General features: G+C 73.1%; 23 protein-coding genes and 1 pseudogene (2 of these 24 running past the window's edge). 8 read left to right on the forward strand and 16 right to left on the reverse strand.

The features are described 5' to 3' along the window. A protein-coding gene (locus AC27IY_RS07270; protein WP_487177483.1) for an SDR family NAD(P)-dependent oxidoreductase crosses the window boundary here: on the forward strand, positions 1–9,262 show its 3' portion. Its footprint begins 6,065 nt before the window's first position; 9,262 of the gene's 15,327 nt are visible here — the last part of the coding sequence; the start codon falls outside the window, past its left edge; it ends in the stop codon at positions 9,260–9,262. A gap of 4 nt (positions 9,263–9,266) precedes the next feature. After that, entirely contained in the window at positions 9,267–15,239 is a 5,973-nt protein-coding gene (locus AC27IY_RS07275; protein WP_487177484.1) for an SDR family NAD(P)-dependent oxidoreductase, read from the forward strand. Position 15,240: 1 nt separating this feature from the next. Here the strand turns inward: AC27IY_RS07275 and AC27IY_RS07280 are convergent, their stop codons facing one another. Together AC27IY_RS07280 and AC27IY_RS07285 are read right to left on the reverse strand one after the other, a co-directional pair. Then, positions 15,241–15,966, reverse strand: coding sequence for a thioesterase II family protein (locus AC27IY_RS07280; RefSeq protein ID WP_487177485.1), 726 nt, complete (start codon positions 15,964–15,966; stop codon positions 15,241–15,243). 65 nt (positions 15,967–16,031) lie between these two features. Then, complete coding sequence (locus tag AC27IY_RS07285; protein ID WP_487177486.1) at positions 16,032–18,401, reverse strand: penicillin acylase family protein; 2,370 nt, start codon at positions 18,399–18,401, stop codon at positions 16,032–16,034. Between the two features lie 205 nt (positions 18,402–18,606). Between AC27IY_RS07285 and rfbA the strand changes: the two genes are divergently transcribed. From rfbA to AC27IY_RS07305, 4 genes are read left to right on the forward strand one after another with little or no spacing between them, the layout of a single operon-like run. Next, positions 18,607–19,482 (forward strand): glucose-1-phosphate thymidylyltransferase RfbA, encoded by an 876-nt coding sequence (gene rfbA / locus AC27IY_RS07290; RefSeq protein ID WP_487177710.1) that lies wholly within the window; start codon positions 18,607–18,609, stop codon positions 19,480–19,482. Continuing rightward, positions 19,479–20,468, forward strand: coding sequence for a dTDP-glucose 4,6-dehydratase (gene rfbB / locus AC27IY_RS07295; protein WP_364464310.1), 990 nt, complete (start codon positions 19,479–19,481; stop codon positions 20,466–20,468). The genes rfbA and rfbB overlap by 4 nt, the downstream gene beginning before the upstream one ends. A gap of 18 nt (positions 20,469–20,486) precedes the next feature. After that, positions 20,487–21,101, forward strand: coding sequence for a dTDP-4-dehydrorhamnose 3,5-epimerase (rfbC, locus tag AC27IY_RS07300; RefSeq protein WP_371248491.1), 615 nt, complete (start codon positions 20,487–20,489; stop codon positions 21,099–21,101). Beyond that, positions 21,098–22,210: a DegT/DnrJ/EryC1/StrS family aminotransferase gene (locus AC27IY_RS07305; protein WP_423445986.1), complete on the forward strand. Its 1,113-nt coding sequence runs from the start codon at positions 21,098–21,100 to the stop codon at positions 22,208–22,210. The genes rfbC and AC27IY_RS07305 overlap by 4 nt, the downstream gene beginning before the upstream one ends. Positions 22,211–22,345: 135 nt before the next feature. Here AC27IY_RS07305 and AC27IY_RS07310 read toward each other — a convergent pair whose 3' ends face one another. The 5 genes from AC27IY_RS07310 to AC27IY_RS07330 all read right to left on the reverse strand — a co-directional run bounded on the left by AC27IY_RS07310 (position 22,346) and on the right by AC27IY_RS07330 (position 38,464). Then, a complete protein-coding gene (locus tag AC27IY_RS07310) occupies positions 22,346–33,076 on the reverse strand; it encodes an SDR family NAD(P)-dependent oxidoreductase (protein WP_487177487.1) in 10,731 nt (3,576 codons plus the stop codon). After that, the gene (locus AC27IY_RS07315; protein WP_487177488.1) at positions 33,073–35,949 is read right to left on the reverse strand and encodes an AMP-binding protein; all 2,877 of its coding nucleotides are present in this window, start codon (positions 35,947–35,949) and stop codon (positions 33,073–33,075) included. The genes AC27IY_RS07310 and AC27IY_RS07315 overlap by 4 nt, the downstream gene beginning before the upstream one ends. 225 nt (positions 35,950–36,174) lie before the next feature. Continuing rightward, complete coding sequence (locus AC27IY_RS07320; protein WP_487177489.1) at positions 36,175–36,702, reverse strand: hypothetical protein; 528 nt, start codon at positions 36,700–36,702, stop codon at positions 36,175–36,177. Then, positions 36,699–36,875 (reverse strand): acyl-CoA carboxylase epsilon subunit, encoded by a 177-nt coding sequence (locus AC27IY_RS07325; protein ID WP_423445979.1) that lies wholly within the window; start codon positions 36,873–36,875, stop codon positions 36,699–36,701. Before AC27IY_RS07325 ends, AC27IY_RS07320 begins: the two co-directional genes overlap by 4 nt. Continuing rightward, positions 36,872–38,464, reverse strand: a complete 1,593-nt coding sequence (locus AC27IY_RS07330) for an acyl-CoA carboxylase subunit beta (protein WP_487177490.1) — start codon at positions 38,462–38,464, stop codon at positions 36,872–36,874. Before AC27IY_RS07330 ends, AC27IY_RS07325 begins: the two co-directional genes overlap by 4 nt. A gap of 260 nt (positions 38,465–38,724) precedes the next feature. Between AC27IY_RS07330 and AC27IY_RS07335 the strand changes: the two genes are divergently transcribed. Then, positions 38,725–39,360 carry a 4'-phosphopantetheinyl transferase family protein gene (locus tag AC27IY_RS07335; protein WP_487177491.1) on the forward strand — a complete coding sequence of 212 codons (636 nt, stop codon included), beginning with the start codon at positions 38,725–38,727 and terminating at the stop codon, positions 39,358–39,360. Between the two features lie 18 nt (positions 39,361–39,378). Here AC27IY_RS07335 and AC27IY_RS07340 read toward each other — a convergent pair whose 3' ends face one another. The 3 genes from AC27IY_RS07340 to AC27IY_RS07350 are packed head-to-tail and all read right to left on the reverse strand — an operon-like array spanning position 39,379 to position 53,293. Further along, complete coding sequence (locus tag AC27IY_RS07340; protein WP_487177492.1) at positions 39,379–40,374, reverse strand: threonine ammonia-lyase; 996 nt, start codon at positions 40,372–40,374, stop codon at positions 39,379–39,381. Continuing rightward, complete coding sequence (locus AC27IY_RS07345) at positions 40,371–48,575, reverse strand: non-ribosomal peptide synthetase/MFS transporter (RefSeq protein WP_487177493.1); 8,205 nt, start codon at positions 48,573–48,575, stop codon at positions 40,371–40,373. Before AC27IY_RS07345 ends, AC27IY_RS07340 begins: the two co-directional genes overlap by 4 nt. Continuing rightward, entirely contained in the window at positions 48,572–53,293 is a 4,722-nt protein-coding gene (locus AC27IY_RS07350; RefSeq protein WP_487177494.1) for an amino acid adenylation domain-containing protein, read from the reverse strand. Before AC27IY_RS07350 ends, AC27IY_RS07345 begins: the two co-directional genes overlap by 4 nt. A gap of 270 nt (positions 53,294–53,563) precedes the next feature. Here AC27IY_RS07350 and AC27IY_RS07355 point away from each other — a divergent pair, with 270 nt between their 5' ends. After that, positions 53,564–53,758 (forward strand): hypothetical protein, encoded by a 195-nt coding sequence (locus AC27IY_RS07355; RefSeq protein WP_487177495.1) that lies wholly within the window; start codon positions 53,564–53,566, stop codon positions 53,756–53,758. 6 nt (positions 53,759–53,764) lie between these two features. Here AC27IY_RS07355 and AC27IY_RS07360 read toward each other — a convergent pair whose 3' ends face one another. The 6 genes and pseudogenes from AC27IY_RS07360 to AC27IY_RS07385 form a co-directional block, all read right to left on the reverse strand. After that, on the reverse strand, positions 53,765–54,394 hold the full coding sequence (locus tag AC27IY_RS07360; RefSeq protein WP_449955128.1) for a hypothetical protein: 630 nt from the start codon (positions 54,392–54,394) through the stop codon (positions 53,765–53,767). A gap of 38 nt (positions 54,395–54,432) precedes the next feature. Then, the gene (locus tag AC27IY_RS07365) at positions 54,433–54,678 is read right to left on the reverse strand and encodes a hypothetical protein (protein WP_449955249.1); all 246 of its coding nucleotides are present in this window, start codon (positions 54,676–54,678) and stop codon (positions 54,433–54,435) included. A gap of 107 nt (positions 54,679–54,785) precedes the next feature. Beyond that, positions 54,786–54,911, reverse strand: a pseudogene (locus tag AC27IY_RS07370) (helix-turn-helix domain-containing protein); the annotation flags it as partial. Between the two features lie 165 nt (positions 54,912–55,076). Then, on the reverse strand, positions 55,077–55,523 hold the full coding sequence (locus AC27IY_RS07375; RefSeq protein ID WP_449955126.1) for a hypothetical protein: 447 nt from the start codon (positions 55,521–55,523) through the stop codon (positions 55,077–55,079). Between the two features lie 41 nt (positions 55,524–55,564). Next, positions 55,565–56,500 carry a GNAT family N-acetyltransferase gene (locus AC27IY_RS07380; protein WP_487177496.1) on the reverse strand — a complete coding sequence of 312 codons (936 nt, stop codon included), beginning with the start codon at positions 56,498–56,500 and terminating at the stop codon, positions 55,565–55,567. 21 nt (positions 56,501–56,521) lie between these two features. Then, positions 56,522–57,671 carry the 3' portion of a family 43 glycosylhydrolase gene (locus AC27IY_RS07385; RefSeq protein ID WP_487177497.1) on the reverse strand. 896 nt of this gene lie beyond the right edge of the window, so the window shows 1,150 of its 2,046 coding nt (coding positions 897–2,046); its start codon lies beyond the right edge, outside the window; it ends in the stop codon at positions 56,522–56,524.

A 57,671-nucleotide genomic window follows, 5' to 3' on the forward strand; every position in this document is an offset into this window, starting at 1 on the left:
GCTGGAGTACCGGGCGGTGCTGCCGGTGGCGGACCGGGAGGGTCTGCTGGCCGGGTTGCAAGCGCTGGCCGCCGGTGAGCCGGCGGCTGCGGTCGAAGGCCGGGTGCGGCCGGGCCGGGTGGCGGTGGTGTTCTCCGGTCAGGGTGCTCAGCGGGCGGGGATGGGTCGTGAGTTGTATGCGGCTTTCCCGTTGTTCGCTCGCGCCTTCGACGAGGCGTGTGCGCTCCTGGAGGCCGAACTCGATACCGCAGGAGACCTGCGGGAGATCATTTTCGGCGAGCGTGGCGCCGATGGGGTGCTGGATCAGACCGTGTTCGCGCAGGCCGGGCTGTTCGCCTTCGAGACGGCGCTGTACCGGCTGCTGGAGTCGTTCGGGGTCCAGCCTGACTTCGTGGCCGGGCATTCGCTGGGTGAGATCAGCGCCGCGCATGTGGCCGGGGTGCTGGATCTGGCGGACGCATGCCGGTTGGTGGCCGCTCGCGGCCGGTTGATGCAGGCACTGCCGACCGGTGGCGCGATGGCCGCGATCGGCTGCGGCGAGGACGAGATCGCCCCTGTGCTGGCCGGGCTCGACCGGGTGGCCGTGGCTGCGGTGAACGCGCCCGGTGCGGTCGTGGTCTCGGGTGCCGCTGACCAGGTGGAGCAGGTCATCGAATGGGCGCGGCAGCAAGGGCACCGGACCAGGCCGTTGCGGGTGTCGCACGCGTTCCACTCGCCGCTCATGGAGCCGATGCTGGCCGAGTTCGAACAGGTCGTGGCCGGGCTGACGCTACGGCGTCCAGAGCTGGCGCTGGTGTCCAATGTCTCGGGCGAGCTGGCCGGCGAGGAGATCACCAAGCCCGGCTACTGGGTCGAGCACGTGCGGCGCCCGGTGCGGTTCGCCGACACCATCACCACCCTGCGCGAGCACGGAGTCAGCTGCTTCATCGAGGCCGGCCCGGACGCCCAGCTCACCCCCATGATCGAACAAACCCTCATCGACGATGAGCCCTCGGTGGTGGCGCTGCTGCGCCGCGACCGCGACGAGGCCACCCAACTGGTCACCGGACTGGGCCAGGCCTGGACCTGCGGCACCGCCGTGGACTGGACCGCCTGGCCGACCGGGCCGGCCAACGCCCGCACCGGCGACCTGGACCTGCCCACCTATCCCTTCCAGCACCGCCGCTACTGGCTGCAGTCGGCTCCATCCGGCGACCCGGCCGCGCTCGGCCAGACGGCCGCCGATCACCCGATCCTGGGTGCGGTGGTGGAGCAGCCCGACGGCGGCGCCATCCTGACCGGCCGGTTGTCGGTCACCACCCAGCCCTGGCTGGCCGATCACGCCATCAACGGCACCGCGATCCTGCCCGGCACCGCCTTCGTCGAGCTCGCCCTGCGCGCCGGCGACCAGGTCGGCTGCCCGGCCATCGACGAACTCACCCTGCACACTCCGCTGCCCATCCCCGACGCCACCAACGACACCAACGGCGGCGTAGTCGTACAGGTCATCGTGACTGGACCAGACGAGGACGGCCGTCGCCAGATCGGCATCCACTCCAAGGACGAGCACGGGAACTGGACCCGGCACGCCACCGGCACCCTCACTCCGACCCCCTTCATGCCCGCCGACCTGCTCCACGCCTGGCCGCCGCCAGACGCCCAGCCGCTGGACGTCGCCGGCCTGTACGACCGCCTGGTCGACCACGGTTACGGCTACGGCCCCGCCTTCCACGGCCTCACCCGCGCCTGGAGAAACGGCGACGACCTCTACGCCGAAGTAACCCTCCCCGAAGCAGCCGGACAAACAGCCCGATACGGCCTGCACCCGGCCCTCTTCGACGCGACGACCCACGTGGTGCTGCTGGCCGGAGAGGACGCCGGGGAGGGTGTCCCGCTGATCCCGTTCAACTGGAACGGCGTCACCCTGCACGCCATCGGCGCCACCGCACTGCGCGTACGGCTGCACCCGGAGCCGGATGGCGGGTTCCGGCTGGACCTGGCCGACCCAACCGGCCGGCCGGTGGCCACCGTGGAGACGGTGGCGTCCCGGCCGGTGGCCGAGACGGATCCGTCGGCACCGACCGCGGCGTCGGTGGCACGCTGGCTCACCGAGGTGGTGTGGCGACCGCTGACCGGAGCCTCCACCGACGAAGGGGGAGAGCCGGCGCTGCGTGGCGGCACCGTCGTCGTGGACGCCACCGGCGACGACGACGCCGGCGACCTGCCCGACAGGGTACGGCGCCGCGTCGCAGCGGTGCTGGCGGAGCTCCAGGACCGGCTCGCCGAGGAGGATGAGCGACCGGTGCTGGTGGCCACCCGGGGCGCGGTCGCCGTGGCCGAGGGAGAGACGCCGGACCCGGCGGGCGCGGCGGTCTGGGGATTGGTACGTGCGGCCCAGCAGGAACACCCCGGCCGGATCACGCTGGTCGATCTGGAGCCGGCGCGCACGGGAGGGCCCGCCGCACTGGAGAGCTTGGCGCTCCCCGGCGACGAGCCAGAAGTGGCCATCCGCGATGACCGGACATGGGTACCCCGGCTGGAGCGGGCCCACCTCGGCGAGGAGCCCGGAACGGCCTGGCCGGTCGATGGGACCACGCTGATCACTGGCGGCACCGGTGGGTTGGGTGCTCTGGTGGCGCGGCATCTGGTGGCTGAGCATGGTGTGCGGCATCTGGTGCTGGTCTCCCGCCGAGGTTTGGACGCGCCTGGCGCGGCCGAGCTCCGTGACGATCTGGTCGGCCAGGGCGCCGAGGTGACGGTCGCCGCGTGTGATGTGGGCGATCGGGACGCTCTGGCCGTTCTGCTGGAGGACATCTCCGACCTGCGCGTTGTGGTGCATGCGGCGGGGCTGGTGGATGACGGGGTGATCGGTTCGTTGTCGGCTGAGCGGGTGGAGGGGGTGTTGCGGCCGAAGGTGGATGCGGCCTGGCATCTGGACGAGTTGACGCGTAAGCGGGATGTGGCGCGGTTTGTGGTGTTCTCTTCGCTGGCGGGCACGTTGGGTGCGGCGGGGCAGGGCAATTACGCGGCGGCGAACGCTGCGCTGGATGCGTTGGCGGTGTCCCGGGTTGGGGCTGGTCTGCCGGCGGTTTCGCTGGCGTGGGGTGTGTGGGATGCCGAGGAGGGCATGGCCGGTCGGTTGTCCGATCGGGAGCGTGAGCGGATGGTGCGGGAGGGTTTGATCCCGCTGTCGGCTGGTGTGGGTCTGTCGGTGCTGGATCGGGTGGTGGCCGAGGGTCGTCGGGGTGTTGTGGTGGCGGCCGGTTGGTCGTTGGGGACGTTGCGTGCGGGGTCGGCGGAGCGGTTGCCGGCGTTGTTGCGTGATCTGGTCGGTGTGCGTCGCAGGGCCGCGGCGGATGTTCCGGCGGGCGGTGGCTCGTTCGCCGAGCGGCTGGCCGAGCTGTCTGCCGCTGAGCGCCAGGCAGCGGTCATGGAACTCGTACGTGCACAGGCCGCCGCCGTGCTGGGGTACGGCGCGGCCGAGTCGGTCCCGGTGGACCGGGCCTTCCAGGAGTTGGGCGTCGACTCGCTCATGGCAGTGGACCTGCGGAACCGGCTGGGCCGGGCGGTCGGCCTCACCCTGCCGGCGACGCTGATCTTCGACCACCCGTCGGTGAAGGCGCTGACGGAGTTCGTCCTGCGCCGGCTGGTGGGCGGGCAGGCCGACCAGCGGAGGACGCGGCGGCCGGCGGCGGTCACCGACGATCCCGTCGTGATCGTGGGGATGGCCTGTCGTTATCCGGGTGGGGTGGATGACCCGGAGCGGTTGTGGCGGTTGCTGGTCGACGGTGTGGACGCGGTGGGTGGCTTCCCGGGTGATCGTGGCTGGGATGTTGCGGGTCTTTATGATCCGGAGCCGGGGAAGCCGGGGCGTAGTTATGCGCGGGAGGGTGGGTTCCTGTACGGGGCGGCGGAGTTTGATCCGGCGTTCTTCGGGATCAGTCCTCGTGAGGCGGCGGAGATGGATCCGCAGGAGCGGCAGTTTCTGGAGGTGTGCTGGGCGGGGTTGGAGCGGGCCGGGATTGATCCGACGTCGCTGCGGGAGAGCAGTGCCGGGGTGTTCGCCGGGGTGATGTATCACGACTATGCGCCGTCGGGCACGGGCGGAGCTACGATCTCGGGCCGGGTGGCGTACACGTTGGGCCTGGAGGGTCCGGCGGTGTCGGTGGACACGGCGTGTTCGTCGTCGTTGGTGGCGTTGCATCTGGCGGCGCAGGCGTTGCGTTCGGGCGAGTGTGATCTGGCGCTGGCCGGGGGCGTGACGGTGATGGCCACGCCGGATGCGTTTGTGGAGTTTTCGCGGCAGCGGGGTCTGGCTGCTGATGGGCGGTGCAAGTCGTTCGCCGAGGCGGCTGACGGGGTCGGCTGGGGCGAAGGCGTCGGTGTGCTGGTGGTGGAGCGACTGTCGGACGCCCGCCGCAACGGGCACCAGGTGCTGGCGGTGCTGCGTGGCAGCGCGGTCAACCAGGACGGTGCCTCGAACGGGCTGACTGCGCCGAACGGTCCCTCTCAGGAACGAGTGATCGCGCAGGCGCTGGCTTCGGCGGGGATCGGTCCCGCGCAGGTGGACGTGGTCGAAGGACACGGCACCGGCACCGCGCTGGGCGACCCGATCGAGGCCCAAGCGCTGCTGGCCGCCTACGGCCAAGACAGGCAGTCCCCGTTGTGGCTGGGGTCGGTGAAGTCGAACCTCGGCCACACCCAGGCAGCGGCCGGAGTCGCCGGCATCATCAAGATGATCCTGGCGATGCGGCACGGCGTGCTGCCCAAGACCCTCCACGTGGACGCGCCGTCGTCCAAGGTGGACTGGTCCGGCGGCGCGGTCGAACTGCTGACCGAACCCCAGCCCTGGACGCGCGCTGCGGACCGGCCACGTCGGGCGGGAGTGTCGTCGTTCGGCATCTCCGGCACCAACGCCCACATCATTCTCGAAGAACCCCCGGCCGAGGACGAGCCGCTCACCAGGGAGCCGTCGGGTGAGCGGGACGGCCGCCCGGCCACAGCGGCCGAGGGCGACCCTGCGGTCTCGCCGGTGACGGTCCCTGTGGTGGTGTCGGCCAAGAGTGAGGCGGCGCTGCGGGCGGCGGCCGGTCGGCTGGCCGGGTTCGTGGCCGAGCACGACGAGGCCAGTCCGGTGGAGGTGGCGGCCGGGCTAACGCGCCGGGCGGCGCTGGAGTACCGGGCGGTATTGCCGGTGGCGGACCGGGAGGGTCTGCTGGCCGGGCTGCAAGCGCTGGCCGCCGGTGAGCCGGCGGCTGCGGTCGAGGGCCGGGTGCGGCCGGGCCGGGTGGCGTTGCTGTTCTCCGGCCAGGGTGCCCAGCGGGCGGGGATGGGTCGTGAGTTGTATGCGGCTTTCCCGGTGTTCGCTCGCGCCTTCGACGAGGCGTGTGCACTGCTGGAGGCCGAGTTCTCCGCCGCCGATGCCGCAGAGGTGGTGGGCGGCCTGGCCGGTGGTGTGCGCCTACGGGAGATCATCCTCGGCCAGACCGATGGGTCTGAGGCTGCCGCGTCTGGCACTGCTGCTGGTGGCGTGCTGGATCAGACGGTGTTCGCGCAGGCCGGGTTGTTCGCCTTCGAGACGGCGTTGTACCGGCTGCTGGAATCACTGGGAGTCCAGCCTGACTTCGTGGCCGGGCATTCGCTGGGTGAGATCACCGCGGCACACGTGGCCGGGGTGCTGGATCTGGCGGACGCGTGCCGGCTGGTGGCCGCTCGCGGCCGGCTGATGCAGGCACTGCCGACCGGCGGCGCGATGGCCGCGATCGGCTGCGGCGAAGAAGAGATCGCCCCTGTGCTGTCCGGGCTCGACCGGGTGGCTATCGCGGCGGTGAACGCGCCCGGCGCGGTCGTGGTCTCGGGTGCCGCTGACCAGGTGGAGCAGGTCATCGAATGGGCGCGGCAGCAGGGGCACAGGACGCGGCCGTTGCGGGTGTCGCACGCGTTCCATTCGCCGTTGATGGAGCCGATGCTGGCCGAGTTCGAGCAGGTCGTGGCGGGGCTGACCTTGCGGCGTCCGAAGTTGGCGCTGGTGTCCAACGTCTCGGGCGAGCTGGCCGGCGAAGAGATCATCGAGCCCGGCTACTGGGTGGAGCACGTGCGGCGGCCGGTGCGGTTCGCCGACACCGTCGCCACCCTGCGCGGGCACGGGGTCGGCTGCTTCCTGGAGGCAGGTCCGGACGCCCAGCTCACCCCGATGATCGAGCAGACGCTAGCCAACCACGAAGACGGTGACGCCGGCAGTGCTGACGGCGACGACCCCACGGTGGTGGGGTTGCTGCGGCGCGACCGGGACGAGACCGCTCAACTGGTCACCGGACTGGGTCTGGCCTGGACGCGTGGCCTCAGCGTGGACTGGACCGCCTGGACCACCGGGAAGGGATCGGCCGGCACCCGCATTCGCCATCTGGATCTGCCCACCTATCCCTTCCAGCACCGCCGTTACTGGCTGCACACGGCTCCGGCTGGGGACCCGGCCGCGCTTGGTCTGGGTGCCGCTGATCATCCGATCCTGGGTGCGGTGGTGGAGCAGCCCGACGGCGGTGCCATCCTGACCGGCCGGTTGTCGGTCGCCGCCCAGTCGTGGCTGGCCGATCATGCCATCAACGGCACCGCGATCCTGCCCGGCACCGCCTTCGTCGAGCTCGCCCTGCGCGCCGGCGACCAGGTCGGCTGCCCGGCCATCGACGAGCTCACTCTCCACGCCCCGCTGCCCATCCCCGACAGTGATGGCATCACTCTCCAGATCATCCTGAGCCCACCCGACGAGGACGGTCGGCACCAGATCGGCATCCACTCCAAGGACGACCACGGGAACTGGACCCGGCACGCTTCCGGCACCCTGACCCCCACCCCCAGCATCCCCGCCGACCTGCTCCACGCCTGGCCGCCGCCAGACGCCCAGCCGCTGGACGTCGCCGGCCTGTACGACCGGCTGATCGACCACGGCTACGGCTACGGCCCCGCCTTCCACGGCCTCACCCGCGCCTGGAAAAACGGCGACGACCTCTACGCCGAGGTCTCACTGCCGACGGATGTCGCAGATCCGGCGGGCTACGGCGTGCACCCGGCGCTGCTCGACGCGGCGATGCACGTCGGCATGCTGGCCGGGCAGGACGCCGGACAGGAAGAGGCCGGTCCGCTGATCCCGTTCAACTGGAACGGCGTCGCCCTGCATGCCGCCGGTGCCACCTCTTTGCGGGTGCGGCTGCGTCGGCTGGAGGGCGAAGCGGTCACCCGGCTGGACGTGGCCGACTCGTCCGGCCGCCCGGTGGTGTCGGTGGAGGAGCTGACCGCACGACCGCTGACTCCCGAGCAGTTGAGCGGCGCGGTCCCGGACAGGTGGCTGTACGAGGTGGCCTGGCGGCCGCTGGCGACGAACGAGCGCGAGGCCGCTGCCGGGGCGCTGGATGTCACGGTGCTGGATGCCGCTTCTGCGGTGGGAGCGGGATCTGCTGCCCGAGGTGCGGGGGCTGGTGACGGCAGGCCGGTGGACGGTGACGTACCAATACGGGTACGGCGGGCCGTCGGACACGTGCTGGGCGAGTTGCAGACCTGGCTGGCCGAGGGCGACACGCGACCGATGGTGGTGGTGACCCGAGGCGCGGTGGCCGTGGCCGATGGCGAGGTGCCGGATCCGGCGCAGGCGGCGGTCTGGGGCCTGGTACGGGCCGCCCAGGCGGAAGAGCCCGGCCGGATCACCCTGATCGACCTCGACCCAGAGCTCGAAGGCGCGCAGGCGAGTGCTGTTCCGGTCACCGTCGACGGCGGCGAGCATGGCCTTCAGGGCGGTGTGCGTACCGCACTGGCACTTGGTGAGCCGGAGGTGGCGCTGCGCGGCGGCCGGCTGTGGGCGTCCCGGATGACGCACATCGCATCCCCCGGTGGAGCCTTCCCATCGCCAGGGGCTGGCGGCCAGGATGCCGACGTCATGTGGCCGGTCGATGGGACCACGCTGGTCACCGGCGGCACCGGTGGGCTGGGTGCTCTGGTGGCGCGGCATCTGGTGGCTGAGCATGGTGTGCGGCATCTGGTGCTGGTCTCCCGCCGTGGCTTGGACGCGCCTGGCGCGGCCGAGCTCCGTGACGATCTGGTCGGCCAGGGCGCTGAAGTGAGGGTCGCCGCCTGCGATGTGGCCGATCGGGACGCTCTGGCCGTTCTGCTGGAGGACATCTCCGACCTGCGCGTTGTGGTGCATGCGGCGGGGCTGGTGGATGACGGGGTGATCGGTTCGTTGTCGGCTGAGCGGGTGGAGGGGGTGTTGCGGCCGAAGGTGGATGCGGCCTGGCATCTGGACGAGCTGACGCGTAAGCGGGATGTGGCGCGGTTTGTGGTGTTCTCTTCGCTGGCCGGCACGTTGGGTGCGGCGGGGCAGGGCAACTACGCGGCGGCCAATGCCGCGCTGGATGCGTTGGCGGTGTCCCGGGTTGGGGCTGGTCTGCCGGCGGTTTCGCTGGCGTGGGGTGTGTGGGATGCCGAGGAGGGCATGGCCGGTCGGTTGTCCGATCGGGAGCGCGAGCGGATGGTGCGGGAGGGTTTGATCCCGCTGTCGGCTGGTGTGGGTCTGTCGGTGCTGGATCGGGTGGTGGCCGAGGGCCGTCGCGGTGTTGTGGTGGCGGCCGGTTGGTCGTTGGGGACGTTGCGTGCGGGGTCGGCGGAGCGGTTGCCGGCGTTGTTGCGTGATCTGGTGGGTGTGCGGCGCAGGGTCGCGGCGGATGTTCCGGCGGGCGGTGGCTCGTTCGCCGAGCGGCTGGCCGAGCTGTCTGCCGCTGAGCGCCAGGCAGCGGTCATGGAACTCGTACGCGCACGGGCAGCGGCGGTGCTCGGCCACGACACGCCCGCGTCCGTGCCGGTGGATCAGGCATTCCAGGAGCTGGGCGTCGACTCGCTGGCGGCGGTGGAGCTGCGCAACGGGCTCGGTTCCGCGCTGGGGCTCCGGCTGCCGACCACCTTGGTGTTCGACCATCCATCGGTCCGGGCGGTCGTCGACTACCTGATCAAGCGGATCGCGCCGAAGACCGACGGCGGGGGTCACGGTGCCGCCAACGGCCGGGACGAGACGGCGATCCGCGCAGCGCTGCAGACCGTGCCGCTGGCGACACTGCGCGCCGCCGGACTGCTGGACGCGCTGCTGGAGCTCGCCGGAATGCACCCCGAGGGTACGAACGGAGCCGCAGCCCCGGACGAGGCGGCGGACCTCGACGCGATCGACGAACTGGACGCCGAAAGCCTGATCAGGATGGCCCTGAACAACGGGGAACCGGATGACGAGATCGAGGAGGGCTGAGGAGATGGCGGAGGGTGACGGAAAGCTCGTCGAGGCACTGCGCGCTTCTCTCCGGGAGACGGCCAAGCTGCGCCAGCAGAACCGCGCGCTGACGGCCCGCGCTCGGGAGCCGATCGCGATCGTGGGGATGGCCTGTCGTTATCCGGGTGGGGTGGATGACCCGGAGCGGTTGTGGCGGTTGCTGGTCGACGGTGTGGACGCGGTGGGTGGCTTCCCCGGTGATCGTGGCTGGGATGTCGCCGGTCTTTACGATCCGGAGCCGGGGAAGCCGGGGCGTAGTTATGCGCGGGAGGGTGGGTTCCTGTACGGGGCGGCGGAGTTCGATCCGGCGTTCTTCGGGATCAGTCCGCGTGAGGCGGCGGAGATGGATCCGCAGGAGCGGCAGTTTCTGGAGGTGTGCTGGGCGGGGTTGGAGCGGGCGGGGATTGATCCGACGTCGCTGCGGGAGAGCAGTGCCGGGGTGTTCGCCGGGGTGATGTATCACGACTATGCGCCGTCGGGCACGGGTGGGGCCACGATTTCGGGCCGGGTGGCGTACACGTTGGGCCTGGAGGGTCCGGCGGTGTCGGTGGACACGGCGTGTTCGTCGTCGCTGGTGGCGTTGCATCTGGCGGCGCAGGCGTTGCGTTCGGGCGAGTGTGATCTGGCGCTGGCCGGGGGCGTGACGGTGATGGCGACCCCGGATGCGTTTGTGGAGTTTTCGCGGCAGCGGGGTCTGGCTGCTGATGGGCGGTGCAAGTCGTTCGCCGAGGCGGCTGACGGGGTCGGCTGGGGCGAGGGCGTGGGCGTGCTGGTGGTGGAGCGACTGTCGGACGCCCGCCGCAACGGGCACCAGGTGCTGGCGGTGCTGCGTGGCAGCGCGGTCAATCAGGACGGTGCCTCGAACGGGCTGACGGCGCCGAACGGTCCTTCTCAGGAGCGGGTGATCGCGCAGGCGTTGGCGGCCGCTGGGCTGACACCGGGTGATGTGGACGTGGTCGAGGCGCATGGTACGGGGACGGCGCTGGGCGACCCGATCGAGGCGCAGGCGCTCCTGGCCGCATATGGCCAGGATCGGCAGTCGCCGTTGTGGCTGGGGTCGGTGAAGTCGAACCTGGGTCACACCCAGGCAGCGGCCGGTGTGGCCGGCATCATCAAGATGATCCTGGCGATGCGGCACGGTCTGTTGCCCAAGACGCTGCACGTAGATGCGCCGTCGTCCAAGGTGGACTGGTCGGGCGGGGCGGTGGAACTGCTGACCGAACCGCAGCCCTGGCCCCAGATCGAGGGTCGGCCGCGCCGGGCAGGGGTGTCGTCGTTCGGCATCTCCGGCACCAACGCCCACGTAATTGTGGAAGAACCGCCCGCTGAGGAGCCGCCGCCCGCGACCGTGCCGGGCATGCTTCCGGTGCTGCTGTCGGCCAAGAGCGAGGCCGCGCTGCGGGCACAGGCCGACCAGCTGGCCGCGTTCGTGGCCGAGCACGACGACGCCGCTCCGGCAGAGGTGGCGGCCGGGCTGACGCGCCGGGCCGCCCTGGAGTACCGGGCGGTGCTGCCGGCGGCGGACCGAGAGGGTCTGCTGGCCGAGCTGCGAGCGCTGGCCGCCGGCGAGCCGGCGACTGCGGTCGTGGGCCGGGCGCGGCCGGGCGGGGTGGCGGTGGTGTTCTCCGGTCAAGGTGCCCAGCGGCCCGGGATGGGCCGCGGCCTGTATGCGGCTTTTCCGGTGTTCGCCCAGGCTTTCGATGAGGCGTGTGCGCTCCTGGAGGGCGAGTTCTCCGCCGCCGATGTCGCAGGGGACCTGCGGGAGATCATCCTCGGCGAGCGTGGCGCCGATGGGGTGTTGGATCAGACGGTGTTCGCGCAGGCCGGGCTGTTCGCGTTCGAGACGGCGTTGTACCGGTTGCTGGAGTCGTTCGGGGTCCGGCCGGAATTTGTGGCCGGGCATTCGCTGGGTGAGATCACCGCGGCACACGTGGCCGGGGTGCTGGACTTGGCGGACGCGTGTCGGCTGGTGGCCGCTCGCGGCCGGTTGATGCAGGCACTGCCGACCGGCGGCGCGATGGCCGCGATCGGCTGCGGCGAGGACGAGATCGCCCCCGTGCTGTCCGGGCACGACCAAGTGGCTATCGCGGCGGTGAACGCACCCGGCGCGGTCGTGGTCTCCGGCGCGGCTGGCCAGCTGGAGCAGGTCATCGACTGGGCACGGCAGCAAGGGCACCGCACCCGGCCGTTGCGCGTGTCGCACGCGTTCCACTCGCCGCTGATGGAGCCGATGCTGGCCGAGTTCGAACAGGTCGTGGCCGGACTGACGCTACGGCGTCCAGAGCTGGCGCTGGTGTCCAATGTCTCGGGCGAGCTGGCCGGCGAGGAGATCACCAAGCCCGGCTACTGGGTCGAGCACGTCAGGCGGCCGGTCCGGTTCGCCGACGGCGTCCACGTCATGCGGCAGCGCGGCGTCACCCACTTCCTGGAGGCCGGACCCGACGCGCAGCTCACCCCCATGATCGAACAAACCCTCATCGACGAAGAGCCCTCCGTGGTGGCCCTGCTGCGCCGCGACCGCGACGAGACCACCCAACTGATCGCCGGACTGGGCCAGGCCTGGACGTGTGGCACCCACGTGGACTGGACCACCCGTGCCCGCAGCAGCCACCTGGAACTGCCCACCTACCCCTTCCAGCACCGCCGCTACTGGCTGCAACTGCCTTCGACCGGTGACCCGGCCGCGCTCGGCCAGACCTCCGTCGATCATTCGATCCTGGGCGCGGTGGTGGAGCAGCCCGACGGCGGCGCCATCCTGACCGGCCGGTTGTCGGTCGCCGCCCAGCCGTGGCTGGCCGATCACGTCATCAACGGCACCGCGATCCTGCCCGGCACCGCCTTCGTCGAGCTCGCCCTGCGCGCGGGCGACCAGGTGGGCTGCCCGGCCATCGACGAGCTCACCCTGCACGCCCCGCTGCCCATCCCCGACTCCGACGGCATCACTCTCCAGATCATCCTGAGCCCACCCGACGAGGACGGCCGGCACCAGATCGGCATCCACTCCAAGGACGACCACGGAAACTGGACCCGGCACGCCACCGGAACCCTCACCCCCACCCCAGCCATCCCCGCCGACCTGCTCCACGCCTGGCCACCACCAAACGCACAGCAACTGGACGTCACCGGCCTGTACGACCGCCTGGTCGACCACGGCTACGGCTACGGCCCCGCCTTCCACGGCCTCACCCACGCCTGGAAAAACGGCGACGACCTCTACGCCGAGGTCTCGCTACCGACCGACGTCGCAGATCCCGCGGGCTACGGCGTGCACCCCGCGCTGCTCGACGCGGCGATGCACGTCGGCATGCTGGCCGGACAGGGAGCGGGGGAGAGCGGCCCGCTGATCCCGTTCAACTGGAACGGCGTCACCCTGCACGCCGCCGGCGCCGCCACCCTACGAGTACGCCTGCGCCGTCTGGACGGCGACGCGGTCACCCGGCTGGACGTGGCCGATGGGTCCGGCCGCCCGGTGGTGTCGGTGGAGGAGCTGACCGCGCGACCACTGGCCCCCGGCCAGTTGAGCGGCGCGGTCCCGGCCCAATGGCTGTACGAGGTGGCCTGGCGGCCGGTGGGCGAGCGCGGTGCCGAGACCGTTGGGGTTACTCCCGAGGTGCTGAATGTCGCTTCTTCGACAGGAGCCGACAGCACAGAGCCGGCGCGCGTACGGCGCACTGTCGGCCAAGCGCTGGACGAGCTCCAGACCTGGCTGGCGAACGGGGAAACGCGACCGCTGGTGGTAGTGACCCGGGGCGCCGTCGCCGTGACCGGCGCGGAGACGCCCGACCCGGCCCAGGCGGCAGTCTGGGGCCTGGTACGGGCCGCCCAGTCGGAGGAACCCGGCCGAATCACCCTGATCGACCTGGACCCCGACCAGACGGACGCGCAGACAGCCGACAGCGTGTCGGCCGCAGCACTACGGAGCGGGGAGCCCCAGGCGGCGTTGCGCGGCGACCGCCTCTGGGCGCCGCGCCTGGAGCGGGCCCGCCTCGGCGACGAGCCGGAGGCGCCCTGGCCGACCGACGGAACCACGCTGATCACCGGCGGCACCGGCGGCCTGGGCGCCCTGACGGCCCGGCACCTGGTCGCCGAGCACGGCGTACGGCAGCTGCTGCTGGTCTCCCGCCGCGGCCTGGACGCCCCCGGAGCCGCCGAGCTCCGCGACGAACTCACCGGACAGGGCGCCGAGGTCACCGTCGCCGCCTGCGACGTGGCCGACCGGGACGCCCTCACCGCACTGCTGGAGGGCATCCCCGACCTGCGCGCCGTGGTGCACACCGCGGGGACGAGCGCGAACGCGGTCCTCGCCGACCTCACGCCCGAGCTGGTCGACCAGGTGGCCGGCCCCAAGGCGGACGCCGCCTGGCACCTGCACGAGCTCACCCAGAAGCACGACCTGGCCGAGTTCGTGCTGTTCTCGTCGTCGGCATCGCTCGTGGACAACCCCGGCCAGGGGAACTACGCGGCGGCGAACGCCTTCCTCAACGCGCTGGCCGAGCAGCGCCGGGCGGCGGGGCTGCCGGCGCGGACGCTGGCCTGGGGCCTGTGGGGCGGCGAGGCGGGCATGCAGAGCCTGCTGCGTGACGACGACCTGGCCAGGATCCGCCGCTGGGGCATGCTGCCGCTGCCGGTGGACGCGGGGCTGGCGTTGTTCGACGCGGCGCGGCGGTCGGACGCCGCCGTGCTGGCGCCGATCCGGCTGGACCCGGCCGCCGTGCGCGCCCGCGCGGACGGCGTCCCCGCGCTGCTTGAGGACCTGGCACCCGCCGTACGACAGAAGGCCGCGCAGGGCGGGAACGAGCTGGAACCGCTGGCCGCGCTGCCCCCGGAGGAGCGCCTGGAGCGCCTGGTCGAGCTGGTACGGAAGCGGGCGGCCCAGGTGCTCGGACACGCGGACCCGGAGCCCGTCGAGCCGGACGCCGACCTGGTCGGGCTGGGCCTGGACTCGCTGGCCGCCATGGAGCTGCGCAACGCGCTCAACTCGGCCACCGGCGTCCGCCTGCCGGCCACCGCGGCCTTCGACTACCCGTCGGTCAGGGCGCTGGCCCGGCTGCTGGACGAGGAGATGGCTCCGGCCGCGGTACCGGCCACGGCCCACGGCGACGCGCCCCCCGCACCGGACCTGCAGGGCGCGACGGAGACGTTGAGCGGCCTGTTCCGCGCGGCGGTCGCCGCCGGCAAGATCGAGGAGGGGATGCTGCTGCTGCACGCCGCCGCCGCGGTCCGTCCCCAGTACGGCGCGGCCGACGTTCCGGCCCGCACCCCGGTGGTGTTGTCCACCGGCCCGAGCCGGCCGCGGCTGTTCTGCCTGAACTCGCCGATGGCCTTCGGCGGGCCGCACCAGTTCGTCCCGCTGGCCGCGGAGTTCCGCGAGGTGCGCGACCTCGCCGTGCTGCCGGTGCCGGGGTTCGTACGGGAGGAGAGCCTGCCGGACTCGCTGGACGCCCTCGTGCAGGGCCTGGCCCGGACCGTGACCAGCGGCGGGGAGCCGTACGCGCTGGTCGGGTACTCCGCGGGCGGGGTGTTCGCGCACGCGCTGGCCGGCGCGATGGCGGAGGCGGGCCAGGGCCCGGCCGCGGTGATCCTGCTCGACACGCACGTGCCGGGCGCGGGGGAGAGCCCCGCGGTGTGGTCGTCGATCGTGGGCGGCCTGCTGGACCGGGAGGCCGTGTTCGGCCCCTTCACGGCCGCCCGGCTGTCCGCGATGGGCTGGTACGCCGCGCTGCTCTCCCAGTGGCGGCCGGGCGAGCTGGCCGCGCCGACGCTGTTCATCCGCGCGAACCAGGGGGTGGCGACGCCCGGCGGGACGACCGCGGGCGTCGGCGCGGGCTGGCATCCGGCCATCACCCCCGGTACGGCGGTGCGCGAGGTGGCGGCAGACCACTTCAGCATCCTGGAGTCCGAGGCGCGGCAGACCGCCGCCGTGATCGAGGAATGGCTGGCTCAGACGGCCGGGTGACTCACGTGGACAGCGCGACGAGCGCGTCGGTCACCTCGGCCACCTGGTCGTCCACGAAGAAGTGGCCCCCGGGGAAGATCCGCAGGTCGAAGGGGCCGGTGGTGTTCCGGCCCCAGGCGCGCGCCTCCTCGACCGTGGTCTTGGGGTCGTCGTCGCCGACGAAGGCGACCAGCGGGCAGCCGACCGCGGCGTCCGGGGCGCACTGGTAGGTCTCCACGGCCCGGTAGTCGGCGCGCAGCGCCGGCAGCACCATCTCGAACAGCTCCGGGTCCTGGAGGAACACCGGGTCGGTGCCGTTGAGCTTGCGGAGTTCGGCCGCGACGCCGGCCGGGTCCCGCCGGTGCACCCACTCGTCGCGGTAGGTGGACGGGCCGCGCCGGCCGGAGGCGACCAGCGTGTGCGGCGGCGTGCCGCGCCGCTCCAGGAGCAGGGCGAGCTCGAAGGCGACCAGCGCGCCCATGCTGTGCCCGAACAGCAGCGTGGGCCGCTCGTCGCCGGGGAGCGCGTCGGCGACGCCGGCGGCCAGCAGGCGCACGTCCGTCAACGGCGGCTCGTGCCGGCGCTCCTGCCGGCCCGGGTACTGCACCGTGTAGGCGTCCAGCGCCGGGTGCAGCGCGGCGGACAGCTTGAAGTAGGCGCTGGCCGCGCCTCCGGCGTGCGGCAGCACGATGACCCGCGCCGGGGCGTTCGGCGCGGGGTGAAATCGCTTGATCCAACGCTCGTCCACGTCGTTCCTTCCGCAGTGATCCGTTCGCCGGCTCCCGGTGAGCGAACCCTCCGGGAGCCCGGCGATCACCCGCGGCCGGACGCCGCGGGCACCAGAGTGATGACGCTTTCCGTGTTCCGCGCGACCGCGGCCGCGCTGTACAGCAGCGGCACCTGCGCGCCGGACGTCCAGGCGGCGGCGAGGTCCGCGTAGTGCGGGCTCGACGGGTCGCCGGACTGCCCGGGGGCGCTCACGAAGGTGGAGTTGTCCCAGGCCCCGACGTCCAGCACCATCCGGTACGCGGCCCCGGACTGCGACCGGTAGAACCCCCGGTAGTAGGTCGAGGCGTCCACCGTGGTCACGGAGCCACCCCGGGGGAACGGGCCCACGCTGTTGCCCAAGGGGTTGGCGAACAGCGCCTGGTGCAGGCTTCCCCAGCGCCAGGCGGCCGGGTCGGCGCCGAGCCGGCCGCGGACGTCGGCGTAGGCCGCGCGCAGCGTCTCCTGCACGAGCCGGTCCCGCACCGCGACGGCGTCCGCCCCGAACCAGCGCTCCGGATGCTCCAGGGCGTCGATCACCTGCCGGGCGTCGGCGCGCGGCACCCGGGCGGCCACCGCCGCGGGCATGAACCGGGCGAGGAACGCCGGGCCGAGATGCCCGATGAGCCAGGGCTCGAACAGCGCCGCGCCGGCGGAGTCGGCGCTCGCCGTGCCGTCGTAGTCGCGCAGGAGCCGCAGCGCGGCCGCGGTGTCCGGGTCGTCGCCGGCGGGGATGTCGCGCAGCACCGCGACGATGCGCCGGGCGTACTCGTCGACCTGGTCGCGCTGGAGCCGCGCCATCTCGGGCACGGTGTGCCGGGTCGAGCCGGACAGCACGTCCTCGATGCGCTCCTTGCGCGCCGACGGCTCCCACTCGTAGCCGACGCGCACCGGGTGGCCGTCCGGCATGTCGTACTCGTTCGCCGAGGCGATGAAGCCGCTCTTGGGGTTGCTCACCCTGGGCAGCTCGGCGCCGTCGTGGAAGCCGTCCCATTCGTAGCGGCCGTCGCCGGGCACCGGCAGCAGCCCGTCGTGCCGTGGCCGGCGGGGGACCAGGGCGCCGGGCACCCAGCCGATGGTGCCCGAGGTGTCGGCGTAGATGAGGTTCTCCGGCGGCGCGGCCCAGCGCCGCACCTTGGCGGCGAACTCGGGGTAGCTCCGCGCGGTCATCGCGTCGAGCCCGGTGAGGTACGGCGCCGCCCCCGGCTCCGACCAGGCGGTCCGCAGGCCGAACGCGAGACCGCGCTCCGCGTCCACCTTGAGCACCGGCCCGTGCCGGGAGAAGGTCAGCTCCACCTGGCGGGGCGTCGAGCCGGCCACCGGCACCTCCTCCCGCACCGTGGTGAAGGGCACCCAGCGGTCACGGTAGCGGTAGCGGCCCGGGTCGTCCGGGTGCAGGCGGTACACCTGAAGGTCTTCCTGGTCCGCGGCGAAGACGGTGAGCGAGAAGGCGGCGCGGTCGTTGTGCCCCAGGGAGATGCCGGGCAGCACCGGCTCGCCGGCGCCGATCACGTCCAGGCCGGGCGCGGACAGGTGGGCGACGTAGCGCAGCGCGGGCGCCGGCGTGGCCCGGTGCGGGTCGCCGGCGAGGATCGGCCGGCCGGTGGCGGTGCGCGACGGCGCGAGCGCCCAGGCGTTCGACCCGCCGGGCGCCGGAGCCGGCGGCTCCGACCGGAGCGCGACACCGTCGAAAGTGACCGACGAGATGCCGAGCAGGTAGGTGTCGAGCACGTCCGCGGGCACGGTGCACGGGTCGAGCCCGTCCGGCACCCGGGGCTCGTGCGCGGGCTCCAGCTTGACGAGCGCCCGCGCGGCGGTCTGCCCATTGGCGCACATCGCGGCCGCGCGCAGCGCCTCGGGGTACGCGTTGAGCGCCAGCCCGTGGCTGCGGATCCGCACCACGTCCTCGGGCCGCCAGCGGTCCGGCCGGTGGCCCAGCCGGCGGAACTCCGGCGGCAGCGCCTCCGGGTGCGCGTCGACCCAGTCGATGTAGGCGTTGATGCCGCTGACGAACGCGGTGACGGCGCGGCGCGTGTTCGGCCCGTAGGCGGCCCACTCCCGCTGCATGTCACCGCGGTACAGCAGGAGCCTGGCGGCCCGGTCCTGGTCGACGTAACGCGGCCCGAAGGCGGCCGACAGCAGGCCGAGGCCGCGCCGCCGCCACAGGTCGAGCTGGAACAGCCGGTCCCGCGCGGCGTTGTACCCCTGCGCCAGGAACACGTCGTCGGTGTTGCGCGCGTACAGGTGCGGCACGCCGTAGCGGTCCACCACCAGCCGCACCGGCTCGCGCAGCCCGGGCACCTCGCGCGTCGAGGCGTCCGCCGCGTCCCGCTCCGCCTTCGCGGAAACGGCCGGTGTGAGTGCGCACACCACGACCACCATCGCGGTGACGGCACGGCGTAAAGTGGAATTCCGCACCGGCGGACCCCCTCCCCCGGAGACGTCAATGTGGGGAAATTCTCGTCGCCGGGCGGAGACCGGGTAAGCCCCTACCCTCCCCTAATCCGGGTGTCCGTCGCCGATACCCCTGATGCGCCCCCTCTCTCCGGTCATCGACCTTGCCGCTCCGCTGCGCCCCTGCTTAGCCTCGGGACACTTCCACGCAGCAGAGAGGTATAAGGCCGTGAAAGGAATCGTTCTCGCGGGGGGTCGCGGAACGCGGCTGCATCCGATCACCGCCGTGGTCTCCAAACAACTGCTCCCGGTGAGCGACAAGCCGATGATCTATTACCCGATATCGGTGCTCATGCTGGCCGGCATCAGGGATATCCTCCTCATTTCCTCGCCCGACCAGGTGCCGAACTACGTCCGGCTGCTGGGCGACGGCGCCCGCTTCGGGCTGAACATCTCCTACGCCTCCCAGGAATCGCCGGACGGGATAGCCCAGGCTTTTCTCATCGGCGCCTCCCACATCGGCGGCGGCCCGGCCGCGCTGATCCTCGGCGACAACATCTTCCACGGACCCTCGTTCTCCGAGGTGCTGGAAGAGAATGCGCGGGAAGTGCGGGGGTGCGTGCTGTTCGGATATCCGGTGAGCGATCCCGGCCGATACGGAGTGGGGACGACCGACGAGAGCGGGCGGCTGATCTCGATTGAGGAGAAACCGGAGAATCCGCGTTCCAACAGAGCCATCACCGGCCTCTACTTCTACGACAACGACGTCATCGACATCGCCAAGAATCTCAAGCCGTCCGAACGGGGCGAGCTGGAGATCACCGACGTGAACCTGGCCTACCTGCGGCAGGGCAGGGCCCGGCTGGTGGACCTCGGCAGAGGGTTCGCCTGGCTGGACACCGGCACGCCGGAGACGCTGCTCCAGGCGGGACAGTACGTGCAGACCCTCGAACAACGCCAAGGCGTGCGCATCGCCTGCCTGGAGGAGGTGGCGCTCCGCATGAACTTCATCGACGCGGAGCAGTGCTATCGGCTCGGAGCCGAGCAGTCGCAGTCCGGCTACGGCCAGTACGTCATGAGCATCGCGAGCAGTTACACGCCATGAGGATCCTGGTCACCGGCGGCGCCGGTTTCATCGGCTCCCACTACGTCCGCACCCTCGCCGAGCGGGGCGACTGCACGCTCACGGTTCTCGACAAGCTCACCTACGCGGGCAACAGGGCCAACCTGGAGCCCGCCGAAGGCCGTTTCACGTTCGTCCAGGGAGACATCTGCGACGCCGGCCTCGTCGGAGAGCTGGTGGCCGCGCACGACCAGGTGGTGCACTTCGCCGCCGAGTCGCACGTCGACCGGTCCATCAGCGGTGCGGGGGAGTTCGTCCGCACCAACGTGACGGGGACGTACACGCTGCTCGCGGCGGCGGCCGAGCACGGGCTCGGCACGTTCGTGCACGTCTCGACCGACGAGGTGTACGGCTCCATCCCCGAGGGCTCCTGGGGAGAGGAGCAGCCGCTGGCGCCCAGCTCGCCGTACTCGGCGTCGAAGGCCTCGTCGGACCTGCTCGCCCTCGCCTACCACCGGACGTACGGGCTGGACGTGCGGGTGACCCGCTGCTCCAACAACTACGGGCCGTACCAGTTCCCCGAGAAGGTCATCCCGCTGTTCGTCACCAACCTGCTCGACGGCGGCAAGGTCCCGCTGTACGGGGACGGCCTGAACGCGCGCGACTGGCTCCACGTGGCCGACCACGTCGCGGGCATCGAGCTCGTCCGGCAGGGCGGCCGGCCCGGAGAGGTCTACAACATCGGCGGCGGCACCGAGCTGACCAACCGCGAGCTGACCCGCCTGCTCCTGGAGGCCTGCGGCGCCGGATGGGAGCGCGTGGAGTTCGTCGAGGACCGCCTCGGCCACGACCGCCGCTACTCCGTCGACGACGGCAAGATCCGCGCCGAGCTGGGGTACCGGCCGGCCGTGGACTTCGAGAAGGGCCTGGCCGAGACGGTCGAGTGGTACCGGGACAACCGCCCCTGGTGGGAGGCCCATAAGGGTGCCGTAGGGGTTGCCGCCGCTGATCAGGGCAACCGAACATAACGTCGAAGGAGGGATCCGATGCGGATTCGCGAACTCGGCATCGGCGGGGCGTTCCTCGTCGAGCCCAAGGTCTTCCCCGACTCCAGAGGATTGTTCTTAGAGGTCTTCAAACAGCCTGCCTTCACCGAGGCCGTCGGCCACCCGCTGAGCGTGGCCCAGGTCAACTGCTCCGTCTCCACCATCGGCACGATCCGCGGACTGCACGCGATCCACCTGCCGGGACAGGCCCGCTACGTGAGCTGCCCGAGCGGCGCCGTCCGTGACATCGTGGTCGACATCAGGCAGGGCTCGCCCACGTACGGCGAGCACGTCGTGGCGGAGCTGAGCGAGGACAACCGGCACGCGCTCTACCTCGCGGAAGGGCTCGCGCACGGGTTCGCCCCGCTGACCGAGCAGGCCACCGTCTTCTACCTGTGCTCCAACACCTGGTCGCCGGAGAGCTCCTTCGAGGTGAACCCGCTGGACCCCGACCTCGACCTGCCCTGGCCGCGCGACCGCGAGCCCGTCCTGTCGGACAAGGACCGCGCCGCGCCCTCACTGAAGGAGGCCGAACGGCTCGGCATCCTGCCTTCCTACGCCGACTGCCTGGCCCGTTACGCCGAACTCGCCACACCGGACGGAGCGCCGCGTTGATCCCGCTGTTCAAGGTCGCCATGTCGGAGTCGGCTCCGGCCGCGGTCGCCGAGGTCGTCGGCAGTGGCCAGATCGGCCAGGGCGCCAAGGTCGCCGAGTTCGAGCGGGCGCTGGGGGAGCGGATCGGCAACCCGCGCGTCGCCACGGTCAACAGCGGCACTTCGGGGCTGCACCTGGCGCTCCACATGGTCGCCGCGTCAGGGGACGACGAGGGCGAGGTGCTCTCCACGCCCCTGACCATGGAGGCCACCAACTGGACCATCCTCGCCAACCGGCTGCGCATCAAGTGGGTGGACGTCGATCCCGCCACGCTCAACGTCGACCTCGACGACCTGGCCCGCAAGATCTCCCCCCGCACCCGCGCCATCGTCGTCGTGCACTTCGCCGGCTATCCGGTCGACCTCGGGCGGCTGGCGAAGATCCTCGACGAGGCCGAGGCGACCTTCGGGTTCCGCCCCGTGGTGATCGAGGACTGCGCCCACGCGTGGGGCGCCACCTACCAGGGCGGCCGCATGGGCACCCACGGCAACGTCGCGGTCTACAGCTTCCAGGCGATCAAGCATCTGACCACCGCTGACGGCGGCGCCCTGGTGCTGCCGGACGACGAGCTGCACGAGCGGGCCACGCTGCTGCGCTGGTTCGGCATCAGCCGCGGCGCCGACCGGCTGCGCAACCCGCCGGACGTCGCCGAGTGGGGCTACAAGTTCCACATGACCGACATCAACGCCGCGATGGGGCTGGCCAACCTGGACTGGTCGGAGGAGGTCGTGGCCCGGCACCGGGCCAACGCCGCCCACTACGACCGGGAGCTCGCCGGCGTGCCGGGGCTGGAACTGACCGAACGCGCGCAGGACCGCGAGTCGTCCTTCTGGATCTACCCCGTCAAGGTCGAGGACCGCGCCGGCTTCATGAAGCGCATGGACGAGGCCCAGATCATGGTCAGCAACGTCCATGAACGCAACGACACCCACACCTGCGTCCGCCGGTACGCCACGCTGCTGCCCGGACTCGACAGGGTGGCCGAGCGCGTCGTCTGCCTGCCCGTGGGCTGGTGGGTGACCGAGGAGCAGCGCGCCCACATCGTGGAGACCGTACGACGCGGCTGGTGAGACAGTCCGTAACCCCCCAGGGCTTGCCATCCAGGTGATGTGCAGGCCCTTTCTCTTTGGCCGGACACAGACGCCGGTGCGGCGGGCGCTGGAGTGGAACCCGCGCCCGCCGCACCGGCCTTTCAAGAACCTCGGCTATCCGTTGCCGCCCAGCTCCCGGTCGAGGATCTCGAACAGCTCCTCCGCGGAGGCCGCGGCGAGCAGCTCGTCCTCCTCCGCCTTCGCCGTGAAAGCACCGTCCGCCACGGCGGGAGCGGGCTCGGGAGCCTCCGGCTCGGCCGGGGCCAGCCGCTCGGCCAGGTACCGGGCGACCGCGGTGGCGTTCGGCTGGTCGAAGGCGAGCGTGGCGGGCAGCGGAAGCCCCGTACGCCGGCGCAGCCGGTTCCGCAGCTCGACGGCGGCCAGCGAGCTGAAGCCGAGCTGCACGAAGCCGCGCTCGGCGTCGATCACGTCCGCGCTGTCGTGCCCGAGCGCCATCGCCGCCTCGGCCTGGACCAGCTCAAGCAGCATCCGGTCCCGCTCCCGCGCGGGCATCCCGGCCAGCCGCTCCCGCAGCTCCGTCGTGCCGTTCGACTCGCCGGCCCGTTCGGCCACGGCGGCCGTACGGCGCGCGCCCACGAGGTCCCGCAGGAGCGCGGGCAGGTCGTCGCCACGGGCCCGCAGCGTGCGGACGTCCGGCTGGATCGGCGCCAGCACCGGCGCGGGCACGCGCAGCGCCGCGTCGAACAGCGCCAGCCCCGTGTCCGCGGAGATCGCCGGTATGCCCAGGTTGCGGACCCGGGCCAGGTCGCTCTCCTGCAGCGGCCCGCCGAGCCCGGTGTCCACCGCCCACATTCCCCAGGTCAGTGAGGTGGCGGGCAGCCCGGCGGCGGCACGCTCCGCGGCGAGCGCGTCGAGGAAGGCGTTGGCCGCCGCGTAGTCGCCCTGCCCGGCGGCCAGCACCATCCCTCCGGCGGAGGAGAACAGCACGAAGCGGGCGAGATCGTGCTTCTGGGTGAGCTCGTGCAGATGCCAGGCGGCGTCCGCCTTGGGCCGCAACACCCGGTCCAGCCCTTCCTTCGTCAGCGTGCCGAGCACCCCACCGGCCATCACACCCGCGGTGTGCACCACGGCGCGAAGGTCGGGGATGCCCTCCAGCAGTGCGGTGAGGGCGTCCCGGTCGGCCACGTCGCAGGCGGCGACGGTCACTTCGACGCCCTGTCCGGTCAGCTCGTCGCGGAGCTCGGCGGCTCCGGGGGCGTCCAGGCCACGGCGCGAGACCAGCAGCAGCTGCCGTACGCCGTGCTCGCCGACCAGGTGCCTGGCCATGAGGGCGCCCAGGCCGCCGGTGCCGCCGGTGATCAGCGTGGTCCCGTCGACCGGCCAGGCCACGTCGTACGGGTCCACGGCACGGGACACCCGGTCGGCGAGACCGGCGCGGGTCAGCCGGGGGACCCACGGCCGGCCGTCACGGATCGCCAGCTCGGGCTCGCCGGCGGCCAGGGCGACGCGTACGCCGTCCGCCTGCTCGCCGGCCCGGTCCAGGTCGACCAGGGTGATCCGGCCGGGGTTCTCCTCCTGGGCGGCGCGTACCAGGCCCCAGACCGCGGCCCGCGCCGGGTCCGGCGCCTCGGTGTCGCGCACCGCCACGGCACCCCGGGTGACCACCACCACCGGCCGGGCGTCCCCCTCGGCCGACCAGGCCTGCAGGCCGGTGAGGACCGGACGCAGGGTACGCCGCACCCGATCCGGCACGCCGCCGCCCGGCGGCTCGCCGGTGGCGTCGATGACGAGCGCGTCGGAGGCGTTCACCGGGCCGAGAGGAGCCGACGGCGCGGCCGGCCGCCACGTCACCGCGAGCAGCGAGTCCGAGGACGGACGGGCCTGCGCCAGCTGGTCGGCCTGGACCGGCCGGGACACCACCGTCTCCACCGTGGCCACCGGCCGTCCGGTGGGGTCGGCCAGGTCCAGCCTGGTGACCTCGTCGCCGTCCAGCCGGCGTAGCCGTACCCGCAGCGTGTCGGCGCCGGCGGCGTGCAGGGTGACGCCGTGCCAGTTGAACGGGATCAGCGTCGCCTTCGGCCCGGCCACCAGGTCCACGTGCATCGCGGCGTCGAGGAGCGCGGGGTGCAGGCCGTACCGGGTGGTCTGTCCGGCGTCTTCGGGGAGCGTCACTTCGGCGTAGAGGTCGTCGCCGTGTCTCCAGGCGTTGGTGAGGCCGTGGAAGGCGGGGCCGTAGCCGTAGCCGTGGTCGACCAGGCGGTCGTACAGGCCGGTGACGTCCAGCGGCTGGGCGTCCAGCGGCGGCCAGGCGTGGCGCAGGTCGGCGGGGATGGACGGGGTCGGGGTCAGGGTGCCGGTGGCGTGCCGGGTCCAGTTCCCGTGCTCGTCCTTGGAGTGGATGCCGATCTGACGGCGGCCGTCCTCGCCGGGTGCGGTCACGGTGACCTGTACGACGACGCCGCCGCTGGTGTCGGGGATGGGCAGGGGGGTGTAGAGGGTGAGTTCGTCGATGGCCGGGCAGCCGACCTGGTCGCCCGCGCGCAGGGCGAGCTCGACGAAACCGGTGCCGGGCAGGATCGCGGTGCCGTTGATGAGGTGGTCGGCCAGCCACGGCTGGGTGGCGACCGACAACCGGCCGGTCAGGATGGCGCCGCCGTCGGGCTGCTCCACCACCGCGCCCAGGATGGGGTGGTCGGCGGCGGTCTGGCCGAAGGCGGCCAGGTCGCCGGTCGGGGCGGGCTGGAGCCAGTAATGCCGCCGCTGGAAGGGATAGGTGGGCAGGTTGAGATGGCCGGTGCGGGTACCGGTGGCCCAGTCCACGTTGGTGCCGCAGGTCCAGGCCTGGCCCAGTCCGGTGACCAGTTGGGTGGTCTCGTCGCGGTCGCGGCGCAGCAGGGCCACCACCGAGGGCTCATCGTCGTTGAGGGTTTGTTCGATCATGGGGGTGAGCTGGGCGTCCGGGCCGGCCTCGATGAAGCAGCTGACTCCGTGCTCGCGCAGGGTGGTGATGGTGTCGGAGAACCGGACCGGGCGTCGTACGTGCTCGACCCAGTAACCGGGCTCGGTGACTTCCTCGTCGGCCAGGTCACCTGAGACGTTGGACACCAGCGCCAGGTTCGGTCGCCGCAAGGTCAGTCCCGCGACGACCTGTTCGAACTCGGCCAGCATCGGCTCCATGAGCGGCGAGTGGAACGCGTGCGACACCCGCAACGACCTGGTCCGGTGCCCTTGCTGCCGTGCCCAGTCGATGACCTGTTCCACCTGGTCGGCCGCGCCGGAGACCACGACCGCGCCGGGCGCGTTCACCGCCGCGACCGAGATCTCGCTACGCCCGGCCAGTGCCTGGGCGATCTCGTCTTCGCCGCAGCCGATCGCGGCCATCGCGCCGCCGGTCGGCAGTGCTTGCATCAGCCGGCCGCGAGCGGCCACCAGCCGGCACGCGTCGGCCAGATCCAGCACTCCGGCCACGTGCGCGGCGGTGATCTCGCCCAGTGAATGCCCGGCCACGAAGTCGGGCTGGACTCCCAGTGATTCCAGGAGCCGGTACAGCGCCGTCTCGAAGGCGAACAGCCCGGCTTGCGCGAACACGGTCTGGTCCAGCACTCCATCGGCGCCACGCTCGCCGAGGATGATCTCCCGCAGGTTCCCTGCGGTATCGAGTTCGGCCTCCAGGAGCGCACACGCCTCGTCGAAGGCGCGGGCGAACGCCGGGAAAGCCGCATACAGGCCGCGGCCCATCCCGGGCCGCTGGGCACCCTGGCCGGAGAACAGCACTGCTACCCGGCCTGGCCGCACCCGGCCCACGATCGCAGCCGCTGGCTCACCGGCGGCCAGTGCTCGCAGCTCGGCCAGCAAGCCCTCTCGGTCCGTCGCCGGCAGCACCGCCCGGTACTCCAGGGCGGCCCTGCGCGTCAGCCCGGCCGCCACCTCTGCCGGAGCGGCGTCGTCGTGCTCATCCATGAAAGCGGCCAACTGGTCGGCCTGCGCCCGCAGCGCGGCCTCGCTCTTGGCCGACAGCAGCACCGGAAGCATGTCCGGCACGCTCACGGGCGACGGCTCCTCAGCGGGCGGCTCTTCGACAATCACATGAGCATTCGTGCCGGAGATGCCGAACGACGACACTCCCGCCCGGCGTGGCCGGTCCGCAGCGCGCGCCCAGGGCCGGGGTTCAGTGAGCAGCTCCACCGCGCCGCCGGACCAGTCCACCTTGGACGACGGCGCATCGACGTGCAGTGTCTTGGGCAGCAGCTCGTGCCGCATCGCCAGGATCATCTTGATCACACCGGCGACCCCGGCCGCCGCCTGGGTGTGGCCCAGGTTCGACTTCACCGACCCCAGCCACAACGGCGACTGCCGGTCCTGACCGTAGGCGGCCAGGAGCGCCTGGGCCTCGATCGGGTCGCCCAGCGCGGTGCCGGTGCCGTGTCCTTCGACCACGTCCACCTGCGCGGGACCGATCCCCGCCGAAGCCAGAGCCTGAGCGATCACCCGCTCCTGAGAGGGACCGTTCGGCGCCGTCAGCCCATTCGACGCCCCATCCTGGTTGACCGCGCTACCGGCCAGCACCGCCAGCACTTGGTGCCCGTTGCGGCGGGCGTCGGAAAGCCGCTCCACCACCAGCACGCCGACGCCCTCGCCCCAGCCGACCCCGTCAGCCGCCTCGGCGAACGACTTGCACCGCCCATCAGCAGCCAGCCCTCGCTGGAGGCCGAAGTCGGTGAAGGTGTCCGGCGTGGACATCACTGTCACCCCACCGGCCAGCGCCAGATCACACTCACCGGCGCGCAACGCCTGAGCCGCCAGATGCAGCGCCACCAGCGACGACGAACAGGCCGTGTCCACCGACACCGCCGGCCCTTCCAGGCCGAACGCATACGCGACCCGCCCGGACACCACGCTGGCCAGGCTGCCGTTGCCCAGGTAGCCGGCATACTCCTCCGGCACCCGGCCCGGCCGAGTGCCCCAGTCGTGGTACATCACTCCGGCGAACACACCGGTCGAGGTGCCGCGCAGCCCGGACGGATCGATGCCCGCCCGCTCCAGGGCCTCCCAGGAGGTCTCCAGGAGAAGCCGCTGCTGCGGGTCCATCGCGGTGGCCTCACGCGGGCCGATATCGAACGGAGCAGGATCGAAGTACGCCGCGTCGTGCAGGAACCCGCCCTGCTGGGTGTAGGTACGACCCAGCTTGCCGGGCTCCGGGTCGTAGAGGCCGGCGATGTCCCAGCCTCGGTCGGTGGGGAACCCGGTGACGCCGTCGCGGTCGTCGATCAGCAGCTGCCAGAGGTCTTCGGGGCTGGTGACCTGGCCGGGGAAACGGCAAGCCATCCCGACGACCACGATCGGATCACCAGCAGGACCGCTGGACGGGGTGGCCTGGACCGGGCGGCGGGCAACGGTACCCGACAGGGCCGCGTCCAGGTGCGTGGCCAGCGCACGCGGAGTGGGGTGATCGAACACCAGGGTGGGAGTGAGCCGCAGCCCCGTCACCGCGTGCAGCCGGTTACGCAGCTCCACCGCGGTCAGCGAATCGAACCCGAACTCCTGGAAAGGCCGGTCGGCATCGATGGCCTGAGCACTGTCATGGCCGAGGGTGGCCGCCGCCTCGCCGCAGACCACGTCCAGCAACCGCCGCTGCCGCTGCTGAGCCGACAGATGCGCCAGCTCCGCCACCACCGGCCGTGCCTCATCATCCCCAGAGGCGTCGGCGGAGGCGGCTGCGGCGGGGCGGGCGGCGGGACCGGCCAGCTCACGCAACAGCGCCGGTAGATCGCCACGCCGTCCCAGCGCGGCCGGATCGAACCGCGCCGGCACCAAAAGCGCCCGACCGGTTTGCAGGCCGGCGTCCAGCAGGGCCAGGCCCTGCCCGGCGGTCAACGAGATGTGTCCTGCGGCGCGCATTCGCGCCTCATCCCGCGCGTCGATCCGGCCGGCCATGCCCCGCTCCTCGGACCACGGCCCCCACGCCAGCGAAACTGCCGGCAGGCCGGCAGCGGCCCTGGTCACGGCCAGAGCATCGACGAAGGCGTTTGCCGCCGCGTAGTTCCCCTGCCCGGCCCCGTCCACCACCCCGGCCAGCGAGGAGAACACCACGAACCGAGCCAGATCAGAGTCGCGGGTCAGCTCGTGCAGATGCCAGGCCGCGTCCACCTTCGGCCGCAGCACCGACTCCACCCGCTCAGCCGACAACGACGTGATCACCCCGTCATCGACCACCCCCGCCGCATGCACCACGGCACGCAGGTCGGGGACGTCCTCCAGCAGCGCGGCGAGCGCACCCCGATCGGCCACGTCACAGGCGGCGACCGTCACTTCAGCGCCCTGGCCGACCAGCTCATCACGCAGCTCGACAGCCCCAGGAGCATCCAGACCCCGACGGGAGACCAGCACCAGATGCCGCACACCATGCTCAGCCACCAGATGCCGCGCAACCAGCGCACCCAGCCCACCGGTGCCACCAGTGATCAGCGTGGTCCCATCGACCGGCCAAGCCGCCACGGCCTCCTCGCCGCCCACCAGATCAGCCTGGCCAGGCGCGTCTTCCGAACCGGGCGACGCGACCCGCCTCAGACGCGGCACCCACAACTGACCGCCGCGCAGCGCCACTTCCGGCTCACCGGAAGCCAGCGCCGCCGCCACCGCGTCGTCGCTCACCTCACCGGCTGCCGTTTCCAGATCCACCAGCGTGATCCGGCCCGGATTCTCCGCCTGCGCCGCCCGTACCAGGCCGAACACCGCGGCCTGAAGCGGATCCACCTGCCCGCCGTCGGTGGCGACCCCACCTCGGGTCAGCACCACCAACCGGGCGTCATCGCCCGGTTCACGAGTCAGCCACTCCTGCAAGCGAGCCAACACCGAACCCACGCCACGGCGCAGGCGGTCCAGCAGCTCACTGTCGGCGGCTCCGGCCCACTCGGTGGCGTCGATCACCAGGTCTGCGCCGACGCCGCCCGACGACATCGTGGCGTCCACCGGCCGCCACACGATCTCGTGCAGCCACTGGTGCGCCGTGGAGCGCGAACTCGACCACTGCGCGGGCACCGAACGGTAGGCCAGTGACGTCACCGTGGCCAGCGGCCGGCCCACGGGGTCGGCGAGGTCGAGCCGCACCGCGGCTTCGTCGTCCGGGCGCAGCCTGACCCGCGCCGCCCGCGCCCCGTCGGCATGCAACGACACCCCGCGCCAGGCGAACGGCAACGCCGTGTCCTGGTCGTGGCCGGGCAGCAGGTCGGTGGCGTGCAGGGCCGCGTCGAGCAGCGCCGGGTGCACGCCGAAGCCCGTTGCCTCGATCCCGTCCGGCAACGCCACCTCGACGAACACCTCTTCGCCGCGGCGCCAGGCCCGGGTGAGACCGCGGAAAGCGGGGCCGTAGTCGTAGCCGCGGTTGGCCATCGCCGCGTAGAGGCCGCTGACGTCGAGCGGCTCCGCACCCGGCGGCGGCCAGTCAGCGAGCTCCTGTGCCGACGCCGGTACGGGAGAGAGGAAGCCGGTGGCGTGCCGGAGCCAGACACCGTCTTCGCCGATGGAGTGGATCTCCACGGGCCGCCGCCCGTCGGCGTCGGATCGGCCGGCGATCACCTGGATCGTCACCTGACCGCGGCTCGGAAGCTCCAGGGGGGCGTGCAGGGTGAGCTCGTCGATGGCGGGGCAGCCGACCTGGTCGCCGGCGCGCAGGGCGAGCTCGACGAAGGCGGTGCCGGGCAGGATCGGGGTGGCGTTGATGGCGTGATCGGCCAGCCACGACTGCGCGGTGGCCGACAACCGGCCGGTCAGGATGGCGCCGCCGTCGGGCTGCTGCACCACCGCGCCCAGGATCGGGTGGTCGGCGGCACCCAGACCAAGCGCGGCCGGGTCGCTGGCCGGGGCGGGCTGCAGCCAGAAGCGGCGGTGCTGGAAGGGATAGGTGGGCAGTTCCAGGTGGCTGCTGCGGGCGCGGATGGTCCAGTCCACGTGGGTGCCATACGTCCAGGCCTGGCCCAGACTGGCGATCAGTTGGGTGGTCTCGTCGCGGTCGCGGCGCAGCAGGGCCACCACGGAGGGCTCTTCGCCGATGAGGGTTTGTTCGATCATGGGGGTCAGCTGCGCGTCGGGGCCGACCTCCAGGAAGTGGGTGACCCCGCGCTGCCGCATGACCTGGACGCCGTCGGCGAACCGCACCGGCCGCCTGACGTGCTCGACCCAGTAGCCGGGCTCGGTGACTTCGTCACCGGCCAGCTCACCCGAGACGTTCGACACCAGCGCCAGCTCCGGCCGCCGCAGCGTCAACCCCGCCACGACCTGCTCGAACTCGGCCAGCATCGGCTCCATGAGCGGCGAGTGGAACGCGTGCGACACCCGCAACGGCCGCGTCCGGTACCCGCGCTCCCGCGCCCACTCCACGACCTCGGCTACCTGATCGGCCGCACCCGAGACCACCACCGCGCCGGGCGCGTTCACCGCCGCCACCGAGACGTCGCCGTGCAGCACCGGGACGATCTCGTCCTCGCCACAGCCGATCGCCGCCATCGCGCCACCAGCCGGCAACGCCTGCATCAACCGGCCACGAGCCGCCACCAACCGGCACGCGTCCGCCAGATCCAGCACCCCGGCCACATGCGCCGCGCTGATCTCACCCAGCGAATGCCCGGCCACGAAATCCGGCCGGACCCCGAACGACTCCAGCAACCGGTACAGCGCCGTCTCGAACGCGAACAGCCCCGCCTGCGCGAACACCGTCTGATCCAGCACCCCATCGGCACCACGCTCGCCGAGGATGATGTCCCGCAGGCGCACGTCACCGGCCAGGCCGGTCACCGCCCTGTCGAGTTCGGCCTCCAGAAGCGCACAAGCCTCGTCGAAGGCCCGGGCGAACACGGGGAAAGCCGCAGACAGCTCACGTCCCATCCCAGCCCGCTGAGCACCCTGACCGGAGAACACCACCGCGACCCGGCCCGGCCGTACCCGCCCCTGCACCACCGAAGCCGCCGACTCACCGGCAGCCAGCGCCCGCAGCCCCGCCAGCAGACCCTCCCGGTCCGCCACCGGCAGCACCGCGCGGTGCTCCAGCGCGGCCCGGCGCACCAGTTCGGCCGCCACCTCCGCCGGGCCGGCCGCATCATGCTCGGCCACGAAGGCGGCCAGCCGGTCGGCCTGCGCCCGAAGTGCCGCCTCGCTCTTGGCCGACAGCAGCACCGGAAGCGCGGCGGTGTCCTCACCAGCCACGCCCGCGGGCTCCTCGACGGGCGGCTCTTCCAGAATCACGTGAGCGTTCGTGCCGGAGATGCCGAACGACGACACGCCGGCCCGACGCGGCCGGCCCTCGACCCGCGGCCACTGCCGGGCCTCGGTCAGCAGCTCCACGGACCCGCCGGACCAGTCGATCTTCGACGACGGCGCGTCCACGTGCAGCGTCTTGGGCAGCAGCTCGTGCCGCATCGCCATGACCATCTTGATCACGCTGGCGATGCCGCCGGCCGCCTGGGTGTGGCCCAGGTTGGACTTGGCCGAGCCCAGCCACAGCGGCGTCTCCCGGCCCTGCCCGTAGGTGGCCAGCAGCGCGTGCGCCTCGATCGGGTCGCCCAGCCCGGTGCCGGTGCCGTGCGCGTCCACGGCGTCCACGTCCGCCGGCTCCAGCCGGGCGGCGGCGAGCGCGTCCCTGACGAGCCGGCGCTGCGCGGGGCCGCTCGGCGCGGTCAGCCCGTTGGACCTGCCGTCCTGGTTGATCGCGGTGCCGCGTACCACGGCCAGCACCCGGTGCCCGTTGCGGCGGGCGTCCGACAGCCGCTCCACCACGAGCACCCCGACGCCCTCGGAGAACCCGGTGCCGTCCGCGGCGTCGGCGAACGCCTTCACCCGGCCGTCCGGGGCCAGCCCCCGCTGCCGGCTGAACGCGGTGAACATGCCCGGGCTGCCCATCACGGCCACCCCGCCGACCAGGGCCAGGGAGGATTCGCCCGACCGCAGGGAGGCGCAGGCCAGGTGCAGCGAGACGATCGCGCCGGAGCACGCGGTGTCCACCGTGATCGCCGGCCCGGACAGGCCGAGCAGGTAGGCGAGCCGGCCGGTGACCACGCTCGGCGCGTTGCCGGTCATCAGGTAGCCGTCCAGGCCCTCCGGCGCCTGGTGGACGCGTACGCCGTACTCGTGCACCTCGGCGCCGAAGAACGAGCCGACGGGCTGGTCGCGCAGCGACGTCGGGTCGATGCCGGCGTGCTCCAGCGCGGCCCAGCAGGTCTCCAGCACCACGCGCTGCTGGGGGTCCATGGCCAGGGCCTCGCGCGGGTTGATGCCGAAGAAGTCCGCGTCGAACCCGGTCGCGTCGGGCAGGAAGCCGCCGCGATCCACGTAGCTCTTCCCCGGGGCGTCCGGGTTCGGGTCGAAGAGGTTCTCCAGGTCCCAGCCGCGGTCGGTGGGGAAGCCGCCGAGCACCTCGCGTTCCTCGGCGAAGATCCGCCACAGTCCCTCGGCGGAGTCGGCCCCGCCGGGGAACCGGCACCCGATGCCGACGATGACGATCGGGTCGTCGTCATCGCCGTCGGGAGCGGCCTCCGCGCGCCCCGACCCCGGCTCCGGCACGGGCAGACCGAGCACGGCGGCGCGCACGTACTCGGCGACCATTTCGGGCGTGGGGAAGTCGAAGGCCAGGGTCATCGGCAGCGTGACGCCGGTGGAGGCCTCCAGCCGGTCGTGCAGGTCCACCGCGGCCAGCGAGTCGAGGCCGAGCTCGCGGAACGGCCGGCTGGAGGTCACCTCGGCCAGCTCGCCGCCCTCCACGCCGAGCAGCGCCTCCCGGGTGTCCCGGAGCACCAGTTCCAGGAGCACCCGGCGCTGCTCCGCGACGGGCAGCTCGTCGAGTCCGTCGAGCCCGGCCTCGTTGGGGCCGCCGTGCTCGCCTGGAAATGCCATCATGCGCTCCGGGGGTCGGGGTTCAGCGGCGGGTCGTAGACCCGTTGGCGTTGCAGCTGGGAGACGGAGACGACCTCGCCCCCGCGGATCACCACTTCGGTGGGCGCGGGGCGGCCGAGGAACAGCGACAGGCTGGCGGTGAGGCCGTACGCGCCCGCGTGCGGGATGGTCACCAGATCGCCGGGTGCCGGGTCGGGCAGCTCGACCTCGCGGGCGAGCAGGTCGCCGGGTGTGCACAAGGGCCCGGCCAGCGCGGCCTTGCGGCCGGGCGCGGCGGCCTGCGGCGTGTCGCCTTCCGGTGGCGTGGGTTTGACCTGGACCGGGAGCAGCCGGCCGAGCCCGGCCATGCCGCCGAACGCGTTGATCCCCGCGTCCAGGATGGCGAAGGTGCGGCCCCGGCTCTCCTTGATGTTGATCACGGTGCTGTGCAGCTCGCCGCAGTCGGACACCAGGTAGCGGCCGGACTCGCAGGCGATGCTCGGCCGGCCCTCCCGCCACTGCGGCAGGTGCCGGTCCAGCGCCTCTTCCAGGCCCTTGCGCAGGTTCGGGTAGCCGGGCCGGGTGCCCGGCACGCCGTACGGCGCGGAGAACCCACCGCCGAGATCCACCAGCTCCAGCGGTTCGCCCAGGATGCGCTGCACCTCCGCGGCGACCGTCACGGTGTGCTGGAACTCGCCGATCAGGCTGTCCTCGTCCGCGGCGTTGCTGAGCGGGAAGAAGTGGGCGCCGATGATCCGGACGCCGGGAACCGCGCGCATCGCGTCGACCTGCGCCGGCAGATCCTCCATGTCGTTGCCGAACTGGGAGGGCGTGCCGGTCATCCGGATGCTGGTGGCGGCGGCCGCGGTGGCGCTGTTCACGCGGAGCAGGCACTTGGCGACGACGCCCTGCGCGGTGGCCGCGGCGCCGACGTGTTCGAGGTCGGTGAGCGACTCCACGGAGAACAGCCGCACCCCGGCGGCGATCGCCTCGGCCAGCTCACCCGCCGTCTTGCCGGGGCCGGTGTACATGCACTCCGCGCCGGTGAAGCCCGCGGCCAGCGCGGCGGCCAGCTCCCCGGTGGAGCTGATCTCCGCACGGCAGCCGCCGCCCGGGGCCGTACGCAGTGCGCGGGCCACGTCCGGGTGCGGGTTGGCCTTGAGCGCGTAGTAGATCGCGGTGCCTTCCGGCATGAAGTCGGCCAGGTCCCGGTACGCGGCCGTGACCCGGTCCAGGTCGTACACGTAGAGCGGGGAACCGAACCGGCGGACCAGCTCCTCGCGGGGGATTCCCGGCGGCTTGCGGTGGGGCTCCGCCTGCCGGTGCGGCTCCGCCTGCCGGGAGGTAGACGCGGCCGGGCGCGCGTCCTGCGCGTGCAGGTCGCGCAGCCGGTCGCGGGCGTACTTGCCGTGCGCGGACTGCGGGATCTCCTCGACCACCCGGCAGACCGCGGGCACCTTGGCCGGCTCCAGCCGGGCGGCCAGCTCGCGGAGGACGGCGTGGGGCTCCAGCTCCGCCCCGTCGGCGGCCTCGACGAAGATCGCGAGGTCGTGCTCGCCGTCCGGGGGCAGCGCGGCGGCCGCCCTGACCCCGGCGATGTCGAGCGCCGCCGCCTCGATCTCCACGGTGCTCATCCGGATGCCCTTGCGTTTGAACATGTCGTCCCTGCGGCCGTCGAAGTAGAGGTATCCGTCCTCGTCGAGGTGGCCGTAGTCGCCGGTGTGCAGTCGCAGCTCCCCCGTCCGCGGGTCGCGGCGGAACGTCTTGGCGGTCACCTCGGGGTTGCGCCAGTACCCCGGCATCACGTGCGGGCCGGTCACCACGATCTCCCCGGTCGTCCCGGTGGGCACCGGGTTCCCGTCGGGGTCGAGGATGTGTACGGCGGTGCCGGCCAGCGGCCGTCCCACGGAGTCCGGGCGCTCCCGATCCTCCTCGGGAGGCATGACGGAGATGCGCTTGCACTCGGTCTGGCCGAACTGGCGGACCACCCGCGCGCCGGGGAAGTGGGTCCGCAGCGCCTCGATGGTGGTGGCGGGCAGCGCCGCGCCGGTGTTGGTGAACAACCGCACCCCGGTGGTGGGCTCGCTCTTCCGTTGCGCCGAGGCGATGATCATGTTGGCCAGCGAGGGCACGATCGGCACCACGGTCGCCCGGGTCTTCCTGAGCTGGTCGACCAGCCGCAGGTCGGCGCCGGCGTCGGCGAAGACCACCTCGGCGCCCACGGCGCAGGTCATCAGCAGCTTGTACAGCCCGTAGTCCCAGGACATCGGGAAACGGCAGAAGACCACGTCGTCCGGGCGGTAGCCGAGCGCCTCGACGAGCGCCACGGTGGCGAAGCAGACCTGGGCGTGGGGGAGGATGACCGCTTTCGGCTCCGCCGTACTGCCCGAGGTGTACACCAGCGCGGCCAGGTCCGCGGGGTCGAGCTCATTCGGCACGGCCACGCGCGCCCGCCGGCTCGCGAGCTCGGTCACCTCGGCCCAGACCGTTTCGAAGTCGTGGACCGGTGCGCCGGTGAGAGCGCGTACGGCGTCGGGTCTCCCGCCGGCGGATTCGACGATCACCAGCGCGGGTTCGGCGTTCTCGAGCACCGAACGCAGATGGAAGCTCTTCATCGCCGGGTTGAGCGGCACGAAGACGGCGCCGCGGCGCGAGACGCCGAAGAACAGCGCCGCCAGCCGGCGATCGGTGGCGGCCTGCACCACCACGCGCATGCCCTGGCCGACGCCCTGCCGGTCCAGCCAGTAATCCACCGCGTGGCCGAACGTATCCAGTTCGTGATAGTTCCAGATCCCGGTGGAGTCTCGTACCGCTGGCGACTCGGGAAACTCCGCTGCGCTTTGGTCGAGAAAATCGTGGATGAATGTCCCGTTGTATCTCGGCCGGTTATTCCGCATAATCGACGATCTCCCTCAGGCGGCGGAGTTCAGGCTAAGCCGGGGCCGCGCCCCAGATGTACCCCTAGCCGCCCCTAACGTCGGGGCCGGTCGGCCTATGGTGGCGTTCAATAAGTCGCTCTCTTTCCAGCGGGTTTACGCGGGGATTTCGCGGCATTCGAGCCGCCTTTCATGAGCAGGGCTCACCAGACCGGCGCGCGGCGCCGCCGGCGGTTGAACGAGTGGCTACGACCCGGCGCTCTCGGTCAGCGGGTCCACGTTCCACTGCGCGGGCAGATCGTCGCCGCAGAAGACGCAGACGAAGTCGCCCTCGCGCACGATGTTGTGCTCCTGGCACCCGGGACAGCGCCGGAACACCACCTCGTGGGTGAAGCCGGACGGACGCCCGACCCCTGCGCGATCGAGGGCCTGGGCGACCGACGGCCATGAGCTGACGTCCGGGCAGTACCCGGTCGAATGGTTGCTGACGTCGCCCACGACCCATCGGCCCGCCTCGCGGGCGAAGCCGATCTCGCCGGCGCTCAGGACCGGTCGTCCGCCCGCGCAGGCCACGTGCTCGCTGCGTCGCGGGGCCAGCAGCAGCACGCCGTCCGCGCCGACCACGAAGGTGAACGGCTCGGCCAGCTCGGCGGCGGAACGCCCGGCGACCCAGCCGTCGAAATCGGCCGCCGAGCCGATCCGGCGGCCGCCGCTGCCGGGCCGGACCGCGGCCTTCAGCTCGGCCGGTCCCACGTACCGGTAGCTCCGCCTCACACTGTCATCCGTCCGGCCGCAGGGGGCCGCGGGAGGTCCCCCGCCTGGATCCAGGGAGCCGTACGGCGGGCCGGGCGCGGCGGGGCGGCGGCGGCGCGCAGCCGGAGCGCGCAGATCAGCGCGCAGATCTCCTCGGCCGTGGGCGCTCCGGCGAGCACTTTGATCTCGTTCACATCGGTGGGTTTCCGTGCTTGCGGTAGGGCGGGGGCACGTGCTTGGCACGCAGCAGTTCGAGCGCCCGGCCCAGCCGCGCCCGGGTGTCGCGGGGGTGGATGATGTCGTCCACCAGGCCGCGTTCGGCCGCGTAGTAGGGGTGCATGAGCGCGCGGCGGTACTCCTCCACCCGGGTGACCCGCTGCTGCTCAGGGTCGGGTGAGGAGGCGATCTCCCGGCGGAAGATGACGTTCGCCGCGCCTTCCGCGCCCATCACCGCGATCTCGTTCGTGGGCCACGCGAAGGACATGTCCGCGCCGATCGAGCGGGAGTCCATCACGATGTAGGCGCCCCCGTACGCCTTGCGGACGATGACCTGGATGCGGGGGACGCTGGCCGCGCAGTACGCGTACAGCAGCTTGGCCCCGTGCCTGATGACGCCGCCGTGCTCCTGGTCGGCGCCGGGCAGGAAGCCCGGGACGTCGACCAGGCTGACGAGCGGGATGTTGAAGGCGTCGCACATCTGGATGAAGCGGGCGCCCTTCTCCGAGGCCGCGATGTCCAGCACGCCCGCCAGATGGGACGGCTGGTTGGCCACGATCCCGATCACGTGACCGCCGAGCCTGCCGAGCCCGCAGATGAGGTTGGGCGCCCAGCCCTGGTGGAACTCGAAGAACTGGCCGTCGTCGACGATCTCCTCGATGACGGCCGCCATGTCGTAGCTCTGCGCGGGGTCGCTCGGGACGAGGTCCACGAGCGGGTCGTTGGGGCGGTTCACCGGGTCGGCGCTGGGGGCGACCGGGGGCAGCTCCTGGTTGTTGGGCGGCAGCATGGAGAGCAGGAAGCGTACGTCCTCCAGGCACATCAGCTCGTCGTCGTAGACGAAGCCGGCCACGCCCGAGCGGGTGCCGTGGACCCCGGCGCCGCCCAGCGCCTCGCGGCTGATGTCCTCGCCGGTCACGGCCCGCACCACGTCGGGTCCGGTGATGAACATCTGCGCCGTGCCCTGCACCATGAAGACGAAGTCGGTGAGCGCGGGCGAGTAGGCCGCGCCTCCCGCGCAGGGTCCGAGCATGACGCTGATCTGCGGGACGACGCCGGACATGCGGACGTGCCTGCGGAAGATGCCGCCGTAGCCGGCGAGCGCCGTCACCCCTTCCTGGATGCGTGCTCCCGCCCCGTCGTTGAGGCCGATCAGCGGCACCTTGGCGGAGGCGGCCAGATCCATGACCTTGTGGATCTTGTCCGCGTGGGCCGCGCCGAGCGCGCCGCCGAAGATGCGGAAGTCGTGGGCGTACACCATGACGTCCTGCCCGTGCACCTTCCCCCACCCGGCGACGACCCCGTCGGTGTACGGCCGCCGGGCCTCCAGCCCGAAGCCGGTGGCGGTGTGCCTGCGGAACGGTTCGACCTCGACGAACGATCCCGGGTCGAGAAGGGCGTCCAGGCGCTCCCGTACGGTCAGCTTGCCCGCGGCGTGCTGCTTCTCGGTGGCCACAGGATCCGGCCCCTGGATGATGCGGTCCCGCACCAGCTCGAGTTCGGCGATCCTGTCGCGCATGGTTTCCTGCGGCAGCTGGCTCACAGGAGTCGGCGCGGTCTTGCTCATACAACCCCCACCGTGAAAAGCCAGTGAAATGAATATCGGCAACGCCTGCCAGGCGGACATTACGGGGAGTGCTGAAACAGGCCAACCCCTAACCATTAGGGGTGTCCCGGCGGTGGCGGTCTTCCGTATCGTCCCTCATGTCGGCTAGAGGAACTGTGCCGCCAGGAGGGTACGCGAACAATGACCGCCACTGATCGGAGTTCATGGGCGGCGTTTCAGCCCAGCCTCAGCACATTCGACGCGACTTATCGTTCTTTCTCATGATAGAGGACCTCATGCCGCCCGGCGTGATCGCCGCCGAGGTCTTCGCCGACCCACCGGACGCGGCGCTGTTCCCGGAGGAAGCGGCTCTGGTCGCGCGGGCCGTGGAGGCACGGCGGACCGAGTTCACCACGGGACGCCACTGCGCCCGTACGGCCCTCGCCGGCCTCGGACTGCCGCCAACGCCGATCCTGACCGGACCACGCGGCGAGCCGCTGTGGCCCGACGGCGTGGTGGGCACCATCACGCACTGCCGCGGCTACCGCGCGGCCGCGGTGGCGCGCACTCCGGACGTCCTCAGCATCGGCATGGACGCCGAGCCACGCGAGCCGCTGCCCCCCGGAGTCCTGGACGCCATCGCCCTGCCCCAGGAGCGCACCTGGGCGGAGAACGCCCAGGAACGGGGCCGCCTGCTGTTCACCATGAAGGAGTCGGTCTTCAAGGCGTGGTACCCGCTCACCCACCGCAACCTGGGCTTCGACGAGGCCGAGATCATCGTCAACGACACCGGCACGTTCACCGCGAAGCTGCTGGTTCCCGGCCCCGTCGGCGAGTTCACCGGCCGATGGACCGTCTCGGACGGCTTCGTGGCCAGCGCGATCGTGTGGGGCACGAACACGCCGTCAGGCATGTGACTGTCGTCGAGGGCAGGGTCAACTGACTTCCTGGATCCGGCCGGCCGGCCGCACCATCGGCCCCTCCCCGGTCGGTGCGCCGGTTGCGACGTTGCCGCCGGAGAGGACCGCGACCACGGGCCCCGGCGGCAGGTGTGCCCGGTGGGCGAGGTAGGCGGCCGTGGTGACCGCGCCGCTGGGCTCGGCGCGTTCCCCCAGCTCCCGCCAGAGCAGGCCGGCGGCGGCGTCGATGGCGTCCTCGGTCACGGTCACCATGTCGTCCACGTACCGGTGGATGTGCTCCCACGCCAGGGCCCCCAGCACCGGGCCGCGCAGGCCGTCGGCCCGGGTGCGGTAGGTCAGCTCCACCGGCCACGCCGTCCGCGTGCCGGAGCGGAAGCTGGCCGCACCGTCGGCGGCCAGCTCGGGCTCGACGCCGATCACCCGGATCGCCGGGTCGGCGGCCTTGACCGCCACGGCGACCCCGGCGAGCAGGCCGCCGTTGCAGACGGGCACCAGGACGGACCCCGCGTCCGGCAGGTCCCGGCCGATCTCGGCCCCGGCGCTGCCGTGCCCGGCGATGACGTCGAACGCGTCGGAGCCGATCACCGTCGCGCCGAACCGTTCGGCCAGCGCCAGGCAGGCCTCCTCCCGCAGGGCGGGCGGCACGATCACCACCTCGGCGCCGAGCCGGCGCGCGGCGCTCACCTTCAGCTCCGGCGCCGTGTCCGGCAGGACGACGGTCGCCCGGATGCCCTGTTCGGCGGCGGCGTAGGCGATGGCCTGGGCGTGGTTGCCCGACGACTGCGCGATCACGTGCCGTACGCCCTGCCCGGCCAGCCGGACCACGGCGTTGACCGCGCCGCGCACCTTGAACGAGCGGGTGGGCTGCCGGTTCTCCGGCTTGACCCAGAGCCGTTCGCCGGGCAGCCGCAGCAGCGGCGTGCGCCGCACGTACGGGGCGATGCGCTCGCCCGCCGCCCGGATGTCGGCGGCGGTGACGAGCCTCGTGCTCACTGCGAGTTCCGTGTTCACGCGCTCAGCACCCTCTCCTGAATGGCGTCCAGGTCGGCCGCGGCCTCGGACGGCGGCGCGGCGTCGGGGACGAGGTCCTCCAGGTGGTGCAGCGGCCGGTACCGCAGCCCCAGCAGTCCCCACACCACCAGGAACACGCCGCTGGCCAGCAGCACCGCCCCCGCGCCTCCGCCGGGACCGTCGGTGAACCGCCCGGCCCACTCCGCCAGCGGATCGGCGGCGAGGAAGCCGATCGGCTGCATGGCCGTGGCGATCATGATGTTCACCGCGAGCACCCGCCCCTGCAGCTCCGGCCCCACCTTGACCTGGATGATCGAGAGCCAGTGCGCGTTGCCGATGCTCATGCACGCCAGCCGGATGAACAGCCCGGCCGCGACCAGCCACACGACCGGCCACACGCCCATGAGGATCACGCCGAGCCCGGACCCGGCCACGAAGCCGATCATGCCGGTGGCCCGCCGCCGGGTGCCGCCCCACACCAGCACCACGCCGGTGCCGAGGGCCGCGCCGACACCGCCGATGGCGGTCACCGCGCCCAGGTCCGCCGAGTCGCCGATGGACAGCACGACCGGGGTGACGAGCACCCACATCAGCGCGGTGCAGAAGTTCACCACCGCGAAGTAGAGCGCCATCACCAGCAGCGGCCGCCGCCTGCGCAGGAACCGCCACCCGCCGGTGAGCGCCGCCGTGAACGTCTCCTCGCGCCGGTGGAACAGCCGGTCGGGGAAGCGCACCAGCAGCAGCGTCACGACGCCGACCGCGAACGTGGCCACGTCCACGGCCACCACCGCCGACAACCCGAACAGGCCGATCAGCGCGCCGCCCGCGAGCGGCGCGACCACGTTGCCCACGCCGAAGCCCACGTTCGCCAGCGCGTTGGCCTGCGGCAGGTACGGTTTCGGCACCAGCTGCGCGACCGCCGCCAGCCAGGCGGGCTGCTGGAACGCCGACACGACCGAGGTCACGCCCACGATGAGGCAGACGTTCCAGAACTCCAGCCCCCCGGTGGTCAGCAGCAGCACCAGCGCCACCATGGCGAGCCCGGACAGCGCGTCGCAGGCCAGCATGATCTTGCGCCGGTCCACCCGGTCGGCCAGCGCGCCGCCCAGCGGGGTGAGCAGCACGGCCGGGATCTGCGCCAGCATCGTGACCAGCGCCAGGTCCAGGATCTCGCCGCTGCGCTGGTAGGCCCACACGCCGAGCGCGAACGAGCTCAGCGCCGTGCCCAGCGCCGAGACGATCTGCCCGCTCGCGACCGTGTAGAAGGGCCACAGCCGCGTACGTTCGGGTGGTCGCACCGGTTCCGGCAGTGTTCCGGCCGCCCAGCGGGTCAGGTGCTCCAGCACGAGGGCGGCCAGCGGCTCGGCCTGGTGGCGCAGGAAGTAGTGGCCGGCCCTGGGCAGCACGGCCCGCTCCACCCGTGGCGCGAACGCCGACCACTCGGCGTAGCGCTCCTCGTGCAGCTCGGTGGCGCGGTCGCGCTCGCCGACCAGGCTGAGGATCGGGGCGCGCAGCGGCGTCCCCTCGCCGGCCAGCTCCTGGCTGAACCACTCCTGCGCCTGGTCGGCGTCGTGCCGCATGGCGCGTACGGCGGTGCGCTTGGCGGCCTCGTCCATGTCGTCGAGCAGCCCGCCCGAGGCGCGCAGCGCGTCGCGGAACATCCGGTCCGACACCCAGCGGTCGCCGCCGAACAGCCGCCTGATCGCGCCGGGCAGCCGGGCCGCGGGGAAGCTCGCGGCGGCGATCACGCCCAGCACGGGCACGCCGTCCGCCTCCAGCCGGCGCGCGAGCGCGACGGCGGGCGCCGAGCCCACGCAGTGGCCGTAGATCGCGACCGGGCCCGACGCGCTCTCCGCCACCTCGGCGGCCAGCACGTCCACCAGCTCCTCCAGCGGCAGCGGCGGCTCGTCGGGGCGGGCGGGGTCGTGGCCGGGCAGTTCGGCCGAGAGCACCTCCACCCGGTCGCCGAGCGCCTTGGCCAGCGGCTGGTACACCGCCGCGGACCCGCCGCCGTACGGCACGCACACCAGCGTGAACTCGCTGGTACGGCCGCCGCCCAGGCGGTGCAGCAGCCCGCCGCCGGCCTCGCGCCCGAGGAACGCGGCCAGCTCGGCCACGGCGGGCCGGGTGAACAGGTCGATCACCCGCAGGCCGCGGCCGATCTCCTTGACCGCGCGCACCGCGGCGAACGAGTCGCCGCCGAGGGCGAAGAAGTCGTCGCCCGCCCCCACCCGCTCGACGCCGAGCACCTGGGCGAAGACCCCGGCGACCAGTTCCTCGTTCGGGGTCGAGGGCGCCGCGTACGCGGCCTGCTCCGCCACCGGCTCGGGCAGGGCGGCCCGGTCGATCTTCCCGTTCGGGTTGAGCGGGAGCCGGTCGAGCGCCACGACGTGCGCCGGCACCATGTAGTCGGGCAGCCGCTCGCGCAGCGCCGAGCGCACGGTCGCGGCCTCCACGGTCGCGGGCGTCACCCACGCGGCGAGCTGCCTGGCCTTGCCCTCGCCGACGGGCAGCACCACGGCCTCGGCGACCTGCGGCAGCGCCCGCAGCGCGGTGGTGACCTCGCCCAGCTCCACGCGGTAGCCGCGCACCTTGACCTGGTCGTCCACCCGGCCGCGGAACTCGATCCGCCCGTCGGAGGTGACGCGCAGCAGGTCGCCGCTGCGGTAGCAGCGTCCCTCCCCGGTCAGCGGGTCGGGGACGAACCGCTCGGCGGTCAGCTCGGGCCGGCCGATGTAGCCGCGGGTGACGCCGGGGCCGCCGACCACCAGCTCGCCGGGCACGCCGGGCGGCACCGGCCGCAGCGCGGCGTCCACCAGGTGCCCGTACACGCCGGGCAGCGGACGGCCCAGCGGCACGATGCCGGTCCGCCGGTCGGCGGGGATCTCCTCGGTGTCGCACACCAGGCAGATCATCGTGGACTCGGTGTGGCCGTAGTGGCTCTGGATCCTGAGCCCGGGCCGGGCGGCCCTGGCCCGCTCCACCAGGTCCCACGGGCACGCCTCGCCCGCCAGGATCAGCAGCTCGCGCGGCAGCACGGCGGCCAGGTCGCCGCCCGAGGCCAGCAGCTCCAGGTGGCTCGGCACGCACTTGACGACGTCCACCTGGTGCTCGGCGAGGTAGCCGGCGAACGCGGCCGGGTCCATCGCGGTCTCGCGCGGCACCAGGTGCACCGTCCCGCCCGTGGTCAGCGCGCCGAACACGCAGGTCAGACCGAAGTCGGCGGCGGGCGTGGAGACCACGGCGAACGACCCGCCGGGCACGCCGATGCGCGGCAGCATGCCGCCCAGGTAGTTCAGCACGCCGCCGTGCTCGGCGGCCACCGCCTTGGGCGTGCCGGTGGACCCCGACGTGAAGATCACGTGGTGCAGGTGCTCGGGACGTACGTCGACCTCGGGGCGGGTGTCCGGCAGGGACGGCGGCCGGTCGAGCGTCAGCACCCGCCTGCCGTCCCCGATGAGGTGCGCGAACTCGCCCACCGTCACCACGGCCCGCACCCCTGCGGCCTCCAGCATCGCGGCGATCCGCGCCGCCGGGTACGCCGGGTCCATCGGCAGGTAGCCGCCGCCCGACTTCTGGATGCCGAACAGCGCGCACGCCAGGTCCGCGCCCGGCTCCAGCAGCACGCCGACCGGCTCGTCCGCGCCCACCCCGGCCTCCAGCAGCCAGTGCGCGATCCGGTTGGCGGCCGACTCCAGCTCCGCGTACGTCAGGGCGCGGTCGGCGCCCACCACGGCCGGGGCGCCGGGAGTCTCGTCCACCCAGCGCTCGATCAGGTGGTGCACCGCCCCGGCGGCCGGCTCGGGCGGCGGCCCGCCGGCCACGACCGGGCCGGTCACCGGCTCCAGCGGCACCGCGCCCACCGGCGCGTCCAGGTCGGCGAGCAGCCCGTCGAGCAGCGCCGTGTACCAGCGGGTCAGCTTGGCCGCGGTGCCCGGCTCGAACAGGTCGGTCCGGTAGGCGAGCCCGCCGCGCAGCGGCACGCCCGGCCCCTCGTCGACGACGTGCCAGCTCAGGTCGAACTTGGTGGTCAGCTCCGGCAGGTGGATCTCGGACGCCTCCAGGCCGGCCAGCTCCGGCCGCGCCACGCCGGAGATGTAGTTGAGCATCACCTGGAACAGCGGCGTGGCCGCCAGGTTCCGCTCCGGCCGCAGCCGGTCCACCACCCGGTCGAACGGCGTGCCCGCGTGCGCGAGCGCGCCCAGCGCGGACTCCCGCGCGCGGGCCAGCAGGTCTCGCCCGGTCGGGTCGCCGCCCACGTCGGTCCGTACGACGACGGTGTTGAGGAAGCAGCCCACGACGCCTTCGGTGTCGGGGTGGTCGCGGCCGGAGACCGGCACGCCGACCGCGATGTCCGCGCTCGCCGACAGCCGGGCCAGCAGCGCCTGCAGCCCGGCCAGCAGCACGATGAACGGCGTGGACCGGTAGGCGGCGGCCACCGCCCTGACGCGCTCGCTCAGCCCGGCCGGCAGCTCCAGGTCGAGCGCGGCCCCGCCGGGGTCGGGCACCGCGGGGCGCGCCCGGTCTGTGGGCAGGTCGAGCACCGGCGGCAGGCCGTCCAGGTGCCCGGCCCACCAGTCCAGGTCGGCCGGGTCGGGGACCGGCGACACCTCGGCGTACTGCGCGGGCGGCGGGTCGAGCGGCGGGCGCAGGCCGAGGCGGGCGGCGTACAGGCCGGACAGCTCCGACAGCAGCAGGCCGCGCGTCCACGCGTCGGTGGCGATGTGGTGGAAGGTGAGCGAGAGCACGTGCTCGTCGTCGGTCCCGGGCTCGCCCGCAGTATCGTCGACGGCGAGCAGCACCGCCCGCATCGGCGGCTCGCGGTCCAGCGCGAACGGCGTGGCCAGGTGCGCGGCCAGCACGTCCTCGACCTCCGACCGGCCCACGTGCACGGTGGACACGGGCACCTCGGCGGCGTCCCGCACCACCATGACCGGCTCGGGGCCGGAGTCGTCGATCACGCCGCGCAGCACGTGGTGCCGCTCGGCCAGGTCGCGTACCGCGCCCAGCAGCGCCTCGGCCCGCAGCGGGCCACGCAGCCGCAGCGCCACCGGCACGTTGTAGGCGCTGCTGTTCGGTTCGAGCTGCGCCAGGAACCACAGCCTGGCCTGCACCCCGGACAGCGGCACCGGCCCGTCCGCCGGCGCGCGCCGCACCCGCGCGGCCTCGGCCGGGCGGGGGAGCGCGGCGGCCAGGTCGGCCAGCACCGGGTGCTCGAACAGCAGCCGCACCGGCACCGCCGCGCCCAGCCGCTCCCGCAGCCGCCCGGCCACCCGGGTCGCCGCGAACGAGTGCCCGCCGAGGGCGAAGAAGTCGTCGTCCGCCCACACTTCCGCGAGGCCGAGCACGTCGGCCCAGACCTCGCCCACCAGGCGCTCCGCCGGAGTGCCCAGCGGCACCCGCACCGCGGGCCCTGCCTCGGGCACGGGCAGCGCGGCCCGGTCCACCTTGCCGTTCGGGGTGAGCGGCAGCGCCTCCAGCACGCCGATGGCGGCCGGCACCATGTAGTCGGGCAGCCGCTCGCGCAGCGCCGCCCGCACCTCGGCCGCGTCCACCGTCGCCGGGGTCACCCAGGCGGCCAGGCGCCGCTCCATGCCGGCGCCGACCGGCTGCACGTACGCCTCCGCGACCTGCGGCAGAGCCCGCAGCGCCGCGGCGACCTCGCCCAGCTCGACGCGGAAGCCGCGCACCTTCACCTGGTCGTCGATCCGCCCCAGGAACTCGACGATCCCGTCCCCGGTCACCCTGACCCGGTCGCCGGTGCGGTACCAGCCGCCGGTGAAGCGTTCCGCGGTGAGGTCGGGGCGGCCCAGGTAGCCGCGGGCCACGCTGGGCCCGCCGATCCACAACTCGCCGGGCACGCCGGGCGGCAGCGCCCGCCCGGACGGGTCGGCCACCCGGCACGCCACGTCGGCCAGCGGCCGGCCCAGCGGCGCCCGGCCGGGGGAGCTCTCGCTCGCGTCGCAGGCCAGCACCGACACCGTGGTCTCGGTGGGGCCGTAGTGGATCTGCACCTCCAGGTCCGGCCGCGCCTCACGGACCCGCGCGACCAGGTCCGCCGGCACCGCCTCACCGGCGAGGATGAGCAGCTTCTCCGGTAACGCGGCCGTGCCGAGGAGTTCGAGCTGGCTGGGCACCATCTTGATCGCGTCCACCGGGTGCGCCGCCAGCCGGGCGGCGAACGCGGCCGGGTCGGTGGCCGTCTCGTGGTCGATCAGGTGGAGGGTGGCGCCCGTGGTCAGCGCGCACCACACGTTCGTCATGCCCAGGTCGGCGGCGGCGGTGGAGACCAGCGCGTACGAGGTCAGCCCCGAGGGGACCACCTCGGCCACCGCGCCGAGATAGTGCGTGATGTGCCGGTGCTCGACCGCGACCCCCTTCGGCCGCCCGGTCGAGCCCGAGGTGTAGATCACGTACGCCAGGTGCTCCGGCCGCACGGCCACCCCGGGGCGTACGCCGGAGGCGTCCGCGGCGGCGGCCAGCTCGGCGTCCGTGAGCACGAACCGCGCCCCTGCGTCGGCCACCACCGCCTGGTTGCGCCGCTCCGGATAGACCGGGTCGAGCGGCAGGTAGGCCGCGCCCGCCTTGAGCACGCCGAGCATGGCGACCACCAGCTCGGGCCGCCGCTCCAGCAGCACGCCGACCGGCTCCTCCGGCCGCACCCCGCTCGCCAGCAGCCACTGGGCCACCTGGTTGGCGCGGCGGTCCAGCTCCGCGTAGGTCAGCGAGTCCGCGTAGGTCAGCGAGCCGACCGCGACCGCGTCCGGGCGGGCGTCGGCCACCCGCTCGACCAGCGTGTGCAGCGGCACGTCCACGGGCAGGTCCGCGTCCCGGCCGCGCAGGTCGTCGCCGGCCGGCAGCCGCACCGGCGCGTGCGGGTCGGTGAGCATGCCGTCCAGCAGCTCCAGGTACCAGGCGGCGAGGCGGCGCACGGTGGCCTCGTCGAACAGGTCCGTACGGTAACGCAGCTCGCCCGCGAACCCGGTGCCGTCGTCGCCGAGCTCCAGGTTCAGGTCGAACTTCGCGGTCGGCGCCTCCGGCGACCCGGTCTCGACCTCCAGCCCTGGCAGCGACACCGGCGCGCCGGTGTCGTAGACGTTGAGCATCACCTGGAACAGCGGCGTGACCGCGAGGTTCCGCTCCGGCTGCAGCCGCTCCACGATCCGCTCGAACGGCGTGCCGGCGTGCGCGTACGCGTCCAGCGCCGCCGTGCGCGCCCGCGCCAGCAGCTCCGCGCCGGTCGGGTCGCCCGAGGTGTCGCCGCGCACCACCAGGGTGTTGACGAAACAGCCGACGACCCGCTCGGCGTCGGGATGGTGACGGCCCGCGTGCGGCACCCCGATGGCGACGTCCTCGACGCCGGACAGGCGGCTCAGCAACGCCTGCAACCCGGCCAGGAACACCATGAACGGTGACGTCCCCGCCACCGCGCGCACCTTCGCGGCCAGCGGCGCGGGCACCTCCACCGGGACCGCCGCGCCCTCCCATCCGGGCACGGACGGGCGCGGGCGGGCGAGCGGCAGGTCGAGCACCGGCGGCAGGCCCGCCAGGTGCCCGGCCCACCAGTCGAGGTCGGTGTCCGGCCGCCCGGCCTCCCACGCGGCCACGTCCGCGTACTGCAGGGCGGCGGGAGCGGGCGGCGGCTCCAGGCCGAGGCGGGCGGCGTACAGGCGGGCGAGATCGTCCAGCAGCACGCGTTCCGACCAGGCGTCGGTGGCGATGTGGTGCAGGGTGAGCGCGAGCACGCACGCGTCGCCCGCGAGCCGGAACACCGTGGCCCGCAGGGGCGGCTCGGCGTCCAGCCGGAACGGCCGCCAGGCGTGCGCGGTCAGCTCGCGCTCCAGCTCCGCCGGGTCCACGTCCACCACGGGCACCGGCACGGCGGCGACGGGACGCACCCGCCCGTCCTCGATGACGCCGCGCAGGACCCAGTGCCGCTCGGCCAGGTCCGCCACCGCGCCGGTGAGGGCGGCGACGTCCACCGGGCCGCGCAGCCGCAGCGTCAGCGGCACGTTGTAGGCGGGCGTGTCCGGTTCGAGCTGGGCCAGGAACCACAGCCGCTGCTGCGCCGGCGACAGCGGCATGTCCGTGGCCGACGTCGCCGGGATGCCGGGGGCGGCGGCCTTCTCGTTCTGCTTCAGCGCGGCGGCGAGCCTGGACCGGACGAGTTCGGCGATCCGGTCCTCACGTACTTCGGTCATCCCTCGTTCCCCTCCATCAGATCGGCGGCCAGCAGCTCCTCCAGCGCGGCGGCGAAGTCGGCGAGCACCGGGCGGTCGAACAGCAACCGCACGGGCACGGCGAGCTGCAACATCTCGCGCAGGCGGGCGGCCACCCTGGTCGCGGCGAACGAGGCCCCGCCGAGGGCGAAGAAGTCGTCGCCGGCCCAGACCTCGGGCCGTTCGAGCACCTCGGCCCAGACGGCGGCCACCAGGCGCTCGGCGTCGGTGGCCGGCGCGACCCGCGCCGGGTCGGGGCCGGTGTCCGGCTCGGGCAGCGCGGCCCGGTCCACCTTGCCGCTGGACAGCGTGGGCAGGGCCGGCAGGGCGACCCAGCGGCGCGGCACCATGTGGCCGGGCAGCCGGGACCGGGCGTGCCGCTCGATCGCGGCCAGGTCCGCCGTCTCGGGCGCGACGTAGCCGACCAGGTGGGCTTGCGCGTCCGTGCCCGCCACGGTCACCGCGGCGTCGGCGAGCTCGCGCAGCACGGCCTCGATCTCGCCCAGCTCGATCCGGTAGCCGCGGACCTTCACCTGGTGGTCGCGGCGGCCGTGGAACTCCAGCGTCCCGTCCGGCCGCCAGCGCACCAGGTCGCCCGTGCGGTAGCACCGGCCGCCCGGCGTGAACGGGTCGGCCACGAAGGCGGCCGCGGTCAGCTCGGGGCGGCCCCGGTAGCCGCGGGCCACTCCGGCGCCGCCCAGCAGCAGCTCGCCGACCGCGCCCGGCGGCACCAGCCGCAGCCGCGCGTCCACCACGTACGCCCGCTCGCCCGGCATCGGCGACCCGATCGGCACCCGGTCGGCCTCGTGGGCGCGCACCCGGTGCAGCGTCGAGGTGACGGTGGTCTCGGTGGGACCGTAGGCGTTCCACAGCTCGCCGACGCGGAGCAGGATCTGCTCGGCCAGCGCCGGGTCCAGAGCCTCGCCGCCGGCGACGGCGCGCAGCGCCGGGCCGCCCGCCCAGCCGGCCGCGACCAGCATCCGGTACGAGGTCGGCACCAGGTCGATCACCGTGGCCCCGCTCGTGGTGATCAGCTCCGCCAGCGCGTGCCCGTCGGCGGCCGTGGCCCGGTCCACCACCACCGACGTGCCGCCGGCGGTCAGGACGCTCCACAGCTCGGAGGCCGAGGCGTCGAAGCTCAGCGGCGCGACCGCGGGCTGCACGTCGGCCGGGCCGAGACGGAGCGTCGAGATCATCCCCGCCACGAGGGCGGCCAGGCCGCCGTGGGTGACCTCGACGCCCTTGGGGGCGCCGGTGGAGCCGGAGGTGTAGGTGAGGTACGCCAGGTCGTCGGCGCGGACCTCCGGCAGGTCCGCGCGCGGACCCGCCGCGAGCCGGTCCGCGTCGAGCGCCACCGGCCCTGCTTCCGTGGGCGTTTCGCCGCGCGTGAGCACCACGCGGGCGCCCGCGTCCTCGGTCAGCAGGCGCAGCCGCTCGGCCGGGTGGTCCGGGTCCAGCGGCAGATACGCCGCCCCCGCCCGCCACACGCCCAGCAGCACCGCGGGCAGCATGTGATCGCGCGGCACGCGGACGCCGACCACGTCGCCCCGCGACACCCCGTGCGCCAGCAGCCCGGCCGCGATCCGGTCGGCGCGGTCGTTCAGCTCGGCGTGGCTCAGCGTGACGCCGTCCGGGCCGACCACCGCCGTGCCCGCCGTGTGCGAGGCGAGCGCCGCCGGCACCGGCGGCAGGTCGTCGGGCAGCCGCGGCCCGGCCGCGCGGGCCAGCAGCGCGGCGCGCTCGTCGGGGGTGACCGGCTCGAACGCCGCGATCACCAGGTCCGGCTCGGCCACCGCCCGCCGCAGCAGCCACAGCAGCCGGTCCAGGTACGCCTCGGCCGCCTCCCTGCCGAGCAGCGCGACCGCGTACTCCAGGTGCAGCTCGGCGCCGGCGGCCGTCCGGTTGACGAGCACGCTGAACTCGTGCACCGCCGCGCCCGAGCCGACCTCGGTCAGCAGTTCGAGGCAGCCGGCGCGCACCGGCACCTCGGCGTGCTGCATGGCCAGCAGCACCGGGGCGCGGGGCAGGTCGGCGGGCGGGACCTCCTGATGGACCAGCGCCCGCGTGCTGGCCTCCCCGGCCTGCCTGACCAGGTCGCGGAAGGTCGGCGCGGCATCCGTCCGCAGCCGTACCGGCACCGTGTCGATCAGCGGTCCGACGATCCGGGCCAGCTCGGGCTCGGCGCGCCGCGCCGCGACCATGCCGATCAGCGTGTCGGGCTCCCCGGCGGCCAGGGCGAGAGCGGCCAGGTACACCGCGAACGGGGTCGTGCCGCACGCGCGGGCCAGCGCGGCCACGCCGTCCGTGAACTCCTCGGGCAGCGGCCTGATCACCCGGCCGGTCGTCAGGTCGCCGGGCGGCGGCCCCGCCACCGGCGCCCCCTCCAGCTCGGTGCGCCAGAACTCCCGCAGCCGCGCGAGGTCGGCCCGGCCCTCCTGCTCGCGCGCCGCCACGTCGCCGAGCTGCACCGCCGGCTCGGCGACGGGCTCACCCGCCAGCTCGGCGGCCAGCTCCTCCATCAGCACGCCGACGGAACCGCCGTCAAAGGCGAGGTGGTCCGTCACGAGCACCAGCTCGGCCACGTCGTCCCCTGCCGGGCACAGGCTCGCGCGCAGCAGCGGCACCTCGTTCGTCACGTCGAACACGTGCTCCGCGGCGGCCCTGGCCACCTTCACCGGGTCGGCGCCCGCCGGGTGCTCGACCAGGGGGACGGCGACGGGCGGGTGCACGACCGCGTACGGGACGCCGTCCTCGCCGACCGAGACCGTGCTGCGCAGGGCCTCGTGCCGGCGCAGGATCGCGTCGAGCGCCGCGCGCAGCGGCGCACTCCCGCCGAGGCCGCGTACGCGGAGCCGTACCGACACGGTGGTGACCGGGCTGTGCGGGTGCAGCTGGCGCAGCGTCCAGAACTCGCGTTGCGCGGCGGTGAGCGGGTGCCGGGTCGCGCCGGTCCGCCGCACCGGCGCCGATCCCGGCTCACGCAGGCGCGCCGCGAGGCCGGCCGCGGTCGGCTCGGTCAGGAACGCCGCCAGCGGCACGGTGTGCCCGAGCCGCCGTGACAGCTCGGTCACCACCCGGGCGGCGGCCAGCGAGTGCCCGCCGAGGTCGGCGAACCGGTCGTGCACGCCCACCTCCGGCAGGTTCAGCACGTCCGCGATGACCTCGGCCACCTGACGCTCGTCGTCTGTCCGCGGCGCGACCGGCGCCTCGCTCCCCGTACGGGCGGCGCGCAGCTTGGGCAGGGCCGCGCGGTCCACCTTGCCCATCGGGGCGATCGGCAGGTCGGCGGTCACGCCGATCCTGGCCGGGACCAGGTGGTCGGGCAGGCGGTCACGCAGCCAGTCGCGCAGCTCGGGCTCGGTCACGCCGGAGGCCGCCACGTGGGCGGCGAGGTAGGCGATGCCGTCGTCGTCGGTGTCCGCCAGCACGACCGAGCGGTGCACGGCGGGGTGGCGGTCCAGCGCCGACTCGACCTCGCCCAGCTCCACCCGGTAGCCGCGGATCTTGACCTGGTCGTCGGCGCGGCCCACGTAACGCAGCAGGCCGTCCACCCACCGGACCAGGTCGCCGCTGCGGTAGACGCGGGTGCCGTCCGGCTCGGTGCGGAACGCCTGCGACTCGTGGCCCAGGTAGCCGCGGGTCACGCCGGGCCCGCCGATCCACAGCTCGCCCACTTCTCCGTCGGCGACCGGCCTGCCGTCGGGGTCGCGCACGCTGAGCAGCGCGTTCGCCATCGGCCCGCCCAGCGGCGGGTCGTCCTGGGAGTCGCGGCTCACCTCATGGATGGTGCAGCCGGTGGTGCACTCGGTGGGGCCGTACATGTTGAGCACGCGGCGTACGCCCGGGTTGGCGTACATGCGGGCGACCAGGGCGGCGGTCAGCCGCTCGCCGCCGGACAGGATCATGCGCACACCGTCCGGCAGCGGCTCGCGCAGCAGCACCGACAGCGCGGACGGGACACCGAAGACCGTGCGCACCTCGTCGCGGGCCGGCAGCGTCGGCAGCGACAGCACGTTGTCCGCCATGATCACGGTCCCGCCGGCGCAGAGCGGCGTGAAGATCTGCGTGATCGAGGCGTCGAAGCAGATGGAGGAGCCGGCCAGCATGCCGCTCAGCTCCTCGGCCGTGTAGGCGGACGCCTCCCAGCGCACGAAGTTGAGGGTGTTGCGGTGCTCCACGACCACGCCCTTGGGGCGGCCGGTGGAGCCGGAGGTGTAGATGACGTACGCGGCGTCGCCCGGCTCGCCGGCCACCTCGGGCCCGCGCGCCGCGGGCGTCGTGTCGTCGACGAGCACGGTGCCGGCGCCGGTCAACGCCGCGGTGTCGCGCTGCGCCGCCGAGGTGACCACCACGCCCGCGCCGGAGTCCTCGGCCATGAACCGTAACCGCTCCGCCGGATAGGCCGGGTCCAGCGGCACGTACGCCGCCCCCGCCTTCAGCACCCCGATCAGCGCGGGCACCAGCCACTCGTCGCGGCTCAGGCAGATCCCGACCAGGTCGCCGCGTCCGACACCCCTCGCGACCAGGGCGTCGGCGACCCCGTTGGCCATGCGGTCGACCTCGGCGTAGGTCAGCCGGCTCGTGCCCGCGACGACGGCCACACGATCGGGCGTACGCCGGCACTGCGCCTCCACGGCCTCGTGGAGGCGGCCGGGCGAGTCGGTGAGAGGACGGTTCGCGCCCGTCACATCCGTGTTCATGTGTCCTCTTTCCAGCAGCAAAGGTCGAACGTGCCCGGGCGAGGTCGTCGCTGGGCGCGCGAGGTCGCGCGGGCGGCTCACCGGCGCGTGGTCGGCGCGTGCGTCCGCGGCGCGGGTCTTCTCCGTGGGGTCATCTGCTCGCTTCGCAAAGGATCATTATCCTCCGCAGATCAGCATCAATGACCCGGCTTGCTACTGACTTGGAACCTGCTTGATCTTGCTTGCAGGAGAGGTCAGGGCGAGCCCGGCGAGCTGTGCTCTGCTGGTCACATGGAGCTGGGGAAAGGCCCGGTAGAGGGGGTAGCGGGCAGTTTTCTTGTTCCGTTCCCTGCGCAGCCGCTTGCCGTAGAACTGGCCGCCGTCGCGACCGTGCTCGGGCTGCTCGGCCTCTGCTGTGTTCTCGCGGTGCTGGCGGCCGTGCTGGCCGCCGCCCGGATCAAGGCGGTGGCGATGCCCCGGGCCTGAGCGGCTTCAGGCGCAGACCGAGGGCAGCGCGCACACCTTGGCCGCCATACGGGCGGCGGTCTTGCGCAGCGCCTTGACGGCGCGGGCGCGGGAGCGGCCGAGGGTCTCCTGGTCGCCGGTGTAGACCATCAGCGCGCGGCCCTTGCGGGCGACGATGCCCGACAGCAGGGGCGTCCATTCCTTGTTGAGCTTGTCGTACATCATGAGGTGCATCAGCGCGGCCTCATCGCCGACCCGCGTGGGGCTCACGACCCAGCGCGTCCTGCCGTCGCCGGTCCAACTGTACGGCTTTCCGTCCGGCTGGGTCCGGCACCGGCGGGCGTCGGCGAGGAGGGTGCGCAGGGCGGTTCTGGCGGCGCCGGCGCTCCGGTGGACGAGGAGTTGCTCGCTGGAGTGGGAGGGCGCGCTGGTGCCGTGGACGACGGTGCGCACGGCCGAGCGGCCGGCCGGCGAGACGCGTTTGCGGCCGCAGGGGTTGATCGTCAGGGGAGCGCTCGTCTTGTCGCTGATGCGCCACCAGCTCTCGGCCCTGTCGTCCTCCGACTGCGGGGCACGGGCGGCCTTCTCGGTCAGCAGGAAGTTGTCGGGGATCTGGACGGGGCCGAGGGCCAGCGCCGCCACCAGGAGCGTGATCATGTCACGTTGGATGCGGCAAGTGCCGGAATTGTTCGGAGCTACCCGGTGAGCGCGGCGCGGAGCCCGAACCAGCCGATGGCGGCGACGAGCGCGACCTGCAGCAGATATCCGATCACGGTGACCGCGTGGTTGAACGCCGGCAGCCCCGCGAACACGACGACGTACCCGATCCCCGCGATCGACAGCCCGCGCGGCATCGTCCTCGACAGCAGCGTCCCGACGAGCGCGACCAGCACGCCGAGCGCGATGGCGAGCTGGGTGCCGACGATCGCCGGGACGAGCACCGCATCAGTGCTGACACCTCATTCGTGTCGTGCCTGGTCACATGGTCCAGCCAGACGCGTGCGGCCTGCACGCGGCGGTTCGTCCCGGGCACCTGCCTGAGCCCGAGCTTGACGAAGATCGCGCGCAGATGGGCGTCGACCGTGCGCTCGGAGACGACGAGCTGGGCCGCGATCCCGGCATTGCTGCCGCCCTCGGCGAGGACGGCGAGCACCTCCGACTCGCGGGGGGTCAACCTGGGGACCGTCGCCGCCTGGGGACGTTCGTCCGGAGCCGGCTGCTCCTCGTGGACCAGGATGCGGGCGAGCCGTCCCGTCCCAGGCGCCGAGCGGTTCGAGCGTCGTCCGCCAGGACTCCGGCGCGATGGTCGGCAGGCCGGTGAACGGATCGCTGGGGGTCGTCAGCAGGGTGTTCGCGACCGTGACCGCGGCGACCGCCAGGACGAGGCCCCGGTGCGTCCATGGCGCCCGCCCCGGCATCGGATCGCCGCCGACGCGGTGAGCTGCATGAGCGCGAGCGGCGGGATCCACGCCGAACTCCACAGCGCGACCGCGACCGCGGCGGTCGGGTGGTCGGCCGCGACCGCCTGCACCGCCCACGCGGCCAGGACGAGGTAGGCCAGCAGGGCGAGGCAGAGCCAGGACGCGAGCCGGCCGGCTCTCCCGCCGCCCGCCGCCCGCCGCCCGCCGCCCGCCGCCGTGAGCCGGGCGGCGGCGACGGCCGTGCCGGTGGAGGCCGCCGCCAACGCGAGCACGCCCACGGGGTCGGTCGGGAAGCCGTCGTCGCCCGCTGGCCGGAGCGCGAGCAGGGCGGACGCCGCGACGGCCGCGGCGGACCCGGCGGCCACGGGGAACGCCCGGCCCGTCAACGTCGGCAGGCCGACGGCGGTTACGCGGTCCGTCGCATCACGTGGAACTGCCGGGTGACCTCGTAGCCCGCCTTGGTGTAGAGCTGGCCGGCCGGGGTGGCCTCGCCGGTCCACAGGAACCAGGAGGAATGCAGTCCTTCTGCGCGCATCCTGGTCATGGTGAGGTGGAGGAGGATCTTGCCGAGGCCGGTGCCGCGCCGGCCGGGGTCGACGCCGAAGGGGCCGAAGCGCTCGGGGGTGCCGTGGTAGGCGCCGTACAGGGCGAAGCCCTCTATACGGTCTTTTTTCGCGATGACGACGCGTTCGGGGTCGCGGTGCTGCCGGATGGCCTCGCCCCAGTCGGGGTTGAAGGCGCCGGCCGCGAAACGGATCAGCTCCGGCAGCTCGCCCACGGTGGGGCTGCGGAAGACGTACCCCTCGCGCTCCCGCTCGCGCAGCAGCCCGTGCACCTCGGGCGGGGCCTGGTAGCCGACGAGGGTGCGGTCCATGGCGACAGGGGAGTAGAGCGTACGGAAGCCGAGCTCGCCCAGCAGCCGGTACGCGCCGGGATAGAGCTCGGCGTCCACTCCCGGCAGCACGTAGTTGGGGGTGTACGACGAGAAGTCCACCGTCGTGCGGCCGAGGCCCTCCAGGAACGCCACCGCCTCGCCGACCAGCCGCCGCCCCAGGCCGCCGCCACGGTGCTCCGGGACGACGAAGAAGAACGGGATCCAGCCGGCGTCCGGCTCCAGGCCCGTGCCGGGCGCCAGGGGGATGAGGCGGCGGACGGCGTACGCGCAGCCCACCACCTCGTCCCCGTCCACGGCCACGCGCAGGCCCTCGGGGTCGAAGTTCGCATCGAGCAGCACCCGGTCACCGAACCAGCGGGACGTCGTCGGGTCGGCGGGCATGCTGCGGTTCCAGGCGGCGACGAGGGTGACCTCGTCGCCGGACCGGAAGGGGCGGACGGCGACCATGGGGGAGAGCCTATGCCCGCGTCAGGGCGTGGTGAGATCGAAGCGGCGTACGGTCACCGCCCCGCCGAGCGACTGCGTCGCGTAGTTGAAGATCCCGAACCGGTAGCCCATGAAGAACTGCCAGGCGTTGTTCAGCGTGAAGGCCGGCCCGAGGCTCGTGAACGTGCTGCCGTCGGTGCTGTAGGAGAAACGGGCCTGTCTGCCGGACCCCGGCCGGATGTCGGCGGTGGCGCGCAACCAGATCCGGCCGCCCGAGACGTTCGCGCTCGCCGCCTCCGTGCCGGTGCCGGTGGTCTGCCACGAACTGTTCATGGTCAGTCCGTTGGTCATCACGACCCGGTTGACGCCGTTGTCGCGTTTGACGCCGATCCAGGCCGACTGGTCGCGCAGCATGGCCAGCCCGGCGCGGTCGCCGTTGCTCATCTGCGAGTAGTCGAGCTCGATCGTCGCGGTGGACGAGGGGCCCTGGATGCGGTGGGTCAGCGTGTTCCTGGCGTTGTAGAGGTCATTCGTGACGGTCGCGGTCTGCAGGCGCAGGCCGTTGCCGGTGGAGAAGCGGCTGGTGTCGGGGTTGTGGTTCCACTCCCAGCGGTGCCCGAGGCTGCCCGAGGTGAAGGTGTCGGGCCCGATCATGGACGAGACGGTGCGGCTGGTCTGGATGTTCGGCTTCGGGTAGGTGGCTCCCCAGCCGCCGTTGACGGTCTGCACGGTCGGCCAGTCGCCGCTCCAGGTGATCGGCGCGAGCGCCGGCACCCGGCCGCCGGGGTAGGCGTCGACGAACGACATGTAGTACCAGTCGCCGTTCTGGGTCTGGACGAGGCCGCCCTGGTGGGGGACGCCGCCGCCGGAGATGGGTCCCGGCATGTTCAGCAGGACCTGGCGCATCTCGTACGGGCCCCACGGCGAGGTGGAGCGGAGCACGTACTGGCCGTTGGCGGGGCGGGTCAGCCAGATGTAGTAGTAGCCGTTCCGCTTGTAGAAGCGGGAGCCCTCCAGGGTGCCGACGCTGCTCGGGGTCTGGAACACCTGCTGGGCGCGGACCTGGCTGAGCCCGTCGGCCGAGAGCTGGGCGACGCTGATGGTGCCGTTGCCGTAGGCGACGTACATGGTGTCGTCGGTGTCGACCAGCAGGCCGGCGTCGTAGTAGCAGTTGTTGATCTGCGAGCGTTTG

This window comes from Nonomuraea sp. B208, assembly GCF_057536035.1.

Excerpts from the sequence above, each read along its gene's own strand:
- AC27IY_RS07275 (WP_487177484.1), top strand. The coding sequence starts at position 9,267 with ATGGCGGAGGGTGACGGAAAGCTCGTCGAGGCACTGCGCGCTTCTCTC.
- rfbB (WP_364464310.1), top strand. The coding sequence starts at position 19,479 with ATGAGGATCCTGGTCACCGGCGGCGCCGGTTTCATCGGCTCCCACTAC.
- rfbC (WP_371248491.1), top strand. The coding sequence starts at position 20,487 with ATGCGGATTCGCGAACTCGGCATCGGCGGGGCGTTCCTCGTCGAGCCC.
- AC27IY_RS07310 (WP_487177487.1), bottom strand. The coding sequence starts at position 33,076 with ATGATGGCATTTCCAGGCGAGCACGGCGGCCCCAACGAGGCCGGGCTC.
- AC27IY_RS07315 (WP_487177488.1), bottom strand. The coding sequence starts at position 35,949 with ATGCGGAATAACCGGCCGAGATACAACGGGACATTCATCCACGATTTT.
- AC27IY_RS07330 (WP_487177490.1), bottom strand. The coding sequence starts at position 38,464 with ATGAGCAAGACCGCGCCGACTCCTGTGAGCCAGCTGCCGCAGGAAACC.
- AC27IY_RS07335 (WP_487177491.1), top strand. The coding sequence starts at position 38,725 with ATGATAGAGGACCTCATGCCGCCCGGCGTGATCGCCGCCGAGGTCTTC.
- AC27IY_RS07345 (WP_487177493.1), bottom strand. The coding sequence starts at position 48,575 with ATGACCGAAGTACGTGAGGACCGGATCGCCGAACTCGTCCGGTCCAGG.
- AC27IY_RS07350 (WP_487177494.1), bottom strand. The coding sequence starts at position 53,293 with ATGAACACGGATGTGACGGGCGCGAACCGTCCTCTCACCGACTCGCCC.
- AC27IY_RS07355 (WP_487177495.1), top strand. The coding sequence starts at position 53,564 with ATGGAGCTGGGGAAAGGCCCGGTAGAGGGGGTAGCGGGCAGTTTTCTT.
- AC27IY_RS07360 (WP_449955128.1), bottom strand. The coding sequence starts at position 54,394 with ATGATCACGCTCCTGGTGGCGGCGCTGGCCCTCGGCCCCGTCCAGATC.
- AC27IY_RS07380 (WP_487177496.1), bottom strand. The coding sequence starts at position 56,500 with ATGGTCGCCGTCCGCCCCTTCCGGTCCGGCGACGAGGTCACCCTCGTC.